Annotated in this window: 51 protein-coding genes and 2 riboswitches (1 of these 53 only partly in view); of the genes, 38 read left to right on the forward strand and 13 right to left on the reverse strand. The window is 71.4% G+C overall.

Annotated features, from left to right (window positions below; translation table 11 throughout):
* The first annotated feature begins 397 nt into the window (after positions 1-397).
* The 4 genes from ACIPN7_RS01250 (at position 398) to ACIPN7_RS01265 (ending at position 3519) form a co-directional block, all read left to right on the forward strand.
* Positions 398-895 (forward strand): low molecular weight protein-tyrosine-phosphatase, encoded by a 498-nt coding sequence (locus ACIPN7_RS01250; protein ID WP_400539130.1) that lies wholly within the window; start codon positions 398-400, stop codon positions 893-895.
* 58 nt (positions 896-953) lie between these two features.
* The gene (locus ACIPN7_RS01255) at positions 954-1889 is read left to right on the forward strand and encodes an NAD(P)H-binding protein (RefSeq protein ID WP_400537179.1); all 936 of its coding nucleotides are present in this window, start codon (positions 954-956) and stop codon (positions 1887-1889) included.
* Positions 1886-3136, forward strand: a complete 1251-nt coding sequence (locus ACIPN7_RS01260; RefSeq protein ID WP_400537181.1) for an alpha/beta hydrolase — start codon at positions 1886-1888, stop codon at positions 3134-3136. Before ACIPN7_RS01255 ends, ACIPN7_RS01260 begins: the two co-directional genes overlap by 4 nt.
* 89 nt (positions 3137-3225) lie before the next feature.
* On the forward strand, positions 3226-3519 hold the full coding sequence (locus ACIPN7_RS01265) for a hypothetical protein (RefSeq protein WP_400537183.1): 294 nt from the start codon (positions 3226-3228) through the stop codon (positions 3517-3519).
* Between the two features lie 7 nt (positions 3520-3526).
* On the opposite strand, the gene ACIPN7_RS01270 is transcribed toward ACIPN7_RS01265, so the two are convergent.
* The 3 genes from ACIPN7_RS01270 to ACIPN7_RS01280 are packed head-to-tail and all read right to left on the reverse strand — an operon-like array spanning position 3527 to position 5250.
* On the reverse strand, positions 3527-4156 hold the full coding sequence (locus ACIPN7_RS01270) for a DUF1992 domain-containing protein (RefSeq protein WP_400537185.1): 630 nt from the start codon (positions 4154-4156) through the stop codon (positions 3527-3529).
* Positions 4157-4213: 57 nt separating this feature from the next.
* Positions 4214-4624: a hypothetical protein gene (locus tag ACIPN7_RS01275; protein ID WP_400537186.1), complete on the reverse strand. Its 411-nt coding sequence runs from the start codon at positions 4622-4624 to the stop codon at positions 4214-4216.
* On the reverse strand, positions 4621-5250 hold the full coding sequence (locus ACIPN7_RS01280) for a nucleotidyltransferase family protein (RefSeq protein WP_400537188.1): 630 nt from the start codon (positions 5248-5250) through the stop codon (positions 4621-4623). The genes ACIPN7_RS01275 and ACIPN7_RS01280 overlap by 4 nt, the downstream gene beginning before the upstream one ends.
* Before the next feature lie 243 nt (positions 5251-5493).
* Here ACIPN7_RS01280 and ACIPN7_RS01285 point away from each other — a divergent pair, with 243 nt between their 5' ends.
* The 3 genes from ACIPN7_RS01285 (at position 5494) to ACIPN7_RS01295 (ending at position 10303) form a co-directional block, all read left to right on the forward strand.
* Entirely contained in the window at positions 5494-7446 is a 1953-nt protein-coding gene (locus ACIPN7_RS01285) for a SigE family RNA polymerase sigma factor (protein WP_400537190.1), read from the forward strand.
* 52 nt (positions 7447-7498) lie between these two features.
* On the forward strand, positions 7499-8668 hold the full coding sequence (locus tag ACIPN7_RS01290) for an aminotransferase class I/II-fold pyridoxal phosphate-dependent enzyme (RefSeq protein WP_400537192.1): 1170 nt from the start codon (positions 7499-7501) through the stop codon (positions 8666-8668).
* Positions 8669-9049: 381 nt separating this feature from the next.
* The gene (locus ACIPN7_RS01295) at positions 9050-10303 is read left to right on the forward strand and encodes a hypothetical protein (protein WP_400537194.1); all 1254 of its coding nucleotides are present in this window, start codon (positions 9050-9052) and stop codon (positions 10301-10303) included.
* 19 nt (positions 10304-10322) lie between these two features.
* On the opposite strand, the gene ACIPN7_RS01300 is transcribed toward ACIPN7_RS01295, so the two are convergent.
* Complete coding sequence (locus ACIPN7_RS01300) at positions 10323-10787, reverse strand: DUF6328 family protein (RefSeq protein WP_400537196.1); 465 nt, start codon at positions 10785-10787, stop codon at positions 10323-10325.
* Positions 10788-10938: 151 nt separating this feature from the next.
* Between ACIPN7_RS01300 and ACIPN7_RS01305 the strand changes: the two genes are divergently transcribed.
* The 4 genes from ACIPN7_RS01305 (at position 10939) to ACIPN7_RS01320 (ending at position 17061) form a co-directional block, all read left to right on the forward strand.
* A complete protein-coding gene (locus ACIPN7_RS01305) occupies positions 10939-12492 on the forward strand; it encodes a hypothetical protein (protein WP_400537198.1) in 1554 nt (517 codons plus the stop codon).
* Between the two features lie 237 nt (positions 12493-12729).
* Positions 12730-13890: a hypothetical protein gene (locus tag ACIPN7_RS01310; protein WP_400537200.1), complete on the forward strand. Its 1161-nt coding sequence runs from the start codon at positions 12730-12732 to the stop codon at positions 13888-13890.
* A 229-nt stretch (positions 13891-14119) separates the two neighbouring features.
* The gene (locus tag ACIPN7_RS01315) at positions 14120-15481 is read left to right on the forward strand and encodes a hypothetical protein (RefSeq protein WP_400537202.1); all 1362 of its coding nucleotides are present in this window, start codon (positions 14120-14122) and stop codon (positions 15479-15481) included.
* A gap of 230 nt (positions 15482-15711) precedes the next feature.
* Complete coding sequence (locus ACIPN7_RS01320) at positions 15712-17061, forward strand: hypothetical protein (protein WP_400537204.1); 1350 nt, start codon at positions 15712-15714, stop codon at positions 17059-17061.
* 67 nt (positions 17062-17128) lie between these two features.
* On the opposite strand, the gene ACIPN7_RS01325 is transcribed toward ACIPN7_RS01320, so the two are convergent.
* Together ACIPN7_RS01325 and ACIPN7_RS01330 are read right to left on the reverse strand one after the other, a co-directional pair.
* Positions 17129-18685: a hypothetical protein gene (locus ACIPN7_RS01325; protein WP_400537206.1), complete on the reverse strand. Its 1557-nt coding sequence runs from the start codon at positions 18683-18685 to the stop codon at positions 17129-17131.
* Positions 18682-19200 (reverse strand): SigE family RNA polymerase sigma factor, encoded by a 519-nt coding sequence (locus ACIPN7_RS01330; RefSeq protein ID WP_400537208.1) that lies wholly within the window; start codon positions 19198-19200, stop codon positions 18682-18684. Before ACIPN7_RS01330 ends, ACIPN7_RS01325 begins: the two co-directional genes overlap by 4 nt.
* A gap of 166 nt (positions 19201-19366) precedes the next feature.
* Between ACIPN7_RS01330 and ACIPN7_RS01335 the strand changes: the two genes are divergently transcribed.
* The gene (locus ACIPN7_RS01335) at positions 19367-20227 is read left to right on the forward strand and encodes a TetR/AcrR family transcriptional regulator (protein ID WP_400537210.1); all 861 of its coding nucleotides are present in this window, start codon (positions 19367-19369) and stop codon (positions 20225-20227) included.
* Positions 20224-22824, forward strand: coding sequence for a PEP/pyruvate-binding domain-containing protein (locus ACIPN7_RS01340; RefSeq protein WP_400537212.1), 2601 nt, complete (start codon positions 20224-20226; stop codon positions 22822-22824). Before ACIPN7_RS01335 ends, ACIPN7_RS01340 begins: the two co-directional genes overlap by 4 nt.
* Positions 22825-22837: 13 nt before the next feature.
* Here ACIPN7_RS01340 and ACIPN7_RS01345 read toward each other — a convergent pair whose 3' ends face one another.
* Positions 22838-23698, reverse strand: a complete 861-nt coding sequence (locus tag ACIPN7_RS01345) for an SDR family oxidoreductase (protein WP_400537214.1) — start codon at positions 23696-23698, stop codon at positions 22838-22840.
* Between the two features lie 140 nt (positions 23699-23838).
* Between ACIPN7_RS01345 and ACIPN7_RS01350 the strand changes: the two genes are divergently transcribed.
* Complete coding sequence (locus ACIPN7_RS01350; protein ID WP_400537216.1) at positions 23839-24525, forward strand: PAS and ANTAR domain-containing protein; 687 nt, start codon at positions 23839-23841, stop codon at positions 24523-24525.
* Positions 24526-24745: 220 nt separating this feature from the next.
* Entirely contained in the window at positions 24746-25621 is an 876-nt protein-coding gene (locus tag ACIPN7_RS01355) for an endonuclease/exonuclease/phosphatase family protein (protein WP_400537218.1), read from the forward strand.
* A gap of 14 nt (positions 25622-25635) precedes the next feature.
* On the opposite strand, the gene ACIPN7_RS01360 is transcribed toward ACIPN7_RS01355, so the two are convergent.
* Both ACIPN7_RS01360 and ACIPN7_RS01365 read right to left on the reverse strand, forming a co-directional pair.
* Complete coding sequence (locus tag ACIPN7_RS01360) at positions 25636-26046, reverse strand: VOC family protein (protein ID WP_400537220.1); 411 nt, start codon at positions 26044-26046, stop codon at positions 25636-25638.
* A gap of 101 nt (positions 26047-26147) precedes the next feature.
* On the reverse strand, positions 26148-26540 hold the full coding sequence (locus tag ACIPN7_RS01365; protein ID WP_400537222.1) for a hypothetical protein: 393 nt from the start codon (positions 26538-26540) through the stop codon (positions 26148-26150).
* 189 nt (positions 26541-26729) lie between these two features.
* Here ACIPN7_RS01365 and ACIPN7_RS01370 point away from each other — a divergent pair, with 189 nt between their 5' ends.
* From ACIPN7_RS01370 to ACIPN7_RS01410, 9 genes are all read left to right on the forward strand, one after another.
* Positions 26730-27635, forward strand: a complete 906-nt coding sequence (locus tag ACIPN7_RS01370) for a LysR family transcriptional regulator (protein ID WP_285100610.1) — start codon at positions 26730-26732, stop codon at positions 27633-27635.
* A gap of 52 nt (positions 27636-27687) precedes the next feature.
* The gene (locus ACIPN7_RS01375; RefSeq protein ID WP_400537224.1) at positions 27688-29097 is read left to right on the forward strand and encodes a lactate dehydrogenase; all 1410 of its coding nucleotides are present in this window, start codon (positions 27688-27690) and stop codon (positions 29095-29097) included.
* A 15-nt stretch (positions 29098-29112) separates the two neighbouring features.
* On the forward strand, positions 29113-29358 hold the full coding sequence (locus tag ACIPN7_RS01380) for a hypothetical protein (RefSeq protein ID WP_400537226.1): 246 nt from the start codon (positions 29113-29115) through the stop codon (positions 29356-29358).
* Complete coding sequence (locus ACIPN7_RS01385; RefSeq protein WP_400537228.1) at positions 29355-29768, forward strand: type II toxin-antitoxin system VapC family toxin; 414 nt, start codon at positions 29355-29357, stop codon at positions 29766-29768. The genes ACIPN7_RS01380 and ACIPN7_RS01385 overlap by 4 nt, the downstream gene beginning before the upstream one ends.
* Before the next feature lie 106 nt (positions 29769-29874).
* A riboswitch (glycine riboswitch) is annotated at positions 29875-29993 on the forward strand.
* Positions 29994-30153: 160 nt separating this feature from the next.
* Positions 30154-33204: an aminomethyl-transferring glycine dehydrogenase subunit GcvPB gene (gcvPB, locus tag ACIPN7_RS01390; RefSeq protein ID WP_400537230.1), complete on the forward strand. Its 3051-nt coding sequence runs from the start codon at positions 30154-30156 to the stop codon at positions 33202-33204.
* 11 nt (positions 33205-33215) lie between these two features.
* On the forward strand, positions 33216-34394 hold the full coding sequence (gene gcvT / locus ACIPN7_RS01395) for a glycine cleavage system aminomethyltransferase GcvT (RefSeq protein ID WP_400537232.1): 1179 nt from the start codon (positions 33216-33218) through the stop codon (positions 34392-34394).
* Positions 34395-34415: 21 nt separating this feature from the next.
* Positions 34416-34787, forward strand: a complete 372-nt coding sequence (gcvH, locus tag ACIPN7_RS01400) for a glycine cleavage system protein GcvH (RefSeq protein ID WP_400537234.1) — start codon at positions 34416-34418, stop codon at positions 34785-34787.
* Between the two features lie 210 nt (positions 34788-34997).
* Positions 34998-35222, forward strand: coding sequence for a LuxR C-terminal-related transcriptional regulator (locus tag ACIPN7_RS01405; RefSeq protein ID WP_400537236.1), 225 nt, complete (start codon positions 34998-35000; stop codon positions 35220-35222).
* Between the two features lie 85 nt (positions 35223-35307).
* Positions 35308-35733: a (deoxy)nucleoside triphosphate pyrophosphohydrolase gene (locus ACIPN7_RS01410; RefSeq protein WP_400537238.1), complete on the forward strand. Its 426-nt coding sequence runs from the start codon at positions 35308-35310 to the stop codon at positions 35731-35733.
* Here ACIPN7_RS01410 and ACIPN7_RS01415 read toward each other — a convergent pair.
* Positions 35730-36551, reverse strand: coding sequence for a 2-phosphosulfolactate phosphatase (locus ACIPN7_RS01415; protein ID WP_400537240.1), 822 nt, complete (start codon positions 36549-36551; stop codon positions 35730-35732). The two genes, ACIPN7_RS01410 and ACIPN7_RS01415, sit on opposite strands and share 4 nt — an antisense overlap.
* Positions 36552-36888: 337 nt before the next feature.
* Between ACIPN7_RS01415 and ACIPN7_RS01420 the strand changes: the two genes are divergently transcribed.
* From ACIPN7_RS01420 to ACIPN7_RS01465, 10 genes are all read left to right on the forward strand, one after another.
* Entirely contained in the window at positions 36889-40374 is a 3486-nt protein-coding gene (locus tag ACIPN7_RS01420; protein WP_400537242.1) for a phosphodiester glycosidase family protein, read from the forward strand.
* Between the two features lie 17 nt (positions 40375-40391).
* Positions 40392-40610 (forward strand): hypothetical protein, encoded by a 219-nt coding sequence (locus ACIPN7_RS01425; protein WP_400537244.1) that lies wholly within the window; start codon positions 40392-40394, stop codon positions 40608-40610.
* 181 nt (positions 40611-40791) lie between these two features.
* Positions 40792-41649 carry a hypothetical protein gene (locus tag ACIPN7_RS01430; protein ID WP_400537246.1) on the forward strand — a complete coding sequence of 286 codons (858 nt, stop codon included), beginning with the start codon at positions 40792-40794 and terminating at the stop codon, positions 41647-41649.
* 187 nt (positions 41650-41836) lie between these two features.
* Positions 41837-42688 carry a hypothetical protein gene (locus ACIPN7_RS01435; RefSeq protein WP_400537248.1) on the forward strand — a complete coding sequence of 284 codons (852 nt, stop codon included), beginning with the start codon at positions 41837-41839 and terminating at the stop codon, positions 42686-42688.
* A gap of 215 nt (positions 42689-42903) precedes the next feature.
* A complete protein-coding gene (locus tag ACIPN7_RS01440) occupies positions 42904-44148 on the forward strand; it encodes an extracellular solute-binding protein (protein ID WP_400537252.1) in 1245 nt (414 codons plus the stop codon).
* Positions 44149-44220: 72 nt separating this feature from the next.
* On the forward strand, positions 44221-45096 hold the full coding sequence (locus tag ACIPN7_RS01445; protein WP_400537254.1) for a carbohydrate ABC transporter permease: 876 nt from the start codon (positions 44221-44223) through the stop codon (positions 45094-45096).
* Positions 45096-46019, forward strand: coding sequence for a carbohydrate ABC transporter permease (locus ACIPN7_RS01450; protein WP_400537256.1), 924 nt, complete (start codon positions 45096-45098; stop codon positions 46017-46019). Before ACIPN7_RS01445 ends, ACIPN7_RS01450 begins: the two co-directional genes overlap by 1 nt.
* A gap of 94 nt (positions 46020-46113) precedes the next feature.
* Positions 46114-46230: riboswitch (SAM riboswitch) on the forward strand.
* Between the two features lie 4 nt (positions 46231-46234).
* Positions 46235-47179 (forward strand): methylenetetrahydrofolate reductase, encoded by a 945-nt coding sequence (locus ACIPN7_RS01455; protein WP_400537258.1) that lies wholly within the window; start codon positions 46235-46237, stop codon positions 47177-47179.
* A gap of 186 nt (positions 47180-47365) precedes the next feature.
* Positions 47366-47821, forward strand: coding sequence for an Hsp20/alpha crystallin family protein (locus tag ACIPN7_RS01460; RefSeq protein ID WP_400537260.1), 456 nt, complete (start codon positions 47366-47368; stop codon positions 47819-47821).
* A gap of 200 nt (positions 47822-48021) precedes the next feature.
* Complete coding sequence (locus tag ACIPN7_RS01465; RefSeq protein WP_400537262.1) at positions 48022-49245, forward strand: N-acetylmuramoyl-L-alanine amidase; 1224 nt, start codon at positions 48022-48024, stop codon at positions 49243-49245.
* Positions 49246-49310: 65 nt separating this feature from the next.
* On the opposite strand, the gene ACIPN7_RS01470 is transcribed toward ACIPN7_RS01465, so the two are convergent.
* The 3 genes from ACIPN7_RS01470 to ACIPN7_RS01480 form a co-directional block, all read right to left on the reverse strand.
* Positions 49311-49955: a lysophospholipid acyltransferase family protein gene (locus ACIPN7_RS01470; protein ID WP_400537264.1), complete on the reverse strand. Its 645-nt coding sequence runs from the start codon at positions 49953-49955 to the stop codon at positions 49311-49313.
* 152 nt (positions 49956-50107) lie between these two features.
* Positions 50108-51982, reverse strand: coding sequence for a glycoside hydrolase family 2 protein (locus tag ACIPN7_RS01475; RefSeq protein WP_400537266.1), 1875 nt, complete (start codon positions 51980-51982; stop codon positions 50108-50110).
* A gap of 164 nt (positions 51983-52146) precedes the next feature.
* On the reverse strand, positions 52147-53184 hold the full coding sequence (locus ACIPN7_RS01480) for a LacI family DNA-binding transcriptional regulator (RefSeq protein ID WP_400537268.1): 1038 nt from the start codon (positions 53182-53184) through the stop codon (positions 52147-52149).
* 174 nt (positions 53185-53358) lie between these two features.
* Here ACIPN7_RS01480 and ACIPN7_RS01485 point away from each other — a divergent pair, with 174 nt between their 5' ends.
* The 4 genes in view from ACIPN7_RS01485 to ACIPN7_RS01500 are tightly spaced (at most 16 nt apart) and all read left to right on the forward strand, a layout consistent with a single transcriptional unit that may run on beyond the window.
* The gene (locus tag ACIPN7_RS01485; RefSeq protein ID WP_400537270.1) at positions 53359-54690 is read left to right on the forward strand and encodes an extracellular solute-binding protein; all 1332 of its coding nucleotides are present in this window, start codon (positions 53359-53361) and stop codon (positions 54688-54690) included.
* Positions 54691-54704: 14 nt separating this feature from the next.
* Complete coding sequence (locus ACIPN7_RS01490; protein ID WP_400537272.1) at positions 54705-55673, forward strand: carbohydrate ABC transporter permease; 969 nt, start codon at positions 54705-54707, stop codon at positions 55671-55673.
* A gap of 1 nt (position 55674) precedes the next feature.
* Complete coding sequence (locus ACIPN7_RS01495) at positions 55675-56586, forward strand: carbohydrate ABC transporter permease (RefSeq protein WP_400537274.1); 912 nt, start codon at positions 55675-55677, stop codon at positions 56584-56586.
* A gap of 16 nt (positions 56587-56602) precedes the next feature.
* A protein-coding gene (locus ACIPN7_RS01500) for an App1 family protein (RefSeq protein ID WP_400537276.1) crosses the window boundary here: on the forward strand, positions 56603-56943 show its beginning. It continues 847 nt past the right edge of the window; only the first 341 of its 1188 coding nucleotides appear in the window; the start codon lies at positions 56603-56605; its stop codon lies beyond the right edge, outside the window.

The following is a 56943-nucleotide window of genomic DNA, read 5'->3' on the forward strand; positions in this document are numbered from 1 at the left end:
GAAAGTCGTCGCTCGGCCGTATGCCCGGAGCTGCGAATTTCGCCGCGAGGAAAAAGCCTGTGCGTACGTCGCCGGGCGGCGTAGGTTCTGTGGCACATGAGAAGGGAGGTGATCCGAGAAGTGATTTCACATCGGACCCATGAGGTGGTCGCGCGCTAGTCGCGTGACGCGTAAGCGTTTCGCGCCGACGGCGGTCGGGTGGCTCAGCACGGGGCCTTCCTGATCGCTCAGGCGCAACGGGACACTGGTGGCGATTTCCTCGCGACCACCGGAGCCCGCGGGTGCCGTGCCCTCGTCCAGCACGGCTGACACATGTCGCCCCGCGGGCTTTCCCGCGCCCGGAGGCATCCGGAAGAAAGTCGCGAGGGAGAATGTGCGCGTGACTGCCTACCGCGTGATGACCGTCTGCACCGGAAACATCTGCAGGTCCCCGATGGCCGAGATCGTGCTGCGTGACCGCTTCGAGGCCGCCGGCCTGGGTGACGCCGTGGTGGTCGACTCGACCGGCGTGAGCGACGAGGAGCACGGCAACCCGATGGACCGGCGCGCTCGCGCCGTCCTCGCCGAGCACGGCTACCCCACCGGCGACGGCCACCGGGCCCGCCAGGTGACCAGGGACGACGTCGGCTCGCGGGAGCTGGTCCTCGCGATGACCACCCGCCACGCACAGGCCCTGCGGAACCTCGCGGGCCGCGCGCAGGCCGACACGACGATCCGGATGTACCGGTCGTTCGACCCCGCCGCGGAGGGCGCGTCCGAGCAGCACCTCGACATCGCCGACCCCTGGTACGGGGGTCCCGAGGACTTCGAGGAGTGCCTCGCCGAGATCGAGGCGGCGGCGGACGGCGTCGTCGACTTCGTCCGGGCGGAGCTGGGCGTGCCCTCGGGCGCCTGACCGGCATTTCACCCCGTCCCGACCGGCTCGTCGGCGGTCCGCCGTTTACGGTGTGGGAATGACGCCCGCGTCGCCGGACCGGCTGATCGTCCTCACCGGGGCCGACGGCCGGCTGGGTTCCAGGCTCGCCTTCCGTGTCGCCGCGGCGGGCGGTCACCAGCGCCTGCTGGTCGCCGGCAGGGGCGCCGCCCCCCGGTTGCCCGACGGCACCCCGCTGCCCGAGTCGGAGGTCGTCGCGATCCCGACAGAAGCGGACACCAGGGCGCTGACCAGCGGGTTCGCCGGGGCGGACGCCGTGTTCCTCGTGCCGGGCCGAGAACGTCCCGGCCGGCTCGCCAGGCACCGCGCGGCGATCGACGCCGCGGTGCTCGCGGGCGTGCGGCACGTGGTCTACGTCTCGTCGATCGGTGCCGCGCCGGACGCGATCGCGTCCGGCGCCCGTGACGACTGGCTCACCGAGGAGTACCTGCGGGGCACCGACCTCACGTGGACGATGCTGCGCACCAGCATGTTCCACCGCACGCCCACCTTCGCGGTGCACGACGAGTCGTCCGGCTCCGGGCAGCAGGCGCTGCTCCGCGCGCCGGCCGGCAACGGCCGGGTCGCGACCGTGTCGCACGACGACGTGGCCGACGTCGCCACCGCGGTCCTGCTCGACGAGGACCCGGGCCGGCACGTGGGCCGGGCCTACCACCTGACGGGTCCCGAGGCGCTGACCTTCGACGAGATCGCGGCGACGCTGTCGGCGGCCGTCGGCCGCACCATCCGGTACGTGCCCCAGACCGTGGAGCAGGCGCGTGCCCAGTTCTACCGGTCGACCACCACCGAGGTGGAGGACTGGATCACCCGGTGCCAGGCGATCGAGGCGGGTGTGCTCGCGAACGTGAGCCACGACGTCGGGCACCTGGCCGGGCGTGCCCCGCGTTCGTTCGAGGTCTGGCTCGACGACTACCCGGCGGAGTGGGCGCACCTCCGGTTACCGTCGGTCAGATGACGAGCCTCTCCCCCGGTCTGGACGACGGGCCGGCACCGGAGCCGGCCTGGGAGCCCGATGTGTTGCCGGGCTTCGAACGCCTGACCCTGCCGCTGGAGCCCGACGAGGACGAGCCCGAGGTGGTGGCGACCCTGGTGCGCCGCGCCCGGCCGGGCTCCGGGACGGCAGCCGATCCGGACGCAGCGGCCGATCCCGCCGCCACGCACGAGGCACGCGAGGCCGAGCACCACCGGGGGATCCGGCGGATCGGCGCGGACAACCCGCAGGTGGCGCGCCTCTGGGATGAGCTGTCGGAGATCGGCCGGCGGCTGCGCCTGCCGAGCGCCGGACGACAGCACATGGACGGGGAACCGGCCGCGACACCCGCCGCACCGCCTGACGCCGGCGTCGACGTGCTCTACGTGCACGGCTGGCTCGACTACTTCTTCCAGACCCACCTCGCGGACTTCTGGGAGTCGCTCGGCGTGCGCTTCCACGCGCTCGACCTGCGGCGCTACGGGCGCAGCCTGCGCGAGGGCCAGACCCCGGGGTACGTCCGCAGCCTCACCACCTACGACGAGGAGATCGAGGCGGCACTCCACGTCATGGGGCACGGGCTCGACGACCGGCCCGACCGCAAGCTCGTGCTCATGGGCCACTCGACGGGCGGGCTCACCCTCAGCCTGTGGACGGCGCGCAACCAGGAACGCGTCGCGGGGCTCGTGCTGAACGGGCCGTGGCTGGAGTTCCAGACCCGCGAGGCGGGCCGCAAGCTCATGGAGCCCGGCATCCGCGTGCAGTCGGTGCTCGTGCCCCGCAGCCAGCTCGTCAACCTGGACCGTGGCCTGTACGCACGCTCCATCTCGTCGCGGTTCGACGGCGAGTGGGACTACGACGTCGCCTGGCGGCCCGACGCGGGATGGCGCGCCACCCCCGCCTGGCTCGCCGCGATCTTCCGCGGGCAGGACCAGGTCGCGCGCGGCCTGGGCATCGACGTGCCGGTCCTCGTGCTGCTCAGCGCCCGCAGCAGCATCCCGACGCGCTGGACCGAGGACATGAGGTCCACCGACTCGGTGCTGGACGTGGTCGGCATCGCCCGCCGCGTGCCCGACGTCGGCTCCCTCACCACGCTGGTGCGCATCGAGGGTGGACTGCACGACGCGACCCTGTCGGCCGCGCCCGCACGGGAACAGGTCTGGCGCGAGACGGCGCGGTGGTTCCGCGGTTACGTGCTCGCACCGGCCGATGCCGGCGCGCCTCGCGCCTGAGCCGGCCGGCGCCTGGCAAAGAAGGGGGCATGGTGCGATCCTGGAGACGAGGTGCCCACACCGATGTCGGGCACGAGGGGCGATGCGCCATGACAACGCACCAGGAGACTTACCCGCGGGCTCGTCGGGGCGGGCCGTACCTTGCGCGCGGCGAGGCCGTCGTCGGGGTGGTCGCGCTCATCCTCGGGATGCTGATCTCGCAGGGCGCCGCGGAGGGCGTGACGATCGTGGGCTGTCTCACGATGGCAGTGGGAGCCGTGTCCAGCCGGTTCGGCGCGCACCGGGGCCGCATGGCCATCGCGGCGGGTCTGGGGTTCGCGCTCGGGTCGGTGCCCTACTGGCTGATGACCGCCGTGGTCATCGTGACGGCCTACGGGTTCTGACCCGCCGTCACCAGAACTTCCACCACGGCCGGTCGGCCACGGTGCGCGGCGTGCGCTCCGGGCTCGGCGAGGGTGCCGACGCCGCGGTCCGGCGGGCCGCCCGGCGCTCCCGCCACCTGCGCACCTGCTCGTCCACGTCGCGGGTGGGCGTGACGATCGGCGGGCCGCCCTGGAGCTGACGCCGGGCGTCCACGACGCGCGCGTTGAACTCCGTGACGATCTCGCGGACGCGCTCCTCCATGGCTTCGAGGTCGAGCCGGGCGTCCAGCTCGGCGTCGTCCTTGCGGAGCTGGGCCGAGGGCAGCATTCCGGTGATGTTCTCGCGTTCGATCAGACCCTTGACCCACCAGTCGGGGTCGTGCTTGCCACCGATGCCCGGGATCGGCTTGCCGTGCAGGGGCAGGTTGTCGAACTCGCCGCGGCGCATCGCCTGGTCGATCACCACGTCGACGTAGCGCGAGCGCTCCTCGACGGTCATGCTGCCGGGCCGCTTGCCGTCGTTGGCGTCGTCGGGCTCCGCGTCGTCGGGGGATCCGGGCTGTTCCGCGCGCTCAGCCCCGGCCTCCCGGTCCACGCGGTACTGCGCGGCTCGGCGAAGAGGGTCGTTGTCTGCGTCATCGCGCGGTCCCGGCGCCATGGCAAGCATGTTACAACTTTCACAAGCGGCCCGAAAGGCAACGTGAGCCGACATTGCTCAGTTCAGGTGGGCGTCGAGTGCGTCGACCAGTGCGCGGGAGCTTCTGATCATGCTCAGGGTCTCCGCTCCGCTCAGGTAGGTGGTCCCGTAGTGTGCGTTCGATTTCTCCGCCAGCACACGTGAGAGCTTCTTCGCGAGTTCTCGTCCGTCGGGATTGACGGTGGCGAGAAGGTTTTCGGCTTGCCCGTGATCCTGTCCGATGGCGCACCGTCCGAGCCGGGCACCGCAGATCGCATCCGAAGCTGCGATGGCGGCAAGTGCCGCGAGCCCACCCGCTACCTGGCGTTCGTCGGGCGCTTCACCGAGGACCATCTCGCCGACCTCCTGATACTTACGTGCTGTCGCCGCGCGCACCCGGACGTCGGCTCTGGTCATCGTTCGGGTTCGAGGCTGCTGGCGTGGCGTCATCGATGCTCCTGAAGGTATGTGCGGATGTCCGGTCCGGAGACGGCGCGAGCATCCGACCGGAAGGAATCGACGATCGGGTCTCCTTGGCGTACTGCGTCGCCGAGTCGCGCCGGCGTGGTCAGGTAGACCTGTATGGCCTGGCCTGTGGCCGCACTGAGCTCTTGGCGGAGCTCGTCGGCGAGGTTCTGGGCTTGCTCGTCCGCCTCGGCGACGACTAGGGCAAGGTCCAGGTCCGAGTCCAGCCGGGCCTCGTCACGCGCGACCGAGCCGAAAACTGCGACGGTGACAGATAGAGGATCGTCCGGACCATGCTCCGCCATGACCTCGGTGACGCGCGACCGGAACTGCGTCCACGGATCAAGGACGGAGAAGGCCGCGTCGATCGCAGGAAATCCGAGGTGATCCCGGTTCAGGGCGTGTGTCGCCGCCGTGCCGACGCGGGAAGTCAGGACGATCCCCTGCAAGGCGAGTCGCGAGAGAGCAAGCCGGATGCCTCCGACGGAGCCCTTTCCCGCGACGCGATGCACCTCGGCACCCGTCATCGGCGCACCTGCGCGCCACAAGGTGCGGAGTATGACGGGCTCCAGTCCCGATCCGAAGACGTGCTCCGGGTGGATCCAGTCCATGGTGGTCCTCCGGTCGTGGCAGAGCCATCCAGCGACTCATAATTGTGGAGCTAGAAACACAATTATGAGTCTAGCACCACAATTGTGAGTGAGGTTTGAGCCCGGTGAACGCTGACTCGCCACGATTCGCGCCGCCGACTTGTGCTTGTCGGGCTATTTCTGGCGGGATGATGACGCGATGCTCCGCGTGGTCGTGTCCGAGGACGAGGCAACCTCTGCGCCGGCTCGCCCGTGGTGGGCGGTGTGAACGCGGAGACAACCGAGCAGCCTGTGGTCGATCCGGGGCGCGCCAGGGTGCTGGTCGCCCCCGACCTCGACGCGGAGTTCGTGGACTTCGTGACGTCGGCGGGCGCGTACCTCTACCGGACGGCCTATCTCCTGTCCGGCGACGTCGACCAGGCCGAGGAGCTGGTCCAGGCCACGTTCGAGCGGACGTACCGCGCGTGGGCCAAGGCCAGAGTGGGGGAGCCGCGGGCCTACGCGCGGCGCATCCTGATGAACCTCCGCATCGACGGCTGGCGCAAGGACCGGCGGGTGGGGGTGACGGACGACGGCGTCATACCGCTCTCGCCCGTCCCCGACCACGCACACGACGTGGCCGTCCGGGACGAGCTCGGCAGGGCGCTGCGGGCACTGCCCCTCGGGCAGCGGCGGGTCGTGGTGCTGCGGCACCTGCTCGACCTGTCCGAGGCGCAGGTCGCCGAGGAGCTCGGCATCTCGCTCGGCTCGGTCAAGTCCGCCAACGCGCGCGGTCTCGCGCGGCTGCGCTCCCTGCTCAGCGCCTCGGCGATCGAGGCAGTCCCGGAGTTCCAGGTGGACGGCGACCAGGTGCTGCTCCAGGCCCGGGCGGCGGTCCGACGCCGCCAGGCGGTCCGGGCCGTCGCGACGGTCGCGGGGGTGTTCGTGCTGGTCCTCGGCCTCCTGCTGGCCGGGCCGGTCCGGGTGCCCGGCCTGGGACCCGTCGCGCTGCTGGGCAGCCAGTGGCTGCGCGAGGTGCTCGGGATCGACGGTCGGGGTATCTCCGGCCTGCCCTCGGATCACGCGGACACCGCGGCGTGCACCCGGCCCGACGACGACGCGCCCACGACCCCGGTCGACACCATGTCCGCCGGCTGGGGCGACCTCACCCTCGTCGGGATGATCGACACCGCGGACGCGCACGACGTCGAGCGGTGCGTCGACGTCATCGTCGACCACCGGTGGACGACGGCCGCCAAGGTCCAGGCGGAGGCCACGACCCTGGGCGCGGGCGAGAGCGTGCTCAACTGGTCCGACCCGGACCCGGCGCTCGACGGCGACCTCATCCCGGGGCCGTCCACGCTGGAGGCGCTCGCCCCGGACGGCAAGGGGCGGAGCGACATGGTCCAGGTGGCCGAGACCGAGCAGGTCGACGGACGCTGGCCGCAGCCCCTGCGCCTGGTCCGGCAGGGCGACCGGGCCGCCTGGTTCGAGACGCCGAACACCCAGATCGTCGGGACGTTGCCCTGGACCCTGCGGGCCCTGGACGAGGACGGGAACGTGACGACGGTCAGCGACTCGTCGGTGCTGGAGGCAGAGGCCGGCACGGTGGCGCTCGCGGACACGCTGCTCGGGTGGACCACCGCGCCGAACGTCGCGCGGACCAGCTGCACCCAGAGGCTGCACACAGCGGCGCTCGACGGATCCACGGACGTCCGCCCGGGTGTACGGGAGCGGGTCTGTGCTCTGGATTCGACGCCGGACGGCCTGCTGCTTGCCTACGAGGAGGGTTCTGGAGGCCCGGCCTTCGGGGCCGGGTCCGGTACGACGACCGTCTTCGAGCTGCTCTCCGGTCCGGGCGAGGCAGAGTCGGAGACACTTCTGTCTGTCCGGAACCAGGACATCGGGTACCAAGCGGTGTCCACGCTCGGATACGACCTCGGGCGACTCGTCTTCTCCGCCGGTGACCTGCTCTACCTGGTGGACGTCCCCACGCTCACGGCCTACCAGGTACGCGGCACCTCGCCCGTCACCGCCCTGGACGTGTCCGCCGGGACCATCGCGTGGTCGACGGAGGACGGCGCGGCCTACGCGATGGTGGACAGGAACGGCGCGCCGGGCGTCGTCCGGCTGTCTCGCGACCAGGCCGCGGTCGGGGTCGATGGAGACCGCATCGCCTGGACCACCCTCGGCGACAACGGCGTCGCGTCGCTGACGTTCGCCCGTGTGCGCTGGTGAACCGCACCGGCTCGTACCGCCGTCGGGCACCTCGGTGGGCCATGATGGCCGCATGAAGGTCTCTCGCCGGTCCCACGTGCCCCCGTTCGCCGTCATGGAGGTGCTCGCCGCCGCGAACGCGCGCCGGGCCACCGGGGCGGACGTGCTCAACCTCTGTGCGGGGGAGCCGTCGACCGGCGCGTCCGACGTGGTGCGGGAGCGCGCCATCGCGCTGCTCCGCGACGGGAACCTCGGCTACACCGAGGCGATGGGTGTCCCGGCGCTGCGTGCCGAGATCGCGGGCCACTACCGGCGCTGGTACGACGTCGAGGTCGACCCCGCGCGGATCGCCGTCACCACGGGGTCGAGCGGCGGGTTCGTGCTCGCGTTCCTCGCGTCGTTCGACGTCGGCGACCGGGTGGCGCTCGCTCGTCCGGGCTACCCCGCCTACAAGAACATCCTGTCGGCGCTCGGCTGCGAGGTCGTGGAGCTCGACTGCGGCCCCGAGACGCGCTACCAGCCCACGGTGTCGCAGCTCAACGAGGCCTACTACGGCGGCGGGCTCGACGGCGTCATGGTCGCCTCGCCCGCGAACCCGACCGGCACGATGATCACGCCGGCCGAGCTGGCCGCGATCGCCGAGTGGTGCGCCGACCACGACGTGCGCCTGATCAGCGACGAGATCTACCACGGCATCGCCTACTCGGACGAGGTGGCGCAGGCGACGGCGGCCACGTTCGTCGACCAGGGCGCCGTCGTCGTGAACTCGTTCTCCAAGTACTGGGCGATGACCGGCTGGCGCCTCGGCTGGCTCGTGCTGCCGGACGAGCTGGTCGCGCCCGTCGACGCCCTCGCGAGCAACGTGGCGCTCTCGCCGCCCGCGCTCGCGCAGCATGCCGGCATCGCCGCGTTCACACCCGAGGGGTACGAGGCGGCGGCGCAGAACGTGGCGCACTACGCGGCGTCTCGCAGGCTGCTCCTAGAGCGGCTCGGCGAGCTCGGCTGGCGCCCCGTCGCGCCGGCCGACGGCGCGTTCTACCTGTACGGGAACATCGCCTCGTTCGGGCTCGACTCCGTCACGTACTGCGCACGGCTGCTCGCCGAGGCCGACGTCGCCATCACGCCCGGCACCGACTTCGACGGCGTGCACGGCGGGGAGTGGGTGCGGCTGTCGTTCGCGTCGTCGCTCGACACGGTGTCGCGTGCGGTGGACCGGATCGTGGCCTGGCACAAGACGCTCTGACGCCGGCGGGAAGATCACCCTGTGGATAACTGTTAGGCGGCGGACTCCGGGTGTTGCCGTCTGGGAGGATCCCGCTGCCCGGTTTCTCCGGGAATCCCTCTCTCTTGCGAGGTCGCGACGGTGATGTCGAAGATGCGGCGCGTGCTCGGCGCGGCCGTCGGAGCGGTTCTGCTGGTGTCTGGACTGACGGCGGCGCCCAGCTCGGCCGCCGACGGTAGTGTCACAGGTCAGGTCGACGATGTCGTCGTGACCGGGGATGTTCGCCTCGGTGGTGACTCCCTGGCGTCGCACATTTACGGGTCGCTTCGGATCACGCACAACGGCACCTCGGCGACGGTGCGGTCCGGCCACTTCACACTGACCGATCCGCGAGGCCGGCCGGTGGTCGGTTCCGAGTTCACCGAGTCCGCCCTGTCGAACCGCTGGGACGCGACGGTCATGATGCCTGCGGACTCCGCGCCCGGCCTCTACACGGTGTCTGTCACGGCGGACGTCGATGTGACCATGGTGGACGGGCGTGTGGTCACAGTCCCTCTCGCCGGTACCGATCTGTTCTCGACCCCCCTGCGGGCATCGCGCGACATCCCGGAGCTCTGGACGTCGCCGTCCAGCGTTCCCACCGGCGCGACCATCACCGTCTCGGGTGTCGCCAACATGCGGGATCTCGCGAAGGGCTACGTGCCGGCTGCAGGCCAGCCCGTCGAGCTCTACTTCGATCCTTCGGGCTCGGCCCCCGAGACCCTTCGGGCGACCCTTACGACTGACTCGCGTGGCTTCTTCACAAGTCAGCAGCGGACCACCTCGTCGGGTGAGTGGCGAGCCCTGATGCCGACGACGGACGCGTGGCGACGCGCGATGACGTCGGCGACCTCCTCTGTCCGCGCACGGTCGACGACATTGCGTGAGGGCGTGGTGCTCAGGACCAAGAACGGGCTCACGGTCGGGCACCGCCTCATCACTCATGACGTGGTGGTGGGTCTGGACCCGGTGACCCGGAGGGTCGACGTCGCCAACCTCGACTACTCGACCGGTGCTGACGGTGGTTACGTCATGATCGCGAGCCGTCGCGGCGAGGGTTACTACGCGGACGGCTACGACAAACACGTCTGGATGCAGGCCCATGGCGGCGGCCAGAGCGCGCCGACCTTCACCTTCCGGCCGACGCTTCCCGCAGGTGTCTACGACGTCGGTGTCACCGAGTCCATGAAGGCTTGCTCCACCCCGGACTGGGTGGAGCAGTACAGCGCGACGTACAGCTGTCGGCACGACATCATGGTCGACGACTCCACAGTGACGACCCTCGTGGTCAAGCGCGCCAGCAGCACCACCGTGGCGGCGTCGGCGACGTCGTTCACCGGGCCGAAGACGATCACGCTCCGCGGAGCCGTGCGCAAGGTGCAGCTCGTGAGCAACACCAAGGCTGCGATCCGGCTCTCGCCGAACACGCCCGTGAAGCTCTACTTCGACCCGGCCGGCGCGACCGGTCCGCAGTACAAGAAGACCGTGCGGACCAACTCGAAGGGCGTCTACACGACCACGTACCGCACGTCGATGTCGGGCCGCTGGATCGCGAAGTACCCGGGTACGGACCTCCAGGCGCCGTCGCAGGGCGCCGTCACCATCACCGTGAAGTAGTTCGAGCGGCTGCGCCGGCTCAGCCGCGCCGGCGCAGCGTCTCCGGGAGCAGCAACCACAGGAGTGCCATCAGCACGAACGCGGCGGAACCAGCGACGATGCCCGCCGTCCGCCCGACCACCACGTCGAAGACGAGCACCGCCACGCCCGTGATCACGAGGGCGAGCACGGCGAGCGCGATCCGGGTGATGCGGTCGGTCAGGGTGACGATGTTGCCCTTCATCTGCTTGCGGAACAGCACGCGGTGCACGCTCACCGGGGCGACGATCAGCGCGGTCGCGATCACCGCCGCGATGACGAGCGCCAGGTAGACGTTCACCTGGTACTGGTCGAGATCGGTGAACCGCGACTGGAACGGAAGCGTGAGCAGGAACCCGGTCAGGATCTGCACGCCGGTCTGCATGACCCGGAGCTCCTGGAGCAGCTCGTTCCAGTTGCGGTCCGCGCGTTCGTTCGGTGTCTCCTGCCTTCCGTCGGTCTGCATAATCCCCATTCTCACTCAACGTCCGATTTAGCGTCCGCGGCGAGGGAAATTCACCCGCTCTCATCACCGCCTCCCGTGGCCCGCCCCTGTGCGCCGGGAGAACATGCGGCTGGGCGGGACGCGTCCGCGTCCCTCTGACGAGGGGGCTGCTTTGAACAGATCGAGGATGCGGGCGTCGCTGGGCATGGTGCTCGGGGCCGCACTGCTGATGACCGGCGTCGCCGCGACTCCGAGCCTCGCGGCGGAGGTGAGCACCGCACCGCCGCCGGGCGTCACCGCCGACCGTGTGACCAACAAGGTGGACGACGTCGTCGTCTCCGCGAAGATCTCCCTGCCGCCGGGCGGGGACGTGGTGGGGTCCATCACGGGCACCATGTCCATCACGCACAACGGGTCCTCCGCGGCCATGCGCTCCGGGCGGATGACGATGGTGGACCCGGAGGGTCGCAGCCTGACCGGGGCGCAGTTCGTGGCGTCGGGCACGGCCAACACGTGGACCTCGAAGGTCACGCTGCCGGCCGACGCCGAGCCCGGCGTCTACGAGGTGTCCGTGTCCGCGGAGATCGACGTGACCACCACCGACGGCGTGGTCAAGGTGCCGATCCGCACCGCGGACCCGGTGCTGGTGCCCTTCCGTGCGAAGCGGAACATCCCCCTGATCTGGACGTCGCCGGCGAGCGCGCCCGCGGGATCGACGATCTCGGTCTCCGGGGCGGCGAACATCCGGAGCCTCGGCACCGGCGAGTACGCACCGGCGACCGGCCAGGAGGTCAAGCTGTACTTCGACCCCACGGGCGACGCGCCAGAGATCTTCATCGACACCCTGACGACCGACGAGCGCGGTTACTTCACGACCCGGCAGCAGCCGGGCGCGTCCGGGAAGTGGCGCGCGGAGATGCCGATGACCGACACCGGCGCGAAGGCGGTGTGGACCCTGACCTCGGCGGAGCGGGCCCGCGACACCACGCTGCGGCAGGGCACGGTCAGCGCCACGCAGAACGGCTTCACCGCGGGTGACCACCTCATGACGCACGACGTCGTGCTGGGCCTCGCCCCTGTGCAGCGCCGTGTCGACGTCGGCAGCCTCGACTTCACCGTGGGCGGCACGTCCGGCTGGGTCAGCGCGGAGAGCCGACGCGGCGAGGGCAGCTTCCCTGACGGGTACCGGGTGCAGCGGGAGCTGACGCACTCCGGGATCGGAACGAGCCACGTGACGTTCACCTTCAACCCGACGCTGCCGGCCGGCGTCTACGACATCGGCATCCGGGACGCCATGAAGGCCTGCTCGGCACCGGACTGGGACGGGCTCGAGGGCGGCACCAGCAACTGCACGCACGACGTGCTCGTCGAGGACCCCACGGTGACGACCATCGTGGTCAAGCGTGCGACCACCACGACGGTTGCCGCCTCGCAGACGTCGGTGCCCTCGGCCCGGAACATCACGATCAGCGGTGACGTGAAGCGGGTGCAGCTGGTCAGCGGTGGTGGTGCGGCGATCCGGCCGGCGCCGAGCACGCCGGTCAAGCTGTACTTCGACCCCACGGGATCGTCGCCTGCGGTCCTCAAGAAGGAGCTCACCACGAGCGCCGACGGGACCTACTCGGCCACGGTCAACGCCGCTTCGTCGGGCCGATGGATCGCCAAGTACGCGGGCACGAGCCTGCTGGCCAAGTCGCAGGCGGTCGTGACGGTGACGGTGGGCTGACCCGCAGGCGTCGGCTGCGAGTGGACGGAGGTCCGCCTCCGCCAGGCGGTCAGGCATGGGTTCTCACGCGGATCCATGCCTGATCGCCTGGTGGGGGCGGACCTTTGTGCTGTCCGTCCGCCCGAAAGTTCACCTCGGCGATTCTCAGCCGACCTGCACCTTTTGTCGCGGTGCCTGACAGGATCAAGCCTGTTCCCGGTCGCCGGGCCACACTCCCACCCCACCGCGAGGTAACCCATGGTCATCGGTGTCCGGAAGTCGTTCGGTCTGGTGCTCAGCCTGGCGCTCGTCGGGAGCCTGCTGGGCGGGCCGGCGGCGGTCGGGGCACCGACCGCCGAGGACGAGGCAGGCCTGTCCACGTACAGCTACAACGACATCGCCCTCGCCCCGAACGTGGCACCGGCCGGCTCGCCGGTCCAGGTGCACGGCTTCGTCGGTCACGGTCAGTCCGCGCCCGCGGCCGGGGAGTCCGTGACGATCTACTTCGACCCGGCCGGCTCGGCGCCTCGCGAGGCCGTCGCGACCGCGACGAGCAACGCCGACGGCTGGTTCGCCAAGACGGTGCGGCCCAGCACGTCCGGCACCTACGACATTGTCCGGCCGGGCGAGGACGAGGACACGGTCCTGGGCCCGGGCACCGCGACGTTCACGAGCCGCAAGGTCACTCAGCCGGTCAGGTCGGTCGTGGTGTCGGGTACGAAGGGCGGGCACACCGCGAAGGCGCGGGTGATCGTCCAGGACGTCGTGACCCGGATCGAGCCGCAGACGGTCTATGTCGACGCGGGGCTCCTGACTGCGGGATACCCAGGCAACCTCAAGTTCTCCGGACCCTTCATGACCAACCGCCGTGCGGAAGGGCGGTTCGGTGCGGGTGACGTCTACTACAGCAGCGGCGAGTTCCCGTGGCGGACGAACTACAGCGCGACGCGGGCCTACCGGCTCTCCGCCGTGCATCCGGCCGGCCTGTACGACGTGCGGTTCACGGGCGAGATGGCCGTCTACACGGATCGCTGGGACGCCGCGGAGGCGCGTGTCTCGATGCCGGGGGACGTGGTCACCACCGTGCGTGTCCGCCGGGCGAGCAGCACGACCATCGCGGCGTCTGCGACGTCGTTCACCGGGCCGAAGACGATCACGCTCCGCGGTGCGGTGCGCAAGGTGCAGCTGGTCAGCAACACGAAGGCTGCGATCCGGCTGTCGCCGAACACGCCGGTCAAGCTCTACTTCGACCCGGCTGGTGCGACGGGGCCGCAGTACAAGAAGACGGTCCGGACCAACTCGAAGGGCGTCTACACGACGACGTACCGCACGACGCGGTCGGGTCAGTGGATCGCGAAGTACCCGGGCACGGATCTGCAGGCGCCGTCCGAGCGGGCCGTGACGATCACGGTGAAGTAGCGGCGTCGCCGCATCACCCTGGCCCATCAGCACTGGTTGGCACGAAGAGAGGCTGTTCATGCGCGCGTCGTTGCGACGAGTAGTAGGTGTCTTGTCGGCGTTGGTCCTGACGGGCGCGGGTCTGGTGGTCGGCACGGCGCCCGCGAGTGCCGACGTCGGGAAGATCACCGGTTCGAACGGAGACGTCCAGGTCACCGCGCACGTCTTTGTACCTGACGGTGCCAAGAGGATGACGGTCCAGATGCAGCACAACGGCACTTCGGTGAGCCTGAGCAGCGCGAACATCCGAGTGACGGATCCGCGGGGCGAGCAGATCTACGCCCGCGAGACAGCGTTCGAGCTCAACGGCTCGGTGTGGACGGCCGTCGGCTTCGAGCTTCCGCTCGGCCGAGATCTCGGTCGCTACCTGGTCTCGTTCGACGCCGTCGTCGTCGTGGAGACCGAGACCGGGCCGGTGGACGTTCGCCTCGCGGGCACGGACGTGGTCGAGTTCTTCGAGCGCATGAGTGCCCGGCTCAGTGACCTCCAGGCGAGCCCGCAGAACCTCCCCGTGGGTGAGAAGGTCTTGGTCTCGGGCATCGCACTGCACGGGACATCCGGGTGGACGCCCTTGGTCGGCGAGCCGGTCCAGATCTGGTTCGACCCGAAGGGCACGGCCCCGCGGGTGTATCGCGGTTCTGCGACACCCGACGCCCGGGGATACTTCGAGAAGACGCTGGTCGCGCCCTCGGACGGTACCTGGCAGGCCGTGGTCCCGACGTCCGACAGGTACGTGGCGTCGACGCCGGTGGACACCACGCAGGAGACGCGTGTCATCGACCGGACCGTCCGTTCCGGCTCCGCGGTCAAGACCGTCGGGGGCTACTCGGGCGGCCTGCGGATCATCGCCACCGACGTCGTCATCGGTGTCGACCCGGTGAACGCACGGTTCGACGTCGGCATCCTCGGCTTCGGTGGGGCGCGGGGCTCGAGCCACATGTCGATCAAGAGCAGGCGCGGCGAAGGCAAGTACCCGAACGGCATGCTTCTCAGCCCGATGCTTGAGTGGCCGGAGACCCTCACGCCCGACGGTGGCTCGATCGAGACAGAGGCTCAGTCGGATCACGCTCTCGTGCGGATCAGTCCACTGATGCCCGCCGGGGTCTACGACGTCGGGGTCGACGAGCAGCGCATCGCCATCTGCACGGCGGTCCCCTGGATGGATCGCCTGGGCTGCAAGTCGAACGCCGTCGTGGCCGATCGCACCATCACCACCATGACGGTCAAGCGCGCCAGCAGCACCACCGTCTCGGCGTCGTCGAAGACGTTCACGGGGCCGAAGACCATCACCCTGAGCGGCGCGGTGCGGAAGGTGCAGCTGGTCAGCGACATCAAGGTCGAGAACCGGCTCTCGCCCAACACCCCGGTGAAGCTGTACTTCGACCCTGCCGGTTCGGCCGGTCCGGTCTACAAGAAGACCGTAAAGACGGGCTCGGCCGGCACCTATTCCACGAAGGTCGGCACGAGCATCTCCGGTCGTTGGATCGCCGAGTACCCGGGTACGGCCCTCCAGGCGCCGTCCCGGCACGCCGTGACGATCACGGTGAAGTAGCGGCGTCGCGACATCACCCCGGTCCCATCAGTACTGGTTGGCAAACAGAGAGGCTGTTCATGCGCGCGTCGGTGCGGCGGGTAGTAGGTGTCCTGTCGGCGTTGGTCCTGACGTGCGCGGGCCTGATCGTCGGTGCGGTCCCGGCGACTGCCGGCGTCGGGATCATCTCCGGCTCGAACGGAGACATCCAGGTCACCGCCCAGGTTCAGGTGCCCGATCAAGCTCCGTACATGGCTGTCTGGCTGGAGCACAACGGCATTTCGGCTGAGCTGACCAGCGCGATGATCCGGGTGACGAACCCTTCGAACGAGGAGATCTACGCCCGGGAGACTGCGTTCGAGCGGCCCGGGACCAGGTGGGAGGCGACTGACTTCGAGCTTCCGGCTGGCCGGGATCTCGGTCGCTACCTGGTGTCGTTCGATGCCGTCGTCGTGGTGCAGACCGAGTCCGGACCGGTGGATGTTCGTGTCGCGGGCACGGACGCGGTCGAGTTCTTCCAGCGCAGAACTCCATATCTCAGGGATTTCCAGGCGACCCCCCAGCACATTCCGGCGGGGGAGAAGGCCGTGGTCTCGGGTATTGCGGTGCTCGGGTCACCACCCAGCCAGGTTCCGTTTGCGGGTGAGCAGGTTGAGATCTGGTTCGACCCCAAGGGGACAGCTCCGCGCGTCTATCGCGGTTCGGCGACGTCCGACGCTCGCGGTTACTTCGAGACGACGTTAGTCGCACCGTCGGACGGCACCTGGCGGGCGGTCGTCCCCGCGTCCGACAGGTACAAGCGCTCGTATCCAGTCGACACGCCGCAGGAGACGCGGTCGATCGACAGGACAACTCATTCAGGTTCCGCGTCCAAGACAGCGAAGGGCTACGCGGGCGGCGTCCGGATCATCGCGACGGACGTCGTGGTGGGTACGGAGCCGGCGACGGTGCGGTTCGACGCCGGCATCCGCGGCCTCGGCTGGGCCAGGAGCGCGAGCAATCTCTGGTTCGAGAGCAGGCGTGGCGAGGGTCGGTACCCGAACGGGATCGTCCGGACGGCGACCCTGGAATGGCAGCACGAGGTGGGCACCGACTACTTCTTGCAGTCGGCCCACACGACTGCGCGGGTCAGCCCGCTGATGCCCGCCGGCGTCTACGACGTCGGGGTCGACCAGCAGGCCGTCTCGATCTGCTTCTCGCCTGCGCCCGAGTCACGCTCCAGCTGCAAGTCGAACGTCACCGTCAACGACCGCACCATCACCACCATGACGGTCAAGCGCGCCAGCAGCACGAGCGTCTCGGCGTCGTCCAAGACTTTCACGGGGCCGAAGACCGTCACGCTGAGCGGAGCGGTGCGGAAGGTGCAGCTGGTCAGCGACACCAAGGTCGCGAACCGGCTGTCGCCCAACACCCCCGTGAAGCTGTACTTCGACCCCGCCGGTTCGGCCGGTCCGGTCTACAAGAAGACCGTGAAGACGGGCTCGGACGGGTACTACTCCACAAAGGTCGGCACGAGCATCTCCGGTCGCTGGATCGCCCAGTACCCGGGTACGGCCCTCCAGGCGCCGTCCCAGCACGCCGTGACCATCACGGTCCAGTAGCCCGGGCGGCTGGGAGCGGCGGCGGCACGGGGCGGACCTTGGGTCCGTCCGGAGCGCACCTCGCGCCTCAGTCGTAGGTGCGGAAGACGGCGTCCTCCGGGACGGTGACCGTGGGTGCGGCGGGCACCGCTCGTGCCCCGGGCGTCGCCGGATCTGGGCGCGTCGCACTCGTCGTCCCCTCTCCGAGCAGGGTGCCGACGTTCAGGGTCGCAGTGGTGTCGGTCTCGCTGGTTCGGTCGTTCGAGTCACTCATGCCCCAGGCGATCCGGTCACCGGCGAGACCCACCATGATCCGGCTCCTGAGGCCGGTCGACCCGATCCGTACCAGGTCGGGTTCCAGCCCGACGTCACGGAGGAGATAGGCCTCGTGGCTGGACACGACCCATGCGACCGAATCACCTGCCGCGGAGACACTGACGACCGTGGTGGCGCCGAGTCGAACGGCGATGGCTTGGCCGCCGCCCGTGCCGGCGACTCCGTCCTTCCTCGGGACGGCAGCGAGGTGGTAGCCCCCGTCCAGCGCATAGGTGAGGACGTCATCCGTGAGATCGACGAACTGGACATATGTCTCGCGTAGGTGTTCCAGGGTCAGGACCGTCTGCTCGCCGCCGTCATCGCCGTACGAGGTGAAAGTCGTGGTCCAGGAGCCGGCGGCAGGCTGGTCGAGGGTGGCCACGACGATCTCGTCGTCGTCTCCCCCGATGGCTGTCGCTCGTTCCGCGAGGAGCCTGGGCTCACCCGACTCGATGTCGGCCACCCATGCGGTCATGCCCCATGAGTCCCCCGCGTCAGAGGACCCCGTGGGGTCGTCCTCCTCGCGCCACGCCACGCGGTGGGCGGTCACAGCAAGATTGCCGTCGAAGTCACCCTCGATCTCGGAGACGACTCGGGACTGGTGGAACTCGCCGGTCAGCGGATCGACCCGGCGGCCGCCCGCGGCCAGGAAGACCCGGTCCGGCGGCTCGTCAGCGCTCTGCGCGGTGCGTACGAACCAGGCGGCCTCGTCGCCCTGCGGTGTGAGGCGACCAGGAGTGCTTACTCCGCCATCCACCGGTGTCGGGACCAGAGGGGCCATGACCTGCTCGATACCGTCGATGAACGGATCGACCCGTGTGATGTTCGTGCCGGTCGTGCTGGACGCGGCGCCGGCATCTTCCAGCACCGTCCAGAACTTTCCTTCCTCGGTCAGACCGTCGGGCGACAGCATGGTTCCTCGGACCATGCCGTCGATCCGGACATCGGAGCAGGTGGACAGGGGCCGAGCATCCGCCAGGTGGAACGTCACCCCCGGACGGAGGCTCGTACCCGACTCGACGGGGCTCCGCCTGGCCGTAGGCTCCGGCGGCACGCACTCCGGCTTCGCCAGCCCGAACAGCTCCCGCAGCTCTTCGCTCCCGGGCAGCGCGACATCGCCGAGCCCCGGCACCGGCACCGGCCCGGCGAGGGCCAGCGAGAAGGCGACCGCGACCGCCGTCGTGCCGACGCCGGCAGCTTGCCAGGTACGCCGCCGCCGCAGTGCGCGCCGGCTCCCGGCCACAACCTGTCCCGCGTCGAACGCATGCCGCTCGACCTGGTCGGCGCCTGCCTGGAGGCGTGCCACGACGTCCGTGTCGTCGATGCTCATCGCTCACCCTCCTGAAAGATCTCGCGCAGGCGGGTGATCCCGCGCGCGTTGGCGGACTTGACGGTGCCGACGGCGATCCCGAGCTCGCGGGCGGTCTGCTGCTCGGTGAGGTCGAGCAGGTGCCGCAACACCACGACCCGACGCTGCGTCAGCGGGAGCCTGGCCAGCGCGCGCACCACCTCGTCGCGCACGGCCACACCCTCGGCCGGTCCAGCGACCGACCCCGTGAGGACGACGTCGGAGACCACCTCGCCCCTGGTGCGCCGCCAGCCGTCGATGCGCAGGTTGAGCAGGATGCGGCGGGCATAGGCCCGGGGTTCGCCGGCGCGGGCCCGGTGCCAGGACCGGTAGGTGCGCTCGAACGTCGCCTGGACCAGCTCCTCCGCGCGGTGCGGGTCTCCGGACAGGAGGAGCGCCGTCTTGTAGAGGTACGGACCCGCCTCGTGTACGAACGCGATGAACTCCTGGTCCCTGGTGCGTGTGACGTCGACCCGGACCTGTGGGTCGTCGCTCACCTCGGCGAACATGTTCGCGCGCTCTCCCTCGTCATGTCCCCCACCACGCGGCGACCCATCGGAAAGGTTCCATGCCTCACGAGGTACCTCCGAATCCGCAGGTCAGAAGTCCCTCGCCAGGCAGTTGACCGAGGCAGCGCACAGGTCTAGCCTCCAAGATGACCAGATGAACGAATCTGGTCATAGTTTCACGGAGGCCAGCGTGGAGGCACCAGGCATGGGCGCGACGACGCAGCGACGGGGGACCGCGCAGCGCAGGTCCGAGCGGGCGGAGCGGATCCTCGACGCCGCCACCGAGCTGGTGCTGCGCTGGGGCTACGACAAGACCACCATCGACGATGTCGCCCGGCTCGCCGGGGTGGCCAAGGGCACCATCTACCTGCACTGGGGCAGCCGCGAGGACCTGTTCGCCGCCCTGATGCGGTGGGACCGGGCCCAGATGATCGGCGCGGTTCGGCGGCGTCTCCAGCAAGACCCGGAGACCGCCACCCTGCCCGGGCTGTTCGGCCTCCTCGCCCACGAGCTCCACCGGCATCCGCTGCTGCAGGCCGCGATGGTCCAGGACTCCGCCGTGCTGGGCAAGCTCGTTGCCCGCAAGCAGACCAGCACCACCACGCCCGAGATGGTGGCCCCGTTCGGCGAGTACCTCGCCACGCTCCGTGAGCACGGCCTGGTGCGCGAGGACCTCAGCCTGGAGGACCACCTCACCCTCGTCGCCGCCGTGCTGCACGGCTCCCTGGTCTCGCTGCGGATGATGCCCGACTCGCTGCGGGTGTCCGACGAGCGCGCCGGCGAGCTGATCGGCGACGCGCTCGCGCGCGCCTTCGCCGCCGACCACCCGCCGTCCGATGCCGCGCGCGCCGTCTGCGCGGACGCCACCCGCGCGTTCGTCGACCAGGCATACGCCGTGGCGCGGGCCAGGCTGCGGGAGTCGCTCGGCGACGACCTTCCGCAGGACGACGACCTTCCGCAAGCAGACCTCCCGCCCGAGGGCGACCCCACGCCAGCAGAAGGAGACCCGTCGTGAGCACCGAGGTCACGCAGTCGTTCACACTGCCGCTCGCTGATCCCGCGGCGGTGGAGCTGGCGACGACCGGCGGCAAGGGCTCGTCGCTCGCCCGCCTGGCCGCGGCCGGCCTGCCGGTTCCCGGCGGCTTCCACGTCACCACGGACGCCTACCGGGCCGCGGTCGCCGGCGCGCCGCAGCAGGCGATCGTCGCGGCGGCCCAGGACGTGGACCCTGACCGGCCGGAGACCCACGACGCCGCGGCGGCCCGGATCGCCGAGGTGTTCGCCGGCCTGGAGATCCCGGCGGCGGTGGGCGACGCCGTCCGGGCCCGGTACGCGAGGCTACGTGCCGAGGGCGGCACCCCCGCCGTCGCCGTCCGGTCCTCGGCCACGGCCGAGGACCTGCCCGGCATGTCGTTCGCCGGCCAGCAGGACTCGTTCCTCAACGTCCGCGGCGAGGACGCCCTGCTGCGGGCGGTCCGGGACTGCTGGGCCTCCCTGTGGACGGCGCGCGCGATCGGCTACCGCGCGCGGCACGGCATCCCCGCCGAGGAGGTCGCGCTCGCGGTGGTGGTGCAGCTGCTGGTCGACGCCGCCGCCGCCGGCATCCTGTTCACCGTCGACCCGATGACCGGGTCCCGGGACCGCGTGCTGATCAACGCGGCCTGGGGACTGGGCGAGGCCGTGGTCGGCGGGCAGGTCACGCCCGACACCTTCCTGGTGGCGCGGGTCGGCGGCGCGGTGGAGCGCGCGGTGAGCACCAAGGAGGTCCGCACGGTGCGGACCGCCGACGGGACCCGGAACGAGCCGGTCCCCGCCGCGCTGCGGGACGAGCCCGCGCTCACCGACGAGCAGGCCGCGCGGCTCGCCGCGCTCGGTGTCCGCATCGAGGAGCTGTACGGCGTGGCGATGGACGTCGAGTGGGCGCTGCACGACGGCGCCCCCGCGATCCTTCAGGCGCGGCCCGTCACGGGTGCGGCGGGCCAGGTCGCGGTCACGGAGGTGTGGAACGACAGCCTGCTGGGCGACTTCCTGTGGACCAACGCGAACCTCGGCGAGGCACTGCCCAGCGTGATGACGCCGCTGACCTGGTCGCTCGTGCGGATCTTCATGGCGAACGCGATGGCGGACACGGACATCGGCGTCCCCGCGTACGGCACCATCGGCGGCCGGTTCTACATGAACCTCAGCACCACGGAGACGGTCGCCCAGGCACTCGGCATGCGCAAGGCGGTCGACGCGGCGTACCGGGAGGTGTTCGGGCGGCTCCCGGGTCAGCCGGACATCCCGGTGGTCCCGATCGGCCGCGGGGAGCTGATCCGGCGGCTCCTCCCGATGGTGGGCCGCAACCTCACGTCGCTCGTGCGCGACGTCCGGGCCGTGCAGGGATTCCTGGGCACCGCCGAGCAGCGCGGCACAGACCTGCGCCGGCGCGCGGCCGACGTCGGGGACCCGGCCGGGCTGGCGGAGTTCTGGACCGCGGAGCTCGGTCCCTACCTGGAGGCGTCGTCGCGCGTGCTGCGCGGCGCCGCCCGGCAGGACGGCACCAAGCTGCTGACGCTGCGCCGGGACCTGCGCACGCTGCTCGGCGACGCCGACACGGAGACCCTGACGTCCGGCCTGTCCTCCGGCGGACAGCACCTGGCCAGCATGGAGACGCTGGTCAACCTGCGCGAGGTGGCCCTCGGCCGCCTCGACCGCGAGACGTACGTGACGCGGTACGGGCACCGGTGCGTCGACGAGTTCGAGGTCTCCCGGCCGCGCCCGGCGGAGGATCCCGCCTGGCTGGACCGGCAGATCGCGGCGGCGTCCGGGACCGACGTCGACGCGCTGCTCGAGCGGCAGGAGCGGGCGCGGGCCGCCGTCTGGGAGCGGCTCGAACGCCTGTCGCCGCGCAAGGCGGCGCGCCTGCGCAGCCAGCTCGACCGGTGGGCGCGGAACGCGCGAGACCGGGAGCGCGCGCGGTCCGAGGTGATCCGTACGTTCTGGGCCCTGCGCGCCTTCGCGGTGCGGGCCGGCGAGCTCACCGGCCTGGGCGACGACGTCTTCTGCCTGACGCTCGACGAGCTGCTCGACGTGCTCCGCGCCGGCGCGGGGTCGCGCGCCGGGGAGAACGCGCCCGACGTCGTCCCCGTGCGCCGCGCCACCTACGACCTGTACCGAGGCCTGCCGGCGTACCCGGCGGTGATCCGCGGCCGGTTCGACCCGGTGCGGTGGGCCGCCGACCCCGACCGGAGGTCGGACGTCTACGACGAGAACGGCCAGGAGTCCGCGCGCTCCGACCAGGTTCGGGGCTTCCCCGGGGCGTCGGGCGTGACCGAGGGCGTCGCCCGGGTGGTGCGCTCGGTGGAGGACGGCGAGGCACTGCTGCCCGGCGAGGTGCTCGTCACCTCCGTGACCAACGTCGGCTGGACGCCGCTGTTCCCCCGCGCGGCCGCCGTGGTGACCGACGTCGGCGCGCCCCTCTCGCACGCCGCCATCGTCGCCCGCGAGCTGGGCATCCCGGCGGTCGTCGGGTGCGGCAACGCGACGATGCGGCTGCGCACGGGCGACCTGGTGCGGGTGGACGGCGAGCACGGCACGGTCGAGGTGCTCACGCCGACAGTCCGCTCCTAGAGCCCGCCCGCTCCTAGAACACGGGCTTGCCGCCCGTCACGCCGAGCACCGTCCCGGACACGTACGACGCCGTGGTCGGCGACGCCAGGAAGACGAACGCCGGCGCCACCTCGGCGGGCTGCCCGGCCCGGCCCAGCGGGGTGTCGGCGCCGAACGACGTGATCTTCTCCTCCGGCTGGGTCGCGGGTTGCAGCGGCGTCCAGATCGGCCCGGGCGCCACGGCGTTCACCCGGATGCCGCGCGGCCCCAGCTCGGCGGCGAGGTTCACGGTGATGTTGTTGATCGCGGCCTTGGTGGCCGCGTAGTCGAGCAGCGAGGTGGACGGCTGGTAGGCCTGGATCGAGGAGTTGTTGATGATCGAGCCGCCCTCGCCCATGTGCCCGAGCGCCGCCTGCGTCACCCAGAACAGGGCGTACAGGTTGGTCTTCACCACGCGGTCGAGCTCCTCGGTGGTCACGTCCGCGACCGACGTGCGGCGCGCCATCTGGTAGCCCGCGTTGTTCACCAGCACGTCGATGCCGCCCAGCTCACCGGCCGCCCGGTGCGCGATGCCGCGCGCCGTCGGCTCGTCCCGCAGGTCACCCGGCAGCAGCGCGCACTGGCGCCCCGCCCCGCGCACCCACTCCGCCGTCGCCCGTGCGTCGTGCTCCTCCTCGGGCAGGTACGACACGGCGACGTCGGCGCCCTCGCGGGCGAACGCGATGGCGACCGCGCGCCCGATGCCCGAGTCGCCGCCGGTCACCAGGGCCTTCCGGCCCAGGAGCTTCTCGCTGCCGACGTAGCTGGTCTCGCCGTGATCGGGTGCGGGGACCATCTGGTCCGTGGCGCCCGGCGGATTCTGCTGCTGCGGTGGGAACGCCTGGTTCTGGCTCATGCCGTCCTCCATCGTCGTGCGATGTCTCGGCCGACACGATCGTCCTCGACCACTGTTCACGCTAGCCCGTGCTTCGGCGGCCCGCACATCCCGTACTCTCTGTCCCACCAGGCCCGGAACATCACCCTGCAAGGAGTTTCGTGAACTCTGCACCGACTCCCGGCGAGTCCACGATCGTGGACGGCGTCGAGCAAGTGCTCGCCGGCGGCAAGGCGTCACCGGTCGGCCGGTACCGGCTGGACCTGGCCACGGGTGAGTGGGCATGGTCCGACGAGGTGTACGAGATGCACGGCTTCGAGCCGGGCCAGATCGTGCCGACGACGCCCCTGATGCTGTCCCACAAGCACCCCGACGACCGCGCCCGCGTGGACGGCGTGCTGCGGGAGGCGGCCGAGACCGGCCAGCCCTTCAGCTCGGTGCACCGGATCCTCGACGCCTCCGGGGAGACGCGGACCCTCGCGGTGACCGGACAGGGCCGGCGCGATCCCGAGACCGGCCGGGTGACCGAGCTGTTCGGGTACTTCATCGACGTCACCGAATCGCAGCGGGAGGCGGCGGCCCGCGACGCGACCGTCTCGATCCGGGCGTCGGCGGAACGCCGCGCGGTGATCGAGCAGGCCAAGGGCGTGCTGATGGTGGTCTACGGCGCCGACGAGGACGCGGCCTTCGACCTGCTCCGCGAGGCGTCGAACGCGGCGAACATCGCCGTGCGGGACATCGCCCTGACGCTGGTGCACCTGTTCTCCGGGCCGGGCGTGACGGTGTTCCCCACCCGCGAGGCGATCGACGCGTTCCTGACCGCCCCGATCGCTCCCGGCGACCTCTGACCCGGTCCGCGTCGGGCCGCGGCCGGACGGGGCTGCCCGTCAGCCGCGGTCGAGCGTCGGGGCGACGGTGCCCTCGGCGAGCCACTGGCGCGCACCCGATCCCTCGGGTCGGGGGAACACACCGTCGCTCCACGCGGTGACACGGTCGCCACGGAAGGTCCGGCCACGGCACCCGCGAGCCGGGGTGGCGCCCGCCGCACGCCGAGGACAGGATCGACACGTGCGCATCGCCACGTTCAACGTCCAGCACGGCCTCGGCCCGGACGGCCGCGTCGACAACGACTGCCTGGCCCGCGCCGTCGCCGCGCTCGACGCCGACGTCGTGGGCCTGCAGGAGGTCGACCAGGGGCAGGTGCGGTCCGGGGGAGCGGACCAGGCGGCACTCTGCGCGGCGGCGATGGGCGCCGCCGACCACCGGTTCCGGCCGGCGCTCGCCGGCCCGTTCCGCTACCCCGGCATCCGACGCCGCGCCCGCCGGGCGGAGCGGGCCGACGCACCTGGCTACGGCATCGCGCTGCTGTCCCGGTACCCCGTCCTGAGCTGGCACACGATCCTGCTGCCGCCCGCGACGCCGTGGGTGTGGGGCCGCGTGCAGCTCGGCACCGACGAGCCGCGGGTGGCGCTCGCGGCCCGGATCGACGCGCCGTCCGGTCCGGTCACCGTCGTGTGCACACACCTGAGCGTGTACCGGTTCTCCGCCGTGAGCTGGGCGGGCGGGATGGCCCGGCGCGCCGCCGGCTACCGCCGGGGCACCCCGGGCGAGCGGCACGCGGAACGTCAGGTGGACCACCTGCGCCGTCGGCTCGTCGGGCTGCGGCGCCCCCTGATCCTGCTGGGCGACTTCAACCTGCGGGGATCGGTGCCCGCCGACCGCACCGGCTGGCGCCCCCTCGCGACGGGTGACACGTTCCCCCGGCACGACCCGCGGTTCCAGATCGACCACGTCCTCCTGGACGAGGGCATGCCGCAGGGTGCGGGGCCGGACGGCGACCTCCCGGACGGGCGGATCAGTGCCGAGGGCCGGGTCGTGGACACGGGGGTCTCGGACCACCGCGCGCTGGTCGTGGACGTGACGTTCCCCCGCCCGACGGCGTGACGCCGCGCGGCCGGTCAGCCGACGAAGACGCAGAAGGGGTGGCCCATCGGGTCGCCGAAGACGTAGAGGGGTTCCTCCGGATCGTCCGACCGGTCGTAGAGCAGGGTCGCGCCGAGCGCGAGGGCGTGGTCGCGTGCCTCGGCGAGGGAGTCGAGGTCGGGCACCGTCGTGTCGAGGTGGAGCTGCTGGGGGATGCCGGACTCCGGCCAGGTCGAGCGCGGCAGGTCGTACACCTGCTGGAACGCCAGGTGTGCCCCGTCGTCGTCGTGCAGCACGAGCCAGTCGTTGCCGTTCGGGTCGGGTTCACCGTCCGCCGGGGCCTCGTCGCCGGTGCGGTAGGTGAGCCCGAACAGCTCCCGGTAGAACTCGGCGAGGGCGCGGGCGTCCGTGGTGTCGAGCACCACCTGTCGGATGCGCGGTCTCATGGCTCCAGCGCACCACATCCCGCCCGCGGTGCAACGGGAGCGCGCCGCGGGATCCGGGGGGAGACACCGGATCCCGCGGCGCGGGGACGGGGCTCAGCCCGTCAGGCGGCCTCGGCGAACGCGCGGTAGCTGACCGCGGACCGTGCCGCGGGTGCGTGGTCGGCGAGGTGGTCCGGGACGTGGTCCGGCACCGTGTCGACGGCGTCCTCGACGACCCGCAGCGCGGCCGCCTCCTTCGCGGCGCGCCTCTTGGCCCGCACCACGGTGTACACGGCGTTCACGCCGATCAGGATGGCGGCCATGTTCGACGCGGCGGACGGCCAGATGCCGTTCGCCGCGGCCACGGTGAGCAGGGTCCCGGCCGCCAGCATGTTGGTGCCCTGGAACGCGAGGGAATCGGCGCTCCAGCGCCCGCGGCTGACCATGGCATAGGCCACGAGGCCGGCGATGGCGCCAACCCAGCCGAGGACGGTGACGACCAGCATGAGGGACATGAGGAACTCCTGAGGAAACTGCTCGAAACGATTCGAGGATGTGGCGGAGACCGAGAACCGGTATCCATGGGGGAGGGGTGGCCGACGGTCCGGGAGGAGCTGGGTCCGGCCGCTGCCAGGATCAATCATGAGCCACTTGCGCCTTCAGCACAATCGAATGTTTGTGACTCCGGGATGTAGCATCGCTACATGGCCACTGACCCGCGAAGACTCGCTTTCCTCCTGGCCGTGCATCGCGCCGGCGGGGTGCTGGCGGCGGCCGACCTGCTGCACGTGACGCCGTCCGCCGTGTCCCAGCAGATCGCCCGGTTGGAGGCAGAAGAGGGTATCGACGTGCTGGACAGGGGGCCGCGCGGCGTGACGCTCACGCCCGCCGGCCGGGTGCTCGCCGACGCGGCCGAGCGCATCGAGGCGGAGCTCGTCCAGGCGCGGCAGGCCGTGGCAGCCCTGGAGGGTGAGCTCACGGGCCGGATCTCCGTCGGGTCCATCCAGACGGCGATCCGTACCGTCGTCGCGCCGATGCTCGTCTCGCTCGCGGAACGGCACCCGCACATCGAGGTCGACGTGCAGGAGCACGACCCGACCGACTCCGTGCGCCGGCTGCGCGCCGGCGACCTGGACGCGGTGGTGCTGGAGCGCGACGTCGCCGTCGACGCGCCGGCCCCGCGCGGTGCGCACGACGTGCCGCTGCTCGACGAGCCGTGGCGCATCGTGGTCCCCACCAGCCTGCCCGAGCCCGAGCGGCTGGACGACCTCGCCACTCTCACATGGGTGGGCCCGCAGGCCGGGTCGGCGGCCGAGCGCGCCGCGAGCCGGCTCGCCGCGCAGCTCGGCACGACGTTCGAGACGCGCCACGCCTACAACGACTTCGACACCGCGATCTCCCTCGTCGCCGCCGGCCAGGGCGTCGCGATGCTGCCGGCCCTGGCCCTCCAGCAGGAGGTGCCGGACGGCGTCGCCGTGGTGGCGCTCGCCGGGCTCGGCTCGCGGCGGCTCGTGGTGCGGCACCGGCAGAACCGGCACGAGCCGGGCCCGATCGTCCGGGCCGTGGTGGACGAGATGGTCGTGGCGGCCCGGGAGATCGACCTGGGGTAGCGCCCGCCCTGCCGGCGATTCCGTGCACTTCCGTCGACGTAGGCTCCTGCGCATGGACGTCGCCGTACTCGGGGCCACGGGGGACGTGGGCCGTCAGGTCTGCACACAGCTCATCGCACACGGCGTGCTGTCCCCGACCTCACGTCTCCAGCTCGTGGGCCGACCGGACGGGCGCAGCGCCAGCGCGGTCCACGGGCTGCGCACCGACCTGATGGACGCGTTCGACGAGCGCGCGCCCCTGATCGACGTCGCCCTCGCGCCGACCGACGTGGTGGCGGACATCGTCGTGGTCGCGGCGGGCCTCACCGCCGCCGCCGAGGTCGGCTCGGACACCGACCGCAGAAAGCTGGCCGCCGCGAACAAGCAGGTCTTCGAGCAGCACGCGGCGGCGCTGCGCAAGCACGGTTCGGGCCGCGAGGTCGTGATCGTCGTCTCGAACCCGGTCGAGGTCGGCGTGGCGGTGTTCGCCGATGCGCTCGGCAGGCACCGGGTGATCGGCATGGGCGCCTGGCTCGACACCCTGCGGTTCCAGCGGGAGATCGCGCTGTCGCTCGGTGTGCGCCGGGCGCGCGTGTCCGGGTTCGTCGCGGGTCAGCACGGGGAGCGGGCGGTCCCGCTGTGGTCGACCGTGCGGATCGCCGGGCTCGACGTCGCCGAGCGGCAGGCCGCCGTCGCGGACCTGCGCCGTGGCCGCACGCTCGACACCTACGCGGACGAGCTGGCCGAGGCCAGGGTGCAGCTCGACGCGGTGGCGGCCCGGGACGTCGCCGAGGCGTTCGCCCTGGTCGACACCTGGCCCCCGGACGTGCGCGTCGTCGCCCGGCCCGTGATGACCCACCAGAGCGGCGCCAAGACCCCGGCCGGCACGGCCGCCGCGACGGTCGACATGATCGCCACGCTGCTGGACGGCCGCGAGATCGTGGTCGCCGGTCAGGTCGCACTCGAGGACGAGGTGCGGATCGACGGGTCGACCAGCCCCGGCCGCGTGCTCGGCGTCCCGGTGATCCTGGGTCCGGAGGGCTGGAGCCGTGTGGTCCTCGACCCGTTGGCCGACGACGAGGCCGCCGCGCTCGCCGCCTCCGGACGCATGATCGACGCCATGCTCGACGGCCTGGGCATCGCTCCCGCCGGTGCCGATCCGGTGGTGGGCATGGCTGCCGCAGTGCCGTCCGCGGCCGGTGCCGACGTCCGGACGTGGGAGGTCGACGCCGAGGTGCGCGGCGCCGACGAGGTCTGCGTCGTCGCCACGCTGACCAGCGTGTTCTCCACGCGCGGTGTCACGGTCGACGCCGTGTCGACCGGCCCGGGGAGCGCGAACCACGTGCAGCTCCGGTTCCGCGCGGGCGCGCGGCTGGCGCTGTCGCTGGTCCGCACGCTGGAGCGGCTGACGATGGTGCGGCGGGTCGAGGTGCACAGCACGCCGTCTGTACCTGAGCCGGGTGTTGCACTGGGGGTTCCCTAGTGCAACACTGGGTGCATGCCCACGACGAAGCGACGAATCATGGTCACTGAGACAGGCGCGCTAGCGCATGCGATGGATGTCGGCCGCGCGACGACCGGCCTGGACGGAGGCCAGCTGATCGCAACCATGGTGGTGGAGCACGCTCGCGAGATCGAGGGTTCGCGACATGAGCGGATGGCAGCGCTCGATGAGCTCTCCCAGTTTGCTGGCTACTACCCGGACGGGTATCTCGACGAGGTCCGTGATGGATGGCCGGAGTGAGCCAGGGGATCGTTGTCGATGCCAATATCGTGATCTCAGCCGTTGCGCCGGCGAACGCCGTTCACGGTGCGGCGATGGCGCTCCTCCGACAGCACGTCGATGAGGCCAAGTGCTTGCATCGGCTGACGCTGGCTGAGGTGTATGCCGGGCCTGCCAGGGACGCTGGACTGGAGGAGGTGCTGCGCCTCGAGAAGGTTCTCTGGCGGGCGGGCTTCGTGGAGGTCGCGCCCAGCGACGGTCCGACCGCCATCCAGATGGCGGCCGCACGAGCGCTTGGTCTGCGCATGCCCGACGCAGTGGTCCTGGCGACTGCCGATCGGCTGGGTCTGCCACTAGCGACCTTCGATGTACAGCTCGCGGCGAAGGCGCGTGCGCGTGGCCTCGTGGTGTACGGAGCGAAATCGGCCTGAGCCGCCCGCGGCATTCTCCGGGACACTGCCCGCGCCGCTACGATGTCCGCATAACTGAACATCTTCAACGGCTCTGGTTCGCTCAGTCGACCAGGACCGTGCCGCCAGAACCGCGGCGGGAGAGTCCGGCCCCGCGCCGTCGTCGTCCAGACGCCGCGCGAACCGGCGCCGAAGGAGCAATTTCCTCCCCGGGAATCTCTCAGGCCCCCGTACCGCCACGGTGAGGCAACTCTGGAAAGCGAGCGGCCGCGATCGGGCAACCGGTGCGGAGGCTCCACCGACGGTGCAAGCCGGCGCGTCCCGCCCTCCTCCCGGATTCCGGTCGGAGCACGACGGACCGGCAAAACTCTCAGGTAGACGCATGCCCGGGTGGGCAGGGTGTCGGATGACAGAGCGGGGAGGGACCGCAGTCGTCCCCACGCCCTCGGACAGCCAGGAGCCCGCCGTGAGCACGCCCCACAACCCCGACGTCTTTGCCGACCGGCATCTCGGCCCGCGCGGCCGCGAGGTCCGCACCATGCTGGACCAGCTCGGCATCGACACGATGGACACCCTCGTCGACCGGGCCGTCCCCAAGGCGATCCGCAGCCAGGCGCCGCTGAACCTACCGGCCGCCCGCACGGAGGCCGAGGTGCTCGCCCACCTCCGCGAGCTCGCGGGGAAGAACCAGGTCAAGACCCAGATGATCGGGCAGGGCTTCTACGGCACGCACACGCCCGCCGTCATCCGCCGCAACGTGCTCGAGTCGCCCGCCTGGTACACGGCCTACACGCCGTACCAGCCGGAGATCAGCCAGGGCCGCCTCGAGGCGCTGCTCAACTTCCAGACCGCGGTCGAGGACCTCACGGGCCTCGAGATCGCGAACGCCTCCCTGCTCGACGAGGCCAGCGCCGTGGCCGAGGCCGTCGCCCTGATGTGGCGCGCCTCGCGGGCCAAGGAGGGCTACGTCGTCCTGGACGCCGACCTGTTCGGGCAGTCGCTCGCCGTGGCCCGGGGCCGCGCCGAGGCGATCGGCCTCCCCGTCGTGGTCGCGGACCTCTCGAACGGCCTGCAGGCGGGCCTGCCCGCCGAACTGCCGGACGGCCAGCTCGTGGGCCTCGTGCTGCAGCAGGCCGGCGCCTCCGGCCGCGTGCTCGACGCCCGCGGCGTGATCGCCGAGGCCAAGGCCGCCGGCGCGCTCGTCACCGTCGCCACCGACCTGCTCGCCCTGACGCTCCTGGCCAGCCCCGGCGAGCTCGGCGCCGACATCTCGGTGGGCTCCGCGCAGCGCTTCGGCGTCCCGCTGTTCTACGGCGGCCCGCACGCCGCCTACATGGCCGTGAAGAAGGGCCTGGAGCGCCAGCTCCCCGGCCGCCTGGTCGGCGTCTCGATCGACGTCGACGGCGCCGCGGGCTACCGCCTGGCGCTCGCCACCCGCGAGCAGCACATCCGCCGCGAGAAGGCCACGAGCAACATCTGCACCGCGCAGGCCCTGCTGGCCATCGTGGCCAGCATGTACGCGGTCTACCACGGCCCGGAGGGCCTCAAGGCGATCGCCACCCGAGTCCACACCCACGCGGCAGACCTGGCGGCAGCACTGAGCACCGCGGGCGTCGAGATCGAACACACCACCTTCTTCGACACGGTCCGCGCCGTCGTCCCGGGCAACGCCGTCGAGATCGCGGCGGCGGCGGCCGACGCGGGCTACAACCTCTACGTCCCGGACGCCGACCACGTCCAGATCAGCACGGACGAGACCACCACTGCCCAGGACGTCGCAGCAGTCGCCACCTCCGTCCTCACCACCCTGGGCCTGGAGCGGACCCCCACCGCAGAAGCCGACACGGTGCAGGGAGCGGAGAAGTCGGCGAATGCTCGCGCGGGAGTATCCCTTCCCGAAGTGGAGGGCGCCCTGGCGCCCGTGAACGCTCCCGCGCGAGCGTTCGCCGACTTCTCCGCGGAGGTGACCCGAACGACCAAGTTCCTGGAACACCCGATCTTCCACCAGCACCGCTCCGAGACCAGCATGCTCCGCTACCTGCGCAAGCTCTCGGACAAGGACCTGGCGCTCGACCGCACGATGATCCCGCTGGGCTCCTGCACCATGAAGCTCAACGCGACCGCCGAGATGGAGGCCATCTCGTGGCCCGGCTTCGCGGACATCCACCCCTACGCCCCGGTCGACCAGACCCAGGGCTACACCGAGCTGGTCACCGCGCTCGAGAGCCAGCTCGCCGAGATCACCGGCTACGCCGCCGTCTCCGTGCAGCCCAACGCGGGCAGCCAGGGCGAGTTCGCCGGCCTGCTCGCGATCAAGGGCTACCACGCCTCCCGCGGCGAGGAGCACCGCGACATCGTGCTCATCCCGGCGTCCGCCCACGGCACCAACGCGGCCTCGGCAGCGCTCGCGGGCCTGCGCGTCGTCGTGGTGTCCACGGCGGACGACGGCGAGATCCTGCTCGACGACCTGCGCGCCAAGCTCGACCAGCACGGCCCCCAGGTCGCGGGCATCATGATCACGTACCCGTCCACGCACGGCGTGTACGAGGAGCACGTGCGCGAGGTCTGCGACCTGGTGCACGAGGCCGGCGGCCAGGTGTACATCGACGGTGCCAACCTGAACGCCCTGGTGGGCCTCGCCAAGCCGGGCGAGTTCGGCGGCGACGTCTCGCACCTGAACCTGCACAAGACGTTCTGCATCCCGCACGGCGGCGGCGGCCCGGGCGTGGGCCCGGTCGCGGTGGCCGAGCACCTCGTGCCCTTCCTCCCGGGCGACCCGACGCCGGGTCTCGGGTCCGGCGAGGCCGGGGCGGCGGGCATCCCCGTGGCCTCGACGCGTTACGGCTCCGCCGGCATCCTGCCGATCTCGTACGCCTACGTGGCCCTCATGGGGCCGGACGGGCTGACCGAGGCGACCAAGGCCGCCGTCCTCACCGCGAACTACGTGGCGAGCCGGCTCGACCCGCACTTCCCCGTGCTCTACACCGGCCCGAACGGCCTGGTGGCGCACGAGTGCATCCTCGACCTGCGCAAGATCACGGCCGAGACGGGCGTGACCGCGGAGGACGTCTCCAAGCGCCTCATGGACTACGGCTTCCACGCCCCCACGCTCGCGTTCCCGGTGCCGGGCACGCTCATGGTGGAGCCCACGGAGTCGGAGGACCTCGCCGAGCTCGACCGGTTCGTCGACGCGATGATCGCCATCCGCGGTGAGATCGACGCCGTCGCGGCCGGCCGCTGGACCGCCGAGGACTCGCCGCTGCGCGGTGCGCCGCACACCGCGGCGTCGGTCATGACGGACGAGTGGACCAAGCCGTACTCGCGCGAGCTGGCCGCGTTCCCCGTGGCGTCGCTCCGCGGGAACAAGTACTGGCCGCCGGTGCGCCGGATCGACGGGGCCAAGGGCGACCGCAACCTGGTGTGCTCGTGCCCGCCGGTCGAAGCATTTGCCGAGTGAGTGGCCGACAGATGGGAACAGCAGTGACCGACAAGAAGACCCCGCTGTACGACGAGCACGTGGCGCTCGGCGCCTCGATGACGCCGTTCGGCGGCTGGCTCATGCCGCTGCGCTACACGTCCGACCTGGCCGAGCACCGGGCCGTGCGCGACGCCGCCGGCCTGTTCGACCTGTCGCACATGGGCAACATCAACGTGACGGGGCCGGACGCCGCGGCGTTCCTCGACCACGCCCTCGTCGGCTACATCTCGAAGGTCCGCGAGATGGGCGCGCGCTACTCGATGATCTGCGCTGAGGACGGCAGCGTGCTGGACGACCTGATCGTCTATCACGACGCCCCCGGCGCGTACTCGGTCATCGCGAACGCCGCCAACGCCGAGCTGGTGCTGGGCAAGATGCAGGAGCGCACCGCCGGGTTCGACGTGGTGCTGAAGGACGTCCAGCCGGGCCAGGCGCTGATCGCGGTGCAGGGTCCGCGGGCCGTCGAGATCATGCTCGCCACCGAGGGCCTCGTGGAGGACGCCGAGATCTCGGGCGGCACCGCGTTCGCCGACCTCAAGTACTACGCGTGCATGGGCATGCGGTTCCAGGGCGAGCCGCTGCTCGTGGGCCGCACCGGCTACACCGGCGAGGACGGGTTCGAGCTCTGGGTCTCCGCCGACCGGGCCGTCGCGCTCTGGCGGGCCCTGCTCGCCGCGGGCGAGCCCCTCGGGCTGGTCCCGGCCGGCCTCTCGGCCCGCGACTCGCTGCGGCTCGAGGCCGGGATGCCGCTCTACGGCCATGAGCTCGACACCACGACGACGCCGTTCGAGGCAGGGATGGGCCGCGTGGTGCGGCTCGACAAGGCGACCGAGGACGGTACACCGATCCCGTTCGTCGGCCGGGACGCGCTGGCCGCGCGCAAGGAGTCGGCGCCAGCGCGGGTGCTCGTCGGGCTGCGCGGCGAGGGGCGTCGCCCCGCGCGTGCGGACTACGACGTGGTGCAGCGCGGCGTCGGCACCGAGGTGGGCGCCGTCGTCGGGCGCGTGACGTCCGGCGCGCCGTCGCCCACGCTCGGTTACCCGATCGCGATGGCCTACGTGACGCCCGAGGTGTCGGCCGAGGGCACCGAGCTCGCCGTCGACGTGCGCGGGCGGGCCGAACCGTTCGTGGTGGTGCCGATGCCGTTCTACCGTCGTCCTCAGAACTGACCTAACACGCAAGGAGCTGTCATGGCTGACTTCCCCGAGAACCTGCAGTACACCACCGAGCACGAGTGGCTGGACCAGTCCACCCCCGCCGTCATCGGCGTGACCGACGTCGCGGCCGAGGCGCTCGGCGACGTCGTCTACCTGGAGCTGCCCGAGGTGGGCGCCACCATCGAGGCGGGCTCCGTGGTGGGCGAGATCGAGTCCACCAAGTCGGTGTCCGAGCTCTACTCCCCGGTGAGCGGCACGGTCGCCGAGGTGAACACCGAGGCCGTGGACAACCCGGAGATCGTCAACCAGGACCCGTACGGCAAGGGCTGGCTGTTCAAGGTCGAGGTGACCGGCGCGGGCGAGCTGCTCACCGCCGCCCAGTACGCGGAGCACACCGGAAGCTGATCGGTTCTCGATCCGGCAGGACCGAGCGGGCGAAATGGCCCCCCGAGGCGCACTTTCGTGCACTCGGGGGGCCCGCTCCGGTCTCGGAAAGGTAACAGTCAGGAAGTTCTTTCAGAACCGCGTCATGAAGTTACGACCGCGCAGTCCTTCTCGTAGCAGCATCCCTAGGCCGGAACCCCAGAACCGGCCGCTGTGTGGAGGAAACTGATCATGACCGCGATGACCCTTGACCACCGTCTGCCCAGCCTCACTCGTCGTGAGCGGGTGATCCTGGCGAACCTCACCGAGGACGCCACTCTCGAGCAGATCGCTCGGCGCCTGTACGTCACCCGTAACACGGTGAAGACGCAGGTGCGCAGCGTGTACCGCAAGCTCGGCGTCTCCTCGCGAGCGGAGGCGATCGCCAGGGCGGGCGAGTTCGAGATCGTCGCCTGACCGCAGTTCTCCCGACGACGGCGCCGTCCCCAGCGGTGCCGTCGTCGATCTGTGTCCGGGCCCGGCCGGTGGGAGACTGCTCCGCATGCAGGAGACCCTCGTCGACGTGGTCGCCGCCGCGATCGTGGACCACCTGGACCGCCCCACCCGGCTGCTCGCCGCCCGTCGCTCCGCGCCGGAGTCCCTTGCCGGCCGCTGGGAGCTCCCCGGCGGCAAGGTGGAACCCGGTGAGGCGGAGCTCGACGCGCTGCGCCGCGAGCTCGTCGAGGAGCTCGGGGTGCGGGTCGACGTGGGCGCCGAGGTGCCCGGGCCCGACGACGGCGCCTGGCCGATCACGGAGCGGCACCGCATGCGGGTGTGGTTCGCGCTGCTGACGGGCGGCACGCCCGAGCCGCTTCAGGACCACGACGAGCTGCGCTGGCTCACGGCGGCCGAGCTGGATGACGTGCCCTGGCTCGACGGCGACGTCCAGATCGTGACGGCCCTCGCGAGCCGGCTCACGCGGGACTAGCGGGCGCTCGCGCCCACGTTCCGGCGGCTGCGGGCCGCGGCGACGCGGTGCCCCAGCGGCACGAACGCGCCGTCCATCAGCACCGGCACCACGTCGGTGGCGTCGACCTCGGTGGCGATCATGACGTCCTCGGCGAACCCGGAGTCGAGCAGCTCGCGGCCGCTGGCCGTGCCGCCCACGGAGTCGACGATGTCCTGCGTGCCCTTCCACAGCGTGACCGTGGCCTCGGTCTCGGGGGAGATGCTCACGTCGGGCAGCATCGCCGTGAGCCGTGCGGCGATGGAGCCGACCGCCAGGTAGTCCTCCAGCGCGGGGCGCAGCGTGTCGTCGGGCCAGCGCTCGCCCACGGGGACCAGCACGACGTCGTGCCGCTCGGACGCGGCCAGGTGCGCGGCGGCGAGGCCGGCCACGGCCTTCGCGTTGCGCAGGCTGCCGGCGACGATCAGGGCGCCGCGGTTGGCGATGGTGTGGCAGATCTGCGCGGCGCTCGGGGACGGGATCACGAGGCGCTCGGCGTCGAGGTCCTGCAGTGACGCGGGCGAGATGCTGATGCCGTCCTCCCACCGCGGGCCGGCGAGGGCCGCGCGCATCGTGCGCGCGAGCCGGGCCGCCCCGGCGGGATCGTGGTACGGGAACGGGTACACGCCGGCGCCCTGCTCGCAGGCGACGGTGACCGTGGTCGAGAAGGAGAGCACGTCCACCACGACCACGAGCGACGAGCGCGCATCGGTGGCGGTGAGGGCGAGCGCACCGGAGATGCCCCAGTCCGTGCGCACACGGGCAGGACGTTGGTCGAAGGCCGGGGACGTGTTTGCCACGAACGCATCGTAGTGTCACCCGAACTCGCCCATGTTTCGCGTTCAGTGAACAACGTTGCGATTCGGGTGATATTCACACTTTGGTCGTTGGGCCATAACCTCGCCGCGCAACCCTGCCGCAGAACGCTCCCCCGACTCCCCAGAAGGAACGAGCATGCGACGAGTTCTGTCCGGAGCGCGGCCGGAAAAGCCGCGAGGAATACTCACCAAAGCGCTGACCTGCACTGTTGCCACCGCATTTCTCGTGGCCCCCGCGAGCGGCGCCTTTGCGGCGCCGCTCCCCGCACCGGAGGACGTACCACGTGCCGACACGGCGCTGACCGCTCCGACGCCCTTCGTGAGCGCTCCGCTGTCGTCCGGCAGATCCGCGGAAACTTCCGGGGAAGTCACCCCGCTCCGGCTCGACGACGACGGCGACGCCATCGTCACCCGCCGTGAGGAGCGGCGGATCGCTCCCGGCCTGGAGCTCACGCGGTTCGCGCGGCTGGGCGAGGACGGCTGGCTCAGCGGCGAGGTGCTCGTCGCCGACCTCGGCGCGGCGGGCGCGGACGGGCAGGTGCCCCGGGGCACGGTGCGCGTCGGCTACGTGGGCCCGGAGCGCGTCGCCGGCACCGCGCCGGTCTCCGAGATGGCCTCCTCCCGCGGCGCGATCGCCGCGATCAACGGCGACTACTTCGACATCAACAACTCGGGCGCCGCGCTCGGCGCGAGCATCGACGACGGGGCGCTGGTCAAGTCCGCGTCCCCCGGCCGGGAGCGCTCGGTCGCGTTCGGGTCGGACGGCGTGGGGCGGCTCGCCCAGATCTTCCTGGAAGGTTCGGTGAGCTGGGCCTCGGCCTCTCCTTCGGAGGACGGCGCCGGCGCCCGCACCGAGGTCCCGGTCAGCGGCCTGAACGTCACGGCTCTGCCCCAGGGCGGGGTCGCCGTGTTCGACGCCGGGTGGGGCGCCTTCACGCGCGCCCGTCCCCTGGCGCCCGGCGAGCAGGGGGTCGAGGTGACGGTCGACGCCGACGGCACCGTGACCGCCGTCGGGCTGCCCGGGGACGGGCAGCTCCTGGACGGGACGCGCGCCGTCGTGGCCCGGCCCGGCGCCGCGGCCGACGCGCTGGCCGCGCTGCGGCCCGGCGACCACGTGGACCTGGCCTACGGCGTCCGTGGGGACGCGGACGACGTCGCCGTCGCCATCGGCGGCGGGCCGGAGGACCCGCTGCTGGAGGACGGCGAGGTCACCTCCGCGACCGGCGACCACGTGGAGCTGCGGCACCCGAGGACCGCGGTCGGCTTCGACGCGTCCGGCACGCGTGCGTACTTCGTGGTGGTGGACGGCCGCCAGACCCACAGCTTCGGGATGAACCTCTACGAGCTGGGCGAGCTCATGGCCCAGCTCGGTGCCGACGACGCGATCAACCTCGACGGCGGCGGCTCCTCCGAGATGGTCGCCCGGCTGCCCGGTGACGCCGCCAACACGATCCTGAACAGCCCGTCCGACGGCTACGAGCGGTCCGACGCGAACGGCCTCGGCCTGTTCGTGCCGGCCGGCTCGGGCCGCGTCGCGGCCTACGACGTGCGCACCACGGTCCCGGCGGACGACGCCGACCGCGTCTTCCCCGGCCTGCACCGCACCCTGACCGGCAAGGGGTACGACGACGCGATGGGACCCGTCGCCACCGAACCGTCCTCCTGGCGCGCCCGCGACGGGCGGGTCGCGTCCGTGCGGGACGGCGTGGTCACCGGCCGCCGGACCGGCAGCACCACGGTGACGGCGGCGTCGCTGAGCCGCTTCGGCCTCGCCACCGGCACCACCGAGGTGGAGGTGCTGGGCCACCTCGTCCGGGCGGGCGTGGACACCCCCGTCGTGGGGCTGGAGAACGCCGATGCGACCGCGCCGCTCGTGCTGACCGGTTACGACGCGCGGGGCTTCACCGCGCCGATCGAGGCGCGGGACGTCACCGTGACGGCCGTCGAGCCGGGCGAGCCCCGGATCGCCGGGGTGCGCGCGACCCGCGAACCGGTCGCCGAGCTCGTCCCCCAGGCCGACGGGTCCTTCGAGGTCCGCGCGCTCGCGGCGGTGGGCGGCACCACCTTCGAGCTGTCCGTGCCCGGCCCCGACGGGACGGACCTGACCACCGAGGTGGCCGTGACGGTCAGCCTGGAGGAGGACGTCGTCGCCGACTTCGCGGACGCCGCCTCCTGGACCTCGGCGAACGACCGGGCGCCGGGCGGTTCGCTCGCCCCGGCGACGGGCTACGACGGCGCCGCGGGTCTGCGGATGACGTACGACTTCACACGGTCCACGGCCACGCGCGGCCAGTACGCGGTGCTCCCGGAGGCCGCGGCGGGCGGGCGCGAGCTGCCCGGCGCACCCCGCGCGGTGACGATGTGGGTGGACGGCGACGGCCACGGCGCCTGGCTGCGCCTCCAGGTGCGGCAGGGCGACGGCGTGGTCACGCAGCTCGACGGCCCCGAGGTCACCTGGACCGGCTGGCGGCAGGTCACCTTCCCGGTGCCCGACGGCGTCGCGTTCCCCCTGCGGCTGCAGCGCGTGCGCGCCCTGGAGACGACGGCGGGCGAGCAGTACACGGGCGCGCTGACCCTGTCGGCGATCGCCGCTCAGGTGCCGCCAGCGGTGGACGCCCCCGAGGCGCCCCGCGTCGAGGACCCGGTCGTGGCCGCCGACGGCGCCACGGACGACGCGCCCCTGCGGGTCGCCGTGCTGTCCGACGCCCAGTTCGTCGCGCGCGACCCGGAGTCGGGTGCGGTGGCCGGTGCCCGCGACGCGCTCCGCGAGATCGTCGCCGACGACCCGGACCTGCTGGTCATCAACGGCGACCTGGTGGACGAGGCCGCCCCCGAGGACTTCGACCTCGCCCGGCGGGTGCTCACCGAGGAGCTCGCCGACGCGGACTTCCCCTGGTACTACCTGCCCGGCAACCACGAGGTGATGGGCGGCTCGATCGCCAACTTCGAGGAGGAGTTCGGCGAGCGGACCCGCGTGCTGGACGTCCCGGCGCCGGGCCGGCCCGGCCGCCCCGCCGGCACCACGCGGCTCGTCATGCTCGACTCGTCGTCGGGCCGGCTGGGCACGGACTTCGCGCAGGTGCAGATGCTGCGCGAGGCGCTCGACGACGCCGCGACCGACCGCGCCGTCACGGGTGTGCTGGTGTTCGCGCACCACCCCCTCGACGACCCGCTGCCGACCAAGGCCAGCCAGCTCACCGACCGCCTGGAGGCGGACACGCTGCGCGGGTGGTTCGAGGACTTCGAGGAGACGACCGGCAAGTCGATCGCCTCGGTGGGCTCCCACGTCGGCGTCTTCCACGCGAGCACGCAGGACGGCGTGCCGTACCTCGTCAACGGCAACTCCGGGAAGGGCCCGGCGAGCACCCCGGCCGACGGCGGCTTCACCGGCTGGTCGATGCTGGGCGTCCACCCGGCGTCAGGCCGGGCGTCCGGGCCGTCGGGCGGCGGCCGGGCCACCGACCCCTGGCTGGCCTGGGAGGTCAACACCCGCGCCGAACAGGTGACGGTCTCCGGGCCGGAGTCGCTCGAGGTGGGTGGTTCCGCGGTGGCGAGCGCCGTCGTCGTGCAGGACGGGACCCGCGAGGTGCCGGTGGCCTGGCCCGTCTCGGCGCACTGGGGCGGCGCGGGCGTGTGCGTGACGGACGAGCGGGGGCGCGCCGCCCTGCGGGACTGCTCCCGCCACGCGGTGCTCGCGCTGGACCCCGCGTCGCACGAGCTGACGGCCCTGCGCGCGGGCCGGGCCACGGTGACCGTCACGGTCAACGGGGCGCGGGGCGAGCTGACCGTCGGCACGAGCCGGTAGGGCGGTAGATTTGCCCCATGAGCAACTTCGAGGTGGCACGCAGGCAGAAGCAGGAGCCCACGGCGGCGCTGGTGGTTCGCTTCATCGTGTGCTTCGCCCTGTTCCTGGGCGGGTTCGCGCTGATGGCCGTCGGCTCGCTGGGTGAGGCGGCGTCGTCGCCGTACGTGTTCGTGGGCGGCATCCTCGCCGTCGGGCTGTCGTTCGGCCTGCCGATGATCGGCGCCACCGAAAGATGAGCACCGCGCGGTAAGCGGCGCGAGCGACGCAGAGCACCCGTCCGGTCCCCGACCGGGCGGGTGCTCTCGTGTCTTCTTCACCCACAACGTTCCGGTGCCCCCGTCCGTGGACGGTGGTGGAGCCTGACGCCGAGCGGTGTGCGCGGTGGGACAGGTGCCGTCGAACGGACAGGAACTCGCGATGTCACTGCTCAACACGTCCCGTACCCCGCTCTTCCGCCGGGGGCTGGTGGCGCTGGCCACCTCCGCGGCCCTTCTCGCCGGCGGCCTCGTCGTGGCCCCGTCGGCGCAGTCCTCGTCGCTGCCGGTGGTCGACGTCCACCGGTCCCAGGGGACCAGCGTCACCACGTCGATGTTCGCCTCGGGTTCGACGATCACGGGCGACGTGGAGCAGCAGAAGCTGTACCCCGCCGAGGTGGGTTACACGGTCTCCCTCGCGGCGTCCGGCGGGACCATGCTGGGCGCGGAGGTCGAGGTCACGGTGCAGAAGGTCAACAGCCGGCAGGTGCGCAAGCGCACCATCGAGATGAAGCGCACCACCACCGGCTTCCTCAGCAGGGGAACGCTGAACTTCAACGGGGCGGTCATCATCCCCGGGACGTACCGGGTGGGCGTCGAGGTGTTCACGGTGGTGCGCAAGCCGGACGGCACCCGGGTCCGGCACCTCGTCGACGTGAGCAACGGCAAGACGGTGCAGCTCCGCCGTGACACGTGGACCAAGGGGACCATCAGCACGCAGGCGACGGACGGCCGTCTCGCGCGGATCAACGCCACCACGCGCATGCTGACCATCGACCGCGGGACCCTCGCGTGGTCGCCGAACCACTTTGGCACCGCGGTCCTCTCCTTCGACGCCGACGGTCCGAACGAGCCGAAGAAGCCCGTCTTCGTGCGGGACCTGAAGATCGGGATCGACGGCCGGATCTCGACGGTCGTCGAGTCCCGCAAGGGCTGGTGGAAGGTCACCTACGAGGGGACCTCGAGCCGCGCCTCCTCCGTGGCGTGGATCGGTCAGGGCGACGTGGGCTGCGGCTGCTGACCGCACGAGGCCGGCGGGGGATCCCGCCGTCGGCCGCAGGGCAGGGGGAGGGTCGCGGCCGCGGGCCGCGGCCCTTCGCCGTCTTCACCCACAACGTTTCCCGGCACCTGACCGTACTGGTGTGTACAAGCCCGACGGCGAGCGACGTGCTCGGGACGGGCATCCTCCGAAAGACGGGAACACCACGATGTCTCTGCACAGCACGTCTCGTACCTCTCCTTTCCGCCGTGGCCTGGTGGCGCTGGCCTCCGCCACGGCCCTGCTCGCCGGGGGCCTGGTCGTCGCCCCGGCGGCGCAGGCAGCGGCGCTGCCGGTCGTCGATGTCCACAAGCGCCAGGGCACCACGGTCACCACGTCGATGTACGCCTCGGGCTCCACGATCTGGGCCGACGTGGACGAGCAGGAGCTCCGCCCCGCCAGGTTCGGGTACACCGTCGCCCTGAAGGCCTCCGGTGGCACCATGCTCGGGGCGGAGGTGGAGGTCACGCTCCAGAAGATCAACCGTGAGCCGGTGCGCAAGCGCACGATCGTCATGAAGCGCACCAGCAGCACCGCCATGGTCAAGCGGGGAGCCATCAACTTCACCGGGACCATCGACCCTGGGACCTACCGCGTGGGTGTCGAGGTGTTCACCGTGATCCGCAAGGCGGACGGGACCCGGGTACGGCACCAGATCGACGTGAACGAGGCGCAGCGGGTGCAGTTCCGCCGCGCCACCATGGTCGACGCGGGCATCTCGTCGGATGCGACCGACGGCCGTCCCGTGCGGATCACTGCCAGCCCGAAGGTGCTGCGGGTCGCCGACGACGGCTCCGTCTCGTGGCTGCGGCTCCGCTCGGGCACCGCGATCCTCTCGTACGACCCCGACGGCCCGTGGGGCGAGAAGAGAGCCGTCTTCGTGCGGGACCTGAAGATCGGGTCCGACGGCCGGATCTCGACGGTCGTCAACGCTCGTGACGGGTACTGGAAGGTCACCTACCCGGGGACCTCCCGCTTCGCCTCCGGCACCGGCTGGATCCCCGAGCTCTGCGGTTGCTGATCACAGGGGTCGGCGCACCTCGCCGTCGGCCTGGAAACGCGCCAGGAGAAGGGCCGCAGCCGCGCGCTGCGGCCCTTCTTGCTGTCTCTCGGTTGCCCCAGGGGCAGGTCTGGAAACGCTGTGTCACCCGTGTGTCACAGGTTTGTTAGAACCATTGACAGATTACGACCCGAGTGAAAACGTGACCTGCACCACCACGAAGGAGAGGGACGGCAATGGCGCAGTACAAGAGGCTTGGCGGGATCATGGCGATCACGCTCGCCGCTACGACCGGACTGACGGCCTGCGGGTTCGGCGGGTCCAGCGGGGAGGCGACCGGTGACGGGACGACTCTCGACCTGCTCGTCCCCAGCTACTCCGACGCCACCCAGGGAAACTGGGACGACGTGATCGCCGGGTTCGAGGAGCAGAACCCCGACATCGACGTCAACCTGCAGGTCGAGTCCTGGGACAACCTCGAGTCCGTCATCGCCACCAAGATCCAGGGCGGCGACGCACCCGACATCTACAACGGCGGCCCCTTCGCCGGCTTCGCCGAGGACGAGCTGCTGTACCCGGTCGAGGAGGTCACCTCCGAGGAGACCTACGCCGACTTCCAGCCCACGTTCCTGGAGAACGCCCAGGTGGGCGGCACCACCTACGGTCTGCCGTTCATCGCCTCCGCCCGCGCGCTGTTCGTCAACGACGCGCTCCTGGAGGAGGCCGGCGCCGAGGTCCCCACCACCTGGGACGAGCTGCTCGAGTCCGCCAAGAAGGTCTCCGAGCTCGGCGGCGGTGTGGCCGGCTACGGCATGCCGCTCGGCTCCGAGGAGGCGCAGGCCGAGGCAGCGGTGTGGCTGTGGGGCGGCGGCGGAACCTTCGGCGACGCCGAGGCCATCACCATCGACACCCCGGAGAACCTCCCGGGCGCCGAGTTCGTCAAGAAGATGATCGACGAGGGCGCCACGCAGGCCGACGCCGGTGCGACGGACCGCAGCCCGCTGTTCGACATCTTCGTCCAGGGCAAGGTCGGCATGCAGATCGGCCTGCCGCCGAGCGTCGGGCAGATCGAGTCCGACAACCCCGACCTCGAGTACTCGATCCACCCGATCCCCACCGAGGACGGCTCGCCGTTCACGCTGGGCGTGGCCGACCACCTGATGGCGTTCCAGAACGACGGCGACAAGCAGGAGGCCATCACCGCCTTCTTCGACTACTTCTACTCCGCCGACGTCTACGTGCCGTGGGTCCAGGCCGAGGGCTTCCTGCCCACCACCCTGTCCGGCTCCGAGGAGCTCGCCGGCGAGGAGGCGCTCGCGCCGTTCCTCGAGGTGCTGCCCGACGCGCAGTTCTACCCGAGCACCAACCCGGACTGGGCCGCGGCCGACTCCGCCTTCAAGGCGCTCTTCGGCCAGCTCGACGGGAAGAAGTCGGCGCAGGACGTCCTGACCGAGATCCAGGGACAGGTCGACGCGGGCTGACGCCCGCTCCGACCGCCGTGCCGCGGCACGGCTGACCACACGCAACGCCGAACCGAAAGCACGGGGAACTTGGTGAAGGACCTGTTGAAGGCCCTGCCGTGGATCGGGCCCGCGGTCGCACTCATTGCGGCCGTGGTCCTGTTCCCGGTCGGCCTGATGTTCTGGAACTCGACACGCGACATCAGCCAGAGCGGCGTGGACGACGGGGGAGTGGGCCTCGCGAACTTCGCGACGGTGATCGGCTTCCAGTACTTCTGGCCCATCCTCGGCCGCACGGTCGTGTGGGTCGTCGTGGTCGTCGCCTGCACCCTGATCGGGTCGCTGGCGCTCGCGGCACTGCTGAACAAGGCGTTCCCCGGCCGCCGGCTGGTGCGGATGGCCGTCATCGTGCCGTGGGCGTCGAGCGTGGTCATGACGACGCTCGTGGTGCACTACGGCCTGGAGCCGTACTTCGGCATCATCAACTCGTTCCTCGTGGACGTCGGCCTGATCAGCACGCCGGAGGGCTACGGCTGGACCCGCCACCCCGGCACCGCGTTCGCGTGGGCCATGGCGGTCGCCGTGTTCGTGTCCCTGCCGTTCACCACCTACACGGTGCTCGCCGGGCTCCAGACGGTGCCCGGCGAGACCGTGGAGGCCGCGCGCATCGACGGCGCAAGCGGGGCGCGCACCTACTTCAGCGTGGTGCTGCCGCAGCTGCGGGGCGCCATCTCGGTGGCGGTGCTGATCAACATCATCAACGTGTTCAACTCGCTGCCGATCCTGCGCGTCATGACGGGGTCCATCCCCGGGTACGACGCCGACACCGTCATGACCATGATCTTCAAGTACATGCAGAACCAGCGGCAGATCGACCTGGCCAGCGCGCTGTCCGTCATCGCGTTCCTGGTGGTCATCGCCATCGTCGCCGTCTACGTGCGGGTCGTCCGCCCCCTGGAGGAGGTCTGATGACCGCGATCACCGACCCGGGGACCACCTCCCGCAGCGCGACCCGGCCGCCGTCGGACAACCGGCGACGGGTGCGGAGGTACACGACGGACCAGGTGCCGCTCGGGTCGCTGCTGCTCCGGCTGTTGGCCGGGCTCGTGGTGCTGGTGGTCTTCCTGCTGCCGTACCTGATCATGTTCTTCGGCTCCGTGAAGACGAAGGCCGAGATCAGGTCGGTCGACCCCACCTACTTCCCCACGGAGTGGCACTGGGACAACTACGTCACGATGTGGTCCACGCCCGAGACGCCGCTGGCGCAGAACCTGATCTCCACCCTGGTGATCTCGCTGTGCGCCACGCTGCTCGTGCTGGCCGTGGCGCTGCCCGCCGCCTACTACACGGCGCGGTTCCGGTTCCAGGGCCGGCTCTTCTTCCTGTTCCTCGTGATCGTGACCCAGATGGTGCAGCCCGCCGTGCTGACGTCGGGCCTGTTCCGGCAGTTCATCGCGATCGGGATCCTCGACACGTGGGTCGCGATGATCCTGGTCAACGCCGCGTTCAACCTGTCGTTCGCGGTCTGGATCATGCACAGCTTCTTCGCGGGCATCCCCAAGGAGGTCGACGAGGCGGCGCAGCTCGACGGCGCCGGCACGTTCGCCGTCCTGACCAAGATCAACCTGCCGCTCGTCTGGCCGGGCATCGTGACGGCGGTCGTGTTCACGTTCGTCGCCTCCTGGAACGAGTTCGCGGCCTCGCTGGTGCTGCTCACCACGGCGGGCAACCAGCCGCTGTCCGTGGCGCTCACCAAGTTCGTGGGCCAGTACGAGACGTCCTGGCACTACGTGTTCGGGGTGTCCGTCGTGGCGATCGTGCCCGTGGTGATCCTGTTCATGATCATCGAGAAGCGCCTGGTGGGCGGCCTGGTGGCCGGGTCGGTGAAGTAACGGACGGGCCCGGTCCACACACCGTGGACCGGGCCGTCTCGGTCTCCGGACGAATTCTGTCCCAGTGCTGGACGGTCGCTTAGCATGGTGGCGAACCCCATCCAGAGCGGTCGAGAGTCCTGGCTCACTGACACCGCAGCAACCTGCCGACCTTCCGCCGCGTCGCCGCGGAGCGAGGGACGCAAGGTGCTCACGCCAGGTTCGATGGAGCAGCCATGGTCGCCGAGCCACACCCGCACCGCCCCACCGTCTCGTTCGAGCTGATGCCCCCGCGTCGGCCGAACGCCGCGCCCAACTTCTGGGAGACGGCGCAGCGGCTCGTGGCTGCCCGCCCGGACTTCGTGTCCGTGACCTACGGGGCGGCCGGCGGCGACCGGGCCACCGCGCGCGAGGTGCTCGCGACCCTGCTGCGCGGCACGCCCGTGCTCCCCGTGGCCCACCTGACCTGCGTGGGCGCGTCCCGCGAGGACGTGTCCGCGGTGATCGAGGAGTTCCTCGAGGCCGGGGTGCGGTCGTTCCTCGCCCTGCGCGGCGACCCGCCGCGCGACGAGCCGGACTGGCGCCCGCCGGCCGACGGCGTGCGCTCCAGCGTGGACCTCGTCCGCCTCCTGCGGCAGGTGGACGAGCGGCGGTGTGCCGCCGACGTCAGCACGGCGCTGCGCTCGGCCGCCCGGCCGCTGGCGATCGCCGTCGCCACGTTCCCGGACGGCAACCCCGGGGCCGGCACCACGCGCGAGCAGGAGGTGCGCCGCCTGCTCGAGAAGCAGGAGGCGGGCGCGAGCTTCGCGATCACCCAGTTCTTCTACCGCGCGGACTCGTACACGGGGTTCGTCGAGGCGGCCCGGGCGGAGGGTGTGACCATCCCGATCCTCGCCGGGATCCTGCCTACCACCGAGGCCCGCCGCCTGCGCCGCGTCCAGGAGCTCACCGGGGTGGCGGCGCCCGCGGAGCTCCTGCGCGACCTCGACCGGCTCACCGCGCCCGACGGCGCCGTCGACCCCGAGGCCCAGCACGCGCACGGCATCGAGTACTCCGCGGCGCTCGCGCGCGAGGTGCTCGACGCCGGCACGCCCGGCCTGCACGTGTACACGTTCAACAAGCACCGCCCCGCCCTCGACCTGCTGGACCGGGTGGGCCTGTCGGGCCGCGCGGCCGCCTGACCGCGGACTGTCAGGCCGGCGGTCACCGAGTGACCTGCCGGTCCGGCGAGCCAGGCCCATGGACCCTTGGCACCCCCGGGTCGGGAGTACCAAGATTGGGCGTGTAGCCGGATGACGGCAGGGCCGTCATCTTGCGCGGCGGCCCTGGAGGGGCCGGGGCCGCATCGTCGTAGGAGGTGATGCGCGATGGCTACCTATTGGGACCCGATCCAGGAGATGGATCGGCTGTTCAGCACGTTTGCCGGCAACGCACGGCAGTCCGGCGGCATGCCGATGGACCTGTTCCGCACGGGCGACCACTACGTCCTGTCCATGGACATGCCCGGCGTCGACCCTGGCACCATCGACGTCTCGGTCGAGGACCGGACGCTCACCGTCCGTGCCGAGCGCACGCAGCGGTCGGACGCCGAGGCGCAGTGGCTGGTCCGCGAGCGGCCTACCGGCACGTTCGCGCGGCAGCTGACGGTGGGCCGGGGGCTTGCGCTCGACAGCATCTCGGCGTCGTACACCGACGGCGTGCTCTCGCTGACGATCCCGGTCAGTGAGGAGGCGAAGCCGCGCAAGATCGACGTGGCGCACACAGCCGGGTCGACGTCGATCGGTCAGGGTTCGTCCGAGGGGCGCCAGACCATCGAGCAGTAGTCTCCTCCGTTCGCCGCGTCGGACGCTCAGGTCTCCCCCCGGGGGGCCTGAGCGTCTGACATGTCCGGCGGGACCTTCCGGGCGCAGGCATCGCGCGCGGGATATACCCCGGATGTGATGTACCGGGGGGTCGCGGGGTCGGCCGATACTACGGATGAAATCGGCACGTACCAGCGCGACCGACCCGTGGAGGCCCCACCGTGCACGAACACGACCACAGCTCCACCGACTGCAGTCCCGACAGCCACGCCGCGTTCGGACGGCGTGACCTCCTGCGCGGCGCCGTCGTCCTCGGCATCGGTGCCGCGGGCGCGACGATCGCCGCGCCCGCCGTCGCCGCGCCCGCTCCTACGGAGAGCACGCCCGGCGCCACCCCGGCGCGGACGACGGACGCCCCGCCGTCCCTGGCCCCGGACCCCGAGGCGCCCGCCGACGCGCCGCCCGGCGCCGTGGCCGGGGTCGAGGTGGCCGCGCCGGCCATCGCGAGCTGCGCCACCTGGGGCGCCGCGGCGGCCCGCGGGACCATCGACACCGTCTCGACCAACCCGAACAAGATCCTGATCCACCACACGGCGTCGGCCAACGTCACCGACTACTCCCAGGCCGCCGGCTACCAGATCGCCCGCGACATCCAGCAGTGGCACTTCGCCAACGGCTGGGTGGACACCGGGCAGCACCTCACGGTGAGCCGCGGCGGGTACGTCATGGAGGGCCGGCACGGCTCGCTGTCGCGGCTGCAGAACGGCAGCGGCACGGTCGTGGGCGCCCACGCCCCCGGGCAGAACAGCCAGGCCATCGGCATCGAGAACCAGGGCACCTACACGAGCGCCACGCCGCCCGCGCAGCTCTGGAGCCGGCTGGTCGAGCTGTGCGCCTACATCTGCGACCAGTACGGCATCGCACCCACCCAGATCTACGGGCACAGGGACTACACGGCGACGGCCTGCCCCGGCGACGTCCTGTACTCGATGCTGCCGCAGCTCCGGTCCGAGGTCGCGGCGGCGCTGGCGGGCACGAGCTGGTCGGTCATCGTCGACAACACCTCGGCGGGCTTCTCCGCCGGCTCCTCCTGGCTGACGTCGTCCTTCTCGGCCGAGCGTTACGGCGCCGACTACCGCTACGCCACGCCGGCCGAGGTCAGCGACCTGGCGACGTACTCGGCCACGATCCCGTCGAGCGGCTCGTACCGGGTGGAGGCCTGGTTCCCGGGGATCGCCGGCTACAACACGTCGACGCCGTTCATCGTCTACACCGGCACCGGCTCGTCGACCATCCGTGTGGACCAGTCCGCGGCGGGCGGGGCGTGGCTCTCGCTCGGCACCTACGCGATGACGGCGGGCACCCGTACGGTCGTGGCGGTCAGCCGCTGGACCCAGGGCACGGCGTACGTCGTGGCCGACGCGATCCGGATCACCCGCCTCTGACCCCACCCTCGCCGAGATAGAGCTCTGGCGAGATAGGGCGGGTGAGGGGCGCGCGGGCGGGCGGGTCAGCTGTCCGCGCGCTCCTGCCCGCTCATCGCCTGGATGGACTGCATGACCTGTTCGGTCAGCTCGCGCCGCGCCTGCGCGGGCTTGGTGCCGGCCGCGATCTGGCGCGAGGGGTCGATCGGCGTGCCGAAGTGCAGCTCGACCCGCGCGAACCGCGGCATCTTGCCGATCGGCTTGACCTTGTCCGTGCCGAGCAGCGCGACCGGGACCACGGGGGCCTTGCCCGTCAGGGCGAGCCACGCGACGCCGGTGTGCCCCTTGTGCAGCTTGCCGTCCCGGGAGCGGGTGCCCTCGGGGTAGATGCCGAACGCGCCGCCGCGCTGCAGCACCGCCAGCGCGTCCTCCAGGGAGCGCTGCCCGGCGCGCGGGTCGTCCCGCTGCACCGGGATGTCGCCCATCTTGGTGAAGAACCAGCGCGACAGGCGGCCCTTGATGCCCTTGCCGGTCCAGTACTCGGCCTTGGCGAGGAACGCGACGTGCCGCGGAGCCATGATCGGGATCAGCAGCGAGTCGATGAACGACAGGTGGTTGCTCGCGAGGATCACGGCGCCACGCTTCGGGATGTTCTGCAGCCCAGTCACGCGCGGGCGCAGGAGCACGAGCACGAGGATCGAGAGGATGAGCTTGAGGAACCGGTACGTCACCGGCCTATTGTGCACCCCTCAAGCACTCCTGTGGACGGGGTGTTATGTGGTGAAAAATACTAAAGAGACCTACAAGGTGCACAGTCCGGTAGACGTGTCAGACGTACAGGTCACCCGGGTGACCTGTACGTCTGACACGTGGGCTCGCGAGGTCAGGACGCCTCGTCGCCGCCCTTCTCGAAGGCGGCGGGACGCACCTGGACGGCACGTACGCGGTCGACGTCGAGCTTGACGCTCCGGTCGAACCGGTAGATGCCGTTCTCCTCCTGGAACACGTCCGTGAGCTGCGTGTAGCAGTAGCCGAACATCAGCGGGTCGTCGAGCAGCGGGTCCGTGAGGCCGGCGAACCGGGTGTGGAACTCCTCCTCGTCCACGACGCGCTGACCGTAGCCCCACGAGTCGGGCGAGCTGCCCGACGCGCTGGCCGCCGTCTCCGGGTTCCACCAGATGCCGCCGTACTCGCTGACGAAGTAGGGCTGCCCGTTGTACGGCTGGGAGATCGGCGTGCCGTTGTCCCGCTCGTTCCCGTACGGCTTGCCGTCGGCCAGGCCGCCGACCAGCTCCGTGAACTTCGCCGGGTCCTGCTCGTACAGGTGCGAGTCCCAGACGTCGGTCTCGGGCACGCGGTGCGAGTAGCCGCTGGCGTCCAGCACCGGCCGCGAGGGGTCCGCCACCTTGGTGGCGAGCCACATGCTGCGGGTCACGTCGTCGAGCTGCGTGATCCGGTCGTGCAGGTCCTGGTGCGTCTCGTTGAGCGGGCACCAGCCGATGATCGACGGGTGGTTGTGGTCCCGGTGCAGCGCCTCCAGCCACTCGGCGACGAACGACGTCGTCTGCCGCTGGCCGTCCTGCGGGGTGCCGTAGCCGCTGACGCCCCAGTCGCCGAACTCGCCCCACACCAGGTAGCCCAGCCGGTCCGCGTGGAACAGGTAGCGCTCCTCGAAGACCTTCTGGTGCAGGCGCGCGCCGTTGAACCCGGCCTCCAGGCCCAGCTCGATGTCGCGCACCAGCGCGGCGTCGGACGGCGCCGTCATGAGCGACTCCGGCCAGTAGCCCTGGTCCAGCACCAGCCGCTGGAAGACGTGCTCGCCGTTGATCTTGATCGCCTGGCCGTCGATCGAGACGGACCGCAGGCCCGCGTACGAGCGCACCGTGTCCACGACGGCGCCGGCGGCGTCGCGCAGCTCGATGTCCACCCCGTACAGGTGCGGGTCCTCCGTACCCCAGGTGCGCACGCGGTCCGCCGGGACGACGACGCGCAGCGCGGGCGCCAGGTCGAGGTCGGCGCGCGCGGTGGCGCTCGCGACCTCGCCGTCGGCGTCGGTCACCGTGACGGAGACCGTGTGGCCCCGGCGGTTCGCGGACAGCGGCACGACGACGTCGAACGCGGAGCTCGACAGGTCGGGCGTGATCCGCGGGCGGCGCACGTGCGTCGCCGGCACCGGCTCCAGCCACACCGTCTGCCAGATTCCCGTGGTGCGCGTGTAGTTGCACTCGAAGTTGGCGTACCGGTTGGACTGCTTGCCGCGGGCCTGCGGCCCGTGGCGCGTGTCCCGGGCCCGGACGACGACGGTGACCGTGTCGCCGGGGGCGGCGATGCCGTGCAGGTCGGCCACGAACGGGGTGAACCCGCCGCGGTGCCGCACGACCTCGGTGCCGTCGACCCACACGGTCGCGTCGTGGTCCACGGCCCCGAAGTGCAGCAGCACGTGGGGGTCGTCGCCGACGGCGGACCAGTCCGCGGGCACGGTGATCTCGCGGCGGTACCAGACCGCCTCGAGGAAGTCGGTGTTCTCGATCCCGGAGAGCTCGGACTCCGGGGCGAAGGGCACGGTGATCTCGTCCTGGAGCGGCCGCTCGACAAGACCCCGCTCGAGCCCGGAGTCACCCGGGTCGATCTCGAACTGCCAGGATCCGTTGAGGTTGAGCCAGTGGTCCCGGACCATCTGGGGCCGCGGGTACTCGGGCCGCGGGACGGCGGTCGCCGTTGGCGTCCCTTCGGGCGAGAAGCGGTCGAGGAAAGTCATCAGCTGCTCCATTGCGTCTACGACAGGTGCGCGGCGATTCAACACGTCTTCCGACGAGAATGCAACGTTGTATCACTCGACTCACCCGCTGACGGCGGCCGGGCGGGTCCGTCGGCGGCCGGCCGGCCGGCCCGCGCGGCACCCGCGCCGGCGCCGTCACCTGGTCAGACGCGGCTGCTCTCGCGGACCAGCAGGCGGTAGGGCACCACCTCGTCGACCGGGTCGACGCCGGGCTTCTCGAGCTGGGCGATGATGCGGTCCACCGCCGTCTCCGCGATGGCCCGCAGGTCCGGCGCCACGGTCGTCAGCGTCGGGTTCGAGAACCGGCCGTCCTCGGTGTTGTCCCAGCCGGTCACGGCCACGTCGTCGGGCACCCGCACGCCGTTGAGGCGCAGCGCGTGCAGCGCGCCGAGGGCGAGCTCGTCGTTGGCACACACGATCCCGTCGATCTGGTCGATCCTGGGCAGCACCGACTCGATCGTGGCGGCGCCGGAGGGTCGGGAGAACTGCGGGCACTGGAGCACCCAGCGCTCGTCGACCTCCAGCCCGGCCGCCGCGTGGGCGTCGAAGTAGCCCTGCACGCGCTGCGCCCCGGTCCGTCCGGCGCCGCGCGGCTCGGCGCCGAGGAAGGCCAGCCGGCGCCGCCCGGTGTCGAGCAGGTGCTTGGTGACCTGCGCCGCGGCGTCGACGTTGTCGATGCTCACGTGGTCCGTCCGCCGCTCCCGGGCGGGGTCCGGGTCGGCCCGCTCGCCCAGCAGCACCAGGGGCACGGCCCCGCGGACCTCGTCGATCTCGGCGGGGGTCAGCTCCAGCGGCGAGAAGATGATGCCGTCGATCGCCTGGACGTCGAAGCCGCGCGCCACCTCCAGTTCGGTGTCGCGCGAGGACCGCGTCTCCTCGATGAGCACGCGGTAGCCGCGGGCGCTCCCGACGTCGATCACCTCGTGCGCCAGCACCGAGAAGTACGGCGCGTGCACCCAGGGCACCGCGAGGGCGAGCGTGTTGGTGCGGCCCCGCCGGAGCTGCCGGCCGGCCAGGTTGGGCCGGTAGCCCAGCTCGGCGATCACCGCCTCCACCCGGGCCCGCGTGACGTCCCCCACCCGGCCCGTGTCGTTGACGACGTTGGAGACGGTCTTCCACGAGACGCCCGCCGCCGCGGCCACCTCCTTGATCCCTACCCGTCGACCCGCTTGCTCGGCCAAGCCTTCACTTCCTTCCACCATGTGCCCTCTTGACTGGACGCCCGTCCTAGTCCATCGTGATCCAACGTTGGAGCGCAACGTTGCACCATTGGAGGGTCGATGATGACCGTAGTACGAGGACGTGGCGTCCCGGGCCAAGGAAGCCCCGCGGCTGCGTCGAGAGCCCGCAGTCTCGTGGGTAGTTCCGGGGGGCTGAGCAGGCGAGATCTGCTCCGGGCGGCCCTCGTCGGGGCCGGCGGGGTCGCGCTCGGTGGCGCGCTCGCGGGCTGCGCCACGCCCAGCGCCGCCGGCGCGGGCAAGACCTCGGTGATGGTCTGGGACCTTTTCTCCGGCGGCGACGGCGCCCTCATGCAGGAGATGGCGGGTGTGGTCGCCGCGGCCAACCCGGACATCGCCGTCGAGACCACGACCCTCGCCTGGGGGCCGCCGTACTACACGAAGCTGGCGATGGCCTCGTCCGGCGGGCGACCGCCGGAGGCCGCCGTCATGCACATGTCCCGGCTGGCCGGGTACGCGCCGGGCGGGCTCCTGGAGCCGTTCGACCTCGACGCGCTCGCCGAGCTGGGGATCACCGAGGCCGACTTCGCCCCGGCGGTGTGGCAGAAGGCCCAGTTCGAGGGCCAGCTCTACGCCCTGCCGCTGGACACGCACCCGTACATCGCGTTCCACAACCCCGACATCGTCCAGCAGGCGGGCCTCGCCGGGCCGGACGGCAAGCTGGACCTGGCGGCCGTCGCCGGAGCCGACCGCTTCCTCGACGCCGGTCGGGCCATGGCCGAGGTCACGGGCGAGACCGGGGTCAGCTGGGGCTACCAGCGCGATCCCGCCGGCTGCTGGCGCATGTTCTGGGGCCTGTACTCCCAGAACGGCGGCGACTACGAGCTCACGCCGGGCCGCCCCGCCGCGCTCGACGAGGAGGCCGCGACCGAGGTCTTCGAGTTCCTCCAGGCGATGGTCGACGGCAAGGTCGCCGCGAAGAACCAGGACGGCAACGCCGCGTCCGGCCGCTTCATGTCGAACCGCACCGGGCTGATGTTCGCCGGCGAGTGGGACCTGCCGATGTTCCAGGGCGCGAACCCCGACGTCGGGGCCACGCAGTTCCCGGCGATCTTCGACACCCCGGCCAACTACGCCGACTCGCACGCGTTCGTGCTGCCCAAGCAGGGCACACCGAACCCCGCCAAGCGCGAGGCGACCTACCGGGTGCTCGCAGGCCTCCTCAAGGAGGGCCTGACCTGGGCCTCGGCCGGCCACATCCCGGCCTACCAGCCCATCGTGCAGGAGCCCGCGTACCAGGAGCTCACCCCGCAGCGCGACTACGCCCCCGCGGCCGAGGTCGCCGTCTTCGACCCCGACGCCTGGTTCACCGGCGGCGGCAGCGACTTCCAGACGCGCATGGCCGACGCCATGACGGACACCCTGGCCGGCAAGGCCCCGGCGCGCACCGCCGTGACCCGCATGCTGAGCGAGATGGACCGGTTCCTCTCCCAGCCCAACCCCGCCTGATCGAGAGGACGACGATGACTGTCTCGAACGCCGGCGTCACGGCGCCCCCCGGGCGGGCCCTGCCCGACTCCCGGAAACCCTCCGGTCGGACCGGCACGCGCACCGCCACGACCGGCAAGTCCCTGCGTGAGCGGGACAAGTCCGGCTACCTGTTCGTGGCGCCGTTCGCGGTGGCGACCGGCCTGTTCCTGCTGCTGCCGACGCTGTACGGCCTGTGGATGAGCTTCACGAACCAGAGCCTCACCGGCACCGGCAGCGAGTTCATCGGCTTCGCCAACTACGCCGAGGCCTTCAGCGACCCCCAGGTCTGGCAGACGCTGTGGCACACCGTCTGGTTCACGGTGCTCAGCACCGTCCCGCTGGTGGTCGTCGCCCTGGTGATGGCGCTGCTCGTGCACACCGGACTGCCGGGCCAATGGGTGTGGCGCATGTCGTTCTTCGCGCCCTATCTGCTGACCAGCGCCGTCGTGTCCGCGCTGAGCAGCTGGCTGTTCCAGCCCGACATCGGCCTGCTCGACACGTGGTTCGCCGCGCTCGGGCTCCAGCCCGTGGGCTGGCTCACCGACGAGAACGTGGCGATGTTCTCCATCGCCGCCGTCACCGTCTGGTGGACCGTCGGGTTCAACTTCCTGCTCTACCTCGCCGCCCTGCAGGGGATCCCCCAGCAGCAGTACGAGGCCGCGACGATCGACGGCGCGGGCGGCTGGCGCCGGCTCTTCTCGATCACCCTGCCGCAGCTGCGCAACATCACCGGCGTCATCGTGGTGCTGCAGCTCCTCGCGTCGCTCAAGGTGTTCGACCAGATCTACCTGCTCACCGCGGGCGGCCCGAACGGGAGCACGCGACCGATCCTGGAGTACGTCTACGACACCGGCTTCACCAACTACCGGCTCGGGTACGCCTCCGCGATCTCGTACGTGTTCTTCGCCCTGATTCTCGTGTTCGCGCTGGTGCGGCTCCTGCCGTCCAGGAAGGAGGCCTGACGTGTCCGTTGCCGAACTGGTCGCCGACCGCCGGACCAAGGCGCAGCTGGAGCGCGCCGAGAACCGGGCCCTCACCAAGCTGACGATCGGGCCCTCGCCCTGGGTGCGTGTCGCCTCCCTGGCCGCCCTCGTCGTCCTCGCCGCCCTCTGGCTGCTCCCCGTGGCCTGGGGTGCGGTCACCAGCTTCAAGCACGAGGCCGAGGCCGCGCTGCCCGCGTCGTGGTGGCCCACCATGGGCTGGACGCTCGACGCCTACCAGCAGGTGCTCAGCAACAGCGACCTGCTGATCTGGATGTGGAACAGCCTCGTCGTCGCCGGGCTGGTCACCCTCCTGACCGTGCTGATCTCCGCGATGGCCGCGTTCGCGTTCTCGCAGACGGTGTTCAAGGGCCGGAGCCTGCTCCAGTGGCTCACCATCGCGTCGATCATGATGCCCGGGCAGATCCTCATCGTGCCGTTGTTCCGGCAGATGCAGGTCATGGGCCTCGTGGACACGTTCGCGGGCATCGTGCTGCCACAGGTCGTGGCGCCCGTGATGGTGTTCATCCTCAAGCGGTTCTTCGACGCCATCCCCAGTGAGCTGCTCGACGCCGCCCGCATCGACGGGGCCGGCACCTGGCGGCTGTTCTGGACGATCGTCCTGCCGCTCTCGCGGTCGATCCTCGTGGCCGTGGCGATCTTCGTGTTCATCGGCGCGTGGAACAACTTCCTGTGGCCGTTCATCGTCACCACCGACCCGCAGTTCATGACGCTGCCCGTCGGCCTGTCCACCGTGAAGAACGCCTACGGCGTGCAGTACGCGCAGAACATGGCATCCGCGATGATCGCGGCGCTGCCCCTGCTCGTGGTGTTCATGCTGTTCCAGCGCCGCATCGTCCAGGGTGTCGCGACCACGGGCATGGGTGGTCAGTAGTAGGCAACAATCGGGTGTGGCCACTCCGACCCCGCACCCTTCGCAGCGCCCGCACCTCGCCGCGGTCGTGGAGGACCACCTCTACGCCGCGGCGGAGTGGGTGCTCGTCCGCGCGGGCTGGCGCCCCCGGCTCGAGGCCTACGCCGGGTACGGCACGCCGGACAAGGTGCGGGTGCTCGCCCGCGTGGTGCTCTCACCGCGGCGGCCCGGCACCCCGAACCGCGACGCCCTCCGGGCCGGCCGGCGCGGGTTCCGCCACTTCCTCACCGTTCCGGCGCCCCACCGCAGGGTGCGGCTCCAGGTGGGCGGCGGCACGTCCGAGGTGACGAGCGACCGGGCCGGGTACGTCGACGTCGA

This window comes from Promicromonospora sp. NPDC090134 (assembly GCF_044746965.1).
Classification (GTDB): domain Bacteria; phylum Actinomycetota; class Actinomycetes; order Actinomycetales; family Cellulomonadaceae; genus Promicromonospora.

What these genes read in the sequence shown, in the direction of transcription:
- ACIPN7_RS01250 (WP_400539130.1), top strand. Translation starts at nt 398, where the DNA reads ATGACCGTCTGCACCGGAAACATCTGCAGGTCCCCGATGGCCGAGATC.
- ACIPN7_RS01255 (WP_400537179.1), top strand. Translation starts at nt 954, where the DNA reads ATGACGCCCGCGTCGCCGGACCGGCTGATCGTCCTCACCGGGGCCGAC.
- ACIPN7_RS01260 (WP_400537181.1), top strand. Translation starts at nt 1,886, where the DNA reads ATGACGAGCCTCTCCCCCGGTCTGGACGACGGGCCGGCACCGGAGCCG.
- ACIPN7_RS01265 (WP_400537183.1), top strand. Translation starts at nt 3,226, where the DNA reads ATGACAACGCACCAGGAGACTTACCCGCGGGCTCGTCGGGGCGGGCCG.
- ACIPN7_RS01270 (WP_400537185.1), bottom strand. Translation starts at nt 4,156, where the DNA reads ATGGCGCCGGGACCGCGCGATGACGCAGACAACGACCCTCTTCGCCGA.
- ACIPN7_RS01275 (WP_400537186.1), bottom strand. Translation starts at nt 4,624, where the DNA reads ATGACGCCACGCCAGCAGCCTCGAACCCGAACGATGACCAGAGCCGAC.
- ACIPN7_RS01280 (WP_400537188.1), bottom strand. Translation starts at nt 5,250, where the DNA reads ATGGACTGGATCCACCCGGAGCACGTCTTCGGATCGGGACTGGAGCCC.
- ACIPN7_RS01290 (WP_400537192.1), top strand. Translation starts at nt 7,499, where the DNA reads ATGAAGGTCTCTCGCCGGTCCCACGTGCCCCCGTTCGCCGTCATGGAG.
- ACIPN7_RS01300 (WP_400537196.1), bottom strand. Translation starts at nt 10,787, where the DNA reads ATGCAGACCGACGGAAGGCAGGAGACACCGAACGAACGCGCGGACCGC.
- ACIPN7_RS01310 (WP_400537200.1), top strand. Translation starts at nt 12,730, where the DNA reads ATGGTCATCGGTGTCCGGAAGTCGTTCGGTCTGGTGCTCAGCCTGGCG.
- ACIPN7_RS01315 (WP_400537202.1), top strand. Translation starts at nt 14,120, where the DNA reads ATGACGGTCCAGATGCAGCACAACGGCACTTCGGTGAGCCTGAGCAGC.
- ACIPN7_RS01320 (WP_400537204.1), top strand. Translation starts at nt 15,712, where the DNA reads ATGGCTGTCTGGCTGGAGCACAACGGCATTTCGGCTGAGCTGACCAGC.
- ACIPN7_RS01325 (WP_400537206.1), bottom strand. Translation starts at nt 18,685, where the DNA reads ATGAGCATCGACGACACGGACGTCGTGGCACGCCTCCAGGCAGGCGCC.
- ACIPN7_RS01335 (WP_400537210.1), top strand. Translation starts at nt 19,367, where the DNA reads ATGAACGAATCTGGTCATAGTTTCACGGAGGCCAGCGTGGAGGCACCA.
- ACIPN7_RS01345 (WP_400537214.1), bottom strand. Translation starts at nt 23,698, where the DNA reads ATGAGCCAGAACCAGGCGTTCCCACCGCAGCAGCAGAATCCGCCGGGC.
- ACIPN7_RS01360 (WP_400537220.1), bottom strand. Translation starts at nt 26,046, where the DNA reads ATGAGACCGCGCATCCGACAGGTGGTGCTCGACACCACGGACGCCCGC.
- ACIPN7_RS01365 (WP_400537222.1), bottom strand. Translation starts at nt 26,540, where the DNA reads ATGTCCCTCATGCTGGTCGTCACCGTCCTCGGCTGGGTTGGCGCCATC.
- ACIPN7_RS01370 (WP_285100610.1), top strand. Translation starts at nt 26,730, where the DNA reads ATGGCCACTGACCCGCGAAGACTCGCTTTCCTCCTGGCCGTGCATCGC.
- ACIPN7_RS01375 (WP_400537224.1), top strand. Translation starts at nt 27,688, where the DNA reads ATGGACGTCGCCGTACTCGGGGCCACGGGGGACGTGGGCCGTCAGGTC.
- ACIPN7_RS01380 (WP_400537226.1), top strand. Translation starts at nt 29,113, where the DNA reads ATGCCCACGACGAAGCGACGAATCATGGTCACTGAGACAGGCGCGCTA.
- gcvPB (WP_400537230.1), top strand. Translation starts at nt 30,154, where the DNA reads ATGACAGAGCGGGGAGGGACCGCAGTCGTCCCCACGCCCTCGGACAGC.
- gcvT (WP_400537232.1), top strand. Translation starts at nt 33,216, where the DNA reads ATGGGAACAGCAGTGACCGACAAGAAGACCCCGCTGTACGACGAGCAC.
- gcvH (WP_400537234.1), top strand. Translation starts at nt 34,416, where the DNA reads ATGGCTGACTTCCCCGAGAACCTGCAGTACACCACCGAGCACGAGTGG.
- ACIPN7_RS01405 (WP_400537236.1), top strand. Translation starts at nt 34,998, where the DNA reads ATGACCGCGATGACCCTTGACCACCGTCTGCCCAGCCTCACTCGTCGT.
- ACIPN7_RS01410 (WP_400537238.1), top strand. Translation starts at nt 35,308, where the DNA reads ATGCAGGAGACCCTCGTCGACGTGGTCGCCGCCGCGATCGTGGACCAC.
- ACIPN7_RS01425 (WP_400537244.1), top strand. Translation starts at nt 40,392, where the DNA reads ATGAGCAACTTCGAGGTGGCACGCAGGCAGAAGCAGGAGCCCACGGCG.
- ACIPN7_RS01430 (WP_400537246.1), top strand. Translation starts at nt 40,792, where the DNA reads ATGTCACTGCTCAACACGTCCCGTACCCCGCTCTTCCGCCGGGGGCTG.
- ACIPN7_RS01435 (WP_400537248.1), top strand. Translation starts at nt 41,837, where the DNA reads ATGTCTCTGCACAGCACGTCTCGTACCTCTCCTTTCCGCCGTGGCCTG.
- ACIPN7_RS01440 (WP_400537252.1), top strand. Translation starts at nt 42,904, where the DNA reads ATGGCGCAGTACAAGAGGCTTGGCGGGATCATGGCGATCACGCTCGCC.
- ACIPN7_RS01450 (WP_400537256.1), top strand. Translation starts at nt 45,096, where the DNA reads ATGACCGCGATCACCGACCCGGGGACCACCTCCCGCAGCGCGACCCGG.
- ACIPN7_RS01455 (WP_400537258.1), top strand. Translation starts at nt 46,235, where the DNA reads ATGGTCGCCGAGCCACACCCGCACCGCCCCACCGTCTCGTTCGAGCTG.
- ACIPN7_RS01460 (WP_400537260.1), top strand. Translation starts at nt 47,366, where the DNA reads ATGGCTACCTATTGGGACCCGATCCAGGAGATGGATCGGCTGTTCAGC.
- ACIPN7_RS01475 (WP_400537266.1), bottom strand. Translation starts at nt 51,982, where the DNA reads ATGACTTTCCTCGACCGCTTCTCGCCCGAAGGGACGCCAACGGCGACC.
- ACIPN7_RS01490 (WP_400537272.1), top strand. Translation starts at nt 54,705, where the DNA reads ATGACTGTCTCGAACGCCGGCGTCACGGCGCCCCCCGGGCGGGCCCTG.